Genomic DNA, 57,671 nt, shown 5'->3' with positions numbered 1-57,671 from the left:
GGCCGCACTGCACGGTGGTTACGATCCGCGCACCGGTGCGGCCATGATCCGATTCTGGCTCGGGTTCACATATCGCCTGGCCAGGCCCCTCGCCGCCGCCGGCGTCGCGCCGGGCGTGGTGACTGCGGCGACCGTGGCCGCCGCCGCGCCGGTGATACCCGCCGCATGGGCGGGGGGCCGTTGGGTGCTGGTCTGCCCCCTCGTCGTGGTCCTCAGCGGGGTGCTGGACAACCTCGACGGGGCGGTGGCCATCCTCCGGCGCCGGGTGACGGGGTGNGGCTACGTGCTCGACTCGGCCACCGACCGGGTCTGTGACGGTGGATACCTGATCGCGCTGTGGCTGGTCGGCGCGCCGGGCGGTCTTGTCGTCGCCGCCGGCGCCGCGCTGATGATGCTGGAGTACCTGCGCGCCCGGGCGGCCGGAGCCGGCCACGGCGAGATCGGTGCCGTGACGGTGGGGGAGCGCCCGACCAGGATCATTCTCGCCGCGGTGGCGCTCGCGTCGGCCGGGCTCGCACCGGCCCGGGCGGCAACGGCCGCGGGGCTGGGCGCAGCGGCCACGCTGGTGGTCTGCGCGGTCGGGCTCGTCCAGTATCTCGTCTCGGTGCGGGGGGAGCTGCTGGCCGCCGGTCCTACCGGTCCTACCGGTCCCCCCGGTCCTACCGGTCCCCCCGGTCCCGGGGGGACCGGGGGTTCTCCGCCTGGGTGCTGACCCGACTGCCCGCCCAGCGCCCTGCTGGTCCTGTTTGCGAGCTGTCCGCGAACCTGCACGAACTGGGTCGAGTCGTTGACTGGCCGGCGGTCAGTACCACCGACAGCGGGATGGATCCTTCCGGCCGACCGCGGCATGGATCTTGCTGGTCGGTTCGTCGCGTGACCCCATGCCGGGCCGAGGGACTCAGCGGGCGGGGGCGGGTNGGTGGGTGCTTGACGTAACGGGGTCTGGTGGGTGCTTTCGGTGATCTGACGGTGGCGGTCAGCGTTTCGGGTGGTGGCGCGGGTGTGGCGACGCGGCAACTGAAGAGCTCTGCGTGTCTCATCGGGAGAGGTGTTGACACCCCCGGTCGTGGATGAGGTGCAACCCCGCCGGGAGCGGAGACACAACAAGCTCTTCAGTCGCTGTCGGCGAACATTCGCGGGCGGGCGGCGCGGGGGTGGGCGGGGGCTGTTGCGGGGCCTGTGCGGGTTCTGAAAGCCCTGGTGGTGGCGTTGCGGCGGGTTCTGGCGGGTTCTGGCGGGTTCTGTCGGGTGCGGTGGCCCGGTGGTCGTGCGCCGGCCGGGCCGCCGTGGGCCGAGGTGCTCGCGGGTGGGCGGTGGACGTCGGGGCGGGCGGGGCGGTGGTGTCCCGCTTCCGGCCCGGGGAGGTCGCTCGTCGGGCCACGCGACCCGGCTCGGCACCAGGGGTTCCCCGTCCGATCAGACAGTTCTGTCACCGAGGCCTCGGGCCGGCCACCCTCACCACGGCCTACGGTCAGGCACCCGGCGGACCACCCGAAGCGAACCACCCGACCTTGATCCACGAGAAATCGCCTCTAGGCCGGGCCGACCATGCCGGCCACGATCTCGGCGGACAGGGTGACCAACGGCAGCCCTCCGCCGGGGTGGGCGGAGCCGCCCACCAGGAACAGCCCCGGAACGGGGGAGCGGTTGCGGGGCCGCAGAAAGGCCGACCTGGGCCCGTTGGAGGACACGCCGTAGATGGAACCGCCGGGCGCGCCCGTCCGGCGGGCGAGATCCGCGGGCGAGATCGCCTGGTACCAGCGCAGCCGGGCGCGGACGTCGAACCCTCGCGCCGCCAGCAGGTCGAGGATCCGTCGGGCGTAGGTGTCGACGAGCCCAGGGCGATCCCAGTCCAGGCCACTACCCGGTCCCGTCCGCATGCCCGGTCGGTGCGGGCTGGCGTTCACGAGTACGAACCATGCCTCGTCACCGGGCGGCGCCGTCGCCGGGTCGTCTGGGGCCGCCATATAGACGGTTGGGTCCCACGAGAGCCGCCCACCGAAGACCGCGTCGAACTCGGCGTCGTAGTCGGCGGGGAAGAGCACGGTGTGATGGGACATTCCCGGCGTGCGCCCGCGCAGGGCCAGTAGCAGGACGAAGCCCGACAGCGACGGTGCCAGCCGCCGGACCCGCCGGCGGCTGGCCGGATGGTCGACCAGCGGGCGGATGCCCTTCCGGTCGGCCCGGTCGGCCGGCGCACCGTCGTAGAGGCGGGTGGCGTCGACATCCGAAACGACGAGGTCGGCCGGCAGCCGGACCCCGTCGGTGAGCCGGACGCCGTCCACCCGCCCGCCGGGGCTGCGGCTGATCCGAGCGACCGGGGTACCGGTGCGGATCACCGCGCCGTGCTCCGCCGCCCGGTCGGCGATCGCCTGCCCGAGCAGGCGCAGCCCGCCCTGGATGTACCAACCGCCGAACCGGCGTTCCACATGCGGCACAGTCACCAGAGCGGCCGGCGCGCGTCGCGGGTCGGAGCCGGTGTAGGTCGCGTAACGGTCCAGCATCATGCGTAGCCGCGGGTCCCGGAGATGACGGCGGCCGAGCCCGCGCAGGCTCGCGCCGGGCGCGACGGTTGCCAGTGCTCCCGGCCGGCGCGCGGCCAGCGCCGCCAGCGCCAGCGGGGAGACCGGGTTGCGCAGGAACGGCCGCTCGGACACAGCCCAGACGCGCCGGGCACGCTCGTCCAGGCGGCGCCACTGGTTCCCGGACCCGGGACCGAGGCGCGCGTCCAGCTCGGCCAGGAAGGCCGTCTCGTCGGCATGCGCGTCCAGGACGGTGCCGTCGGCGAACCGGTAGCGGGCGATCGGATCCAGACGGCGCAGCGTCACCGCGTCGGCGAGCGGGCCGCCGGTGGCGGCGAACAGGTCCTCGAAGACCTCGGGCATGGTCAGCAGGGACGGTCCGGTGTCGAACCCGTAGCCGGCACGCTCGTACCAGCCGAGCTTGCCGCCGACCCGGTCCGCGGCCTCGCAGACGGTGACCCGATGCCCCGCGGCGGCGAGTCGTGCCGCGGCGGCGAGTCCGCCCACTCCCGCTCCGACCACGACGACCGATGCCATGGTCGCGACCCTATGCACGGCGCACCGTCAGCGGTGCCCGCCGTTGTCACTGTGGTCGAGGTGGGCACGGTGGTCGCTGTGGGCACTGTGGTCGCTGTGGGCACGGTGGTCGCTGTGGGCAGTGGACGTCCCTTCCAGCGGGCGGTGCCGCGCCGGTGCCGCCACCATGACAGCACGGTGAGCTGGCCGAGCAGGAACACCGAAAGCGGGTGGGCCACCGGGTCGGGCCAGCACCGCCCGCCGGTCCGCCGCGCGGCGACGACCCGGCTCGCGACGCCGGCCAGGTAGCCGGCGAGCCCGACGCGCGAGCCGCGGGCGGCGGCAACCGCCGGCGCGACGAAAAGCCAGCCCAGCAGGGCCAACTGCCCCGCGCTGGCCGCCGGGTCGCCGCCCGCGGCCCACAGCGACTTGGCATATCCGTCCCGAAGCGGTTGCCAGCCGTCGTACATCCAGGTGACCGCCAGGTCGGTACCGTCGGCCACCACGCCCCGCCCGCCCGAGCGCTTGACGGCGCGCAGCAGAGCCAGGTCGTCGAGCACCGCACCGCGCACGGCCGAGTGCCCACCGGCCCGCTCGTAGGCCGCGGCATCCACGCAGAGAAACTGGCCGTTGGCCGCGGCCAACGACGGCCGGGCGGAGCGCTCGGCGGCCCGCAGCGGCAGCAGGGCCAGCCAGGACCACTGCAACAACGGTTGGACGAGACGCTCCGCCGCCGTGACGGCGACCTGGCGGGGGTAGGGCGAGACCAGATCCAGTCCTGTGCGGCGCAACAGGCCCACGGCACGGGCGAGACCATGCGGCGTGACGGTCACGTCGGCGTCGACGAAGACCAGCACCGTCCCGGTGGCGTGGCGGGCGGCCTGCGCGCAGGCGTGCGGTTTGCCCAGCCAACCGGGGCCGGGCTCGGGCCCGGTCAGGACCCGCAGGCGGAGATCCCGGGCGGCCATCCGCCGCAGGATCGCGCCCGTTCCGTCCGACGAGTGATCGTCGTAGACGAGGACCTCCAGGTCGAGGACGTCCCGGGAGCCGAGCAACGCCGTCACGCAGGTGTGGATCCGATCGGCCTCGTCGCGTACCGGCAACACCACGCTGACGCGTTCTCGGACGGGGGCGTGGTCGGCTGGGGCGCGCAGCAGCCTCGCGTTCACCGCGGTGTGCACGGCGACGACCGCCGCGCCGACCGCACCGGAACGCATCGCGGCCCTCGCCGTGGTCCTCCCCGTCGTTCGTGCCGTCCCCTGGGCCATGGTCCTCATCGCGGTCCACCTGACCGGGCGCCGGCCTTTGCTCACGCCCCAGAGCGTGCCAGGCCACCGCTCCGGACGCCGCATCGGCGCTCCAGGAGAACGCTGCCGCCGAGGACCGCGCCCATCGCCAGCCCGCCCGCCACGGCGACTCCCGGGCGGCCGAAGAACGCCAGGTTGGCCAGCACCGAGGAGAAACAGGTCCAGCCGAGCAGCACCATCGGTACCCGATCGTCGGGGTGAGGCACGCGCGGACGCGGGCGCGGGTGCCGCGTCGGGTGCTCGGGCAGGGCCGCGAGTGCTCCCGTGACCACGGTGCCCACGAGCAGCCATCCAGCCGCGTTGCTCACCGGGATGCCGTTGAGGGTGGGCTTCCCGGACGCCCACGACCAGTAGCCCTCGGCGACCATCTGGGGGTCGAGGAAGAGGTCCCAGGCGGTGAGCGTGGCACCGCCGACCAGGGCTGTCACCGCCCATCGCCTGGCCGCCGCCCGCCTGGTCGCCGCCCGCCTGGCCGCCGCCCGCCGGGGCGCGGGCTGGGGGGCCGCGGGCGGGCGGTCGCCGAGGACGGCGGCACAGCGGCGGCCGAGCGCCAGCGCGGGCAGCCCCATCATCGTCCAGGCGAGCGGCACCACGACCGGGACTCCGGCCAGCTTCGGGCCGAGCGCGGAACCATAGGAGTAGTCCCCGAAGGGCCAGCCGGTGTGGACCCCCACCGATTCGGCGGCCAGACCGATACCGCCGGCCACGGCCGCCGCTCCCGCCGCCCGGCGAGGTCCCTGCGCCGCGGCCGCGGCCGCCACCGACGCGGTGAAGAAGGCCAGCACCGCCAGCACCGTGACGGCTGCCCGTTGCTCGCCGGAGGTCAGCGGGTAGGAGATCTGCAGCCCGATGGTCGCAGCGGTCGCGAGCCAGGGCAGCAGCGTGCTGGTCGCTGGCAGTCGGCCGCCGGCCGGGTCGGCACTGGCTGGGTCGGTACTGGCTGGGTCGGCGCCGGTCGGCACCGACCGGCTCACGGAACCTGGGCCGGCTGGCCGGTGGCGGTGTGCCGGCGCGCGGTCGGGCCGGCCGGACCGGTCAGCTCCTTGCCGAGCACGGCGTACTCCGTGGAACTGCCGGGAAACTTGAAGTGCGACAGCAACGGCACGAAGCCCTCGCTGGCGTACAGCCGGCGGGCTCGGCTGCCGGGCAGTTCGAGTGCGGACAGCGCGGCCGTGCGGTGCGGGACGTCCCGCAGCAGTTCCTGAAGCAGGTCGCGGCCGATCCGGCGGCCCTGGTAACCGGGCAGAACGTGCAGCTCGACCACCTCCATGCAGTCGGCCAGCCAGCGGGCCGCGTCATCCGGCGCGAGCGCGGCGGCGACGACGTCGTGCCACCACTGCCCCACCTTGCCGGGCAGCCCGTAGGTCATGCCGACGATCCGGTCGTCGGGCGTCACCGCGACGACGGCGCGCAGGTCATGCCGGTCGAAGTGGCGCCGCGCGTGCGTCAGGCGGTCGCGCGCCGCCCGCACCGGGTCGTCCTCGTGTTCGTCGAGGAAAGCGGCCTTGTAGACGGCGATGACGTCGTCGATTCGAGCCCGCATCCGAGCCGGTGACCACCGCACGATCCGGACGTCGGTCACGAGCCTCGCCTCCTGTCGCACCGGGCCATCCGACGATAACGCGCTGCGGACGCTCGCTGCCCGTCGGCGGGGACCGATCTGGCGAACAGTGCTATTGCGCCCCGGCAACTCCGGCGTCGGCCGTGCCCGAACCTTCCGTCCGCTGCCTTCCGCCGGCTTGCTGTCCGTCCCTGATTCGCCGGCGGTCGTCGGTGTGTACCGCGGTCGGGCGCCGAGCCTCGCAGGGATCCACCCCGCGGACCGTTCCGTGCGAGCCGAGCACGACAAAGCGGGCGAACAGCTCCTCCGCGTACCAGCGCTCCCGGGGGGTTCGCCGGACCACCGCCGCGTGGGCCTGCCCCTGGTAGGCGAATGCGCGCAGAGCATGACCGTCCCGCCACATGCTGAAGGTGCCCTGATAGCCGATCGGGGCCTCGCCGATACCGGTGGTGAACAGCAGCCCGTCGGCGCCCCGCAGCTCGGCCGCCACCGGCGGGACGGCGTGCCAGAAGGCCACCGCTCGCCGCGGGGTGAGCCGCGCCCGGGTGATGGCCACCACCGGTGCCCGTCCGTGGTCATCCGCGATCGGGTGACGTGCGTCGACGTCGGCAGGCACCCCGAACGGCGCGTGCCCCGACCACCGCCCGCGGGCAGCCACCGGGCGTAGGTCGACCCGCCATCGTTCGTCCGCGAGGCGGGCCCAGGCCCGGATCGTCGTCGAACGTTCGAAGTTCCGCGCCGCCGCGGGGGTGTCCCACACGGACAGCAGGGCCCACCGGGACGGGTCGGCGTCGAGGGGGGTGAAGCGACGGCCGGTGCCGGTTCCCAACAGCCGGCTGAAGGTCAGCCCGGACGCCCGACGCAGCCGTGGGCGGTCGAGCGCCATGCGGGCCGCCGCCCGGGCCGCGGCCCGCCGCGGGACGTGCCAGAGGTCGAAGGTGACGTACATGCCCGATCTTCCTCCTGCGCCGGCGCCGGCTGTTCCGCCGGTGCGCGTCTGACTGAATCCTGCCGGCCGGTCGGGGGCCGGGCCCCCGTTGGTGTGGCGTGCCGGCGGTTGACGATCCGTTGGGTCACTACTATATTCGAACATGCGTTCGATGATGGTGTCGAGGGCAGGCTGAGGCCTCAGGCGGTCAACACCTCGGCGGGTCAGGCACCTCGGCTGGCCGGGCGCCTCAGTCGGTCAGCGGGATCGGTCGGCAGGACTGGTCGTTGGGACGGGTCGGTACGGGAGAGGTGATCCCAGTGATCGCGGTTCGGCGGAACATCGTCAGGGAACTCGGGGCGGTCAGTGACCAGCATGATGGTCAGAGCGCCCGGCACTGCCAGTGCGCGGAGCGGGACGCGGCGGCTTTCGGCGCCGCGGCGAGCCAGGCCGATGCCGTTGCCCGGCGGGGCCAGGTCGGTGCCCCGGCGGCTCTCCGGGAGAACACCGCCGCTCGTGGCGAGACTTCCGGGCAGCCCGGCGGCAGGACCATGCTTCCCGCCGCCGGGCTGCCACGCCGCTCCCGGGACGAGCTTCTCGCCTCGGCCCGGCGAGGGCTGGCCGAGGCTGCCTTCGCCAGTCGGTCGGGCGAGCGCTACGCGCTGGCGCATCTCGCCGCCCTGCGTGCCGCGGCCGCTGTTCTCGCGGCCCGCGCCCAGCCTCGTCCCGGTCACCGGGGGCGCCCTGCGAGTGCCTGGCAGCTGCTCGCCGTGGTGGCTCCGGAACTCCAGGAGTGGGCGGCGTTCTTTGCCGCGGGCGCCGGCCGCCGGGCGGCTGCCGAGGCGGGGCTCGCCGTCGTGACCAGCAGGGACGCCGACGACCTCGTCCGCCAGGCGGAGCTTTTCCTCGGGATCGTCGAGGCCGCGCTCGGCGTGCCCTCCCAGCCCTCCCTGACCCGACCCGAATCGACCGAGGTATGGACGTGGCGTTGAGCACGCTGCGGCAGACAGTGGCCCACTCGGCGGCCCGTCCGCTGGGGCGGGTCGGTGAGGACGGGGAGCGGCTCCTGCCCGTGCTGCCGGCGTTGGCCCGGGTGTTGCCCGCCGGGGGTCTGCGGCGGGGTACGACGGTCAGCGTCGCCGGGTCGTCCTCGCTGTTGTTGACGTTGCTGGCCACGCCTTCGCAGGCAGGCGCCTGGTGCGGAGTGGTGGGTTTTCGGTCGCTGGGCATGCTGGCCGCTGTCGAGGCGGGGGTCGTGCCGGAGCGGCTGGCCGTGGTGGCTGATCCCGGGCCGCGGTGGCCGGTGGTCGTCGCGGCCCTGCTCGACGCCGTGGATGTCGTGGTTCTGCGTCCCCCGCCTGGCGGGCGTGGCACGGAAGGCCGCCGGCTCGCCGCCCGGGCGCGGGAGCGGGGCGCCGTGCTGCTGGTGGTGGGTGAATGGGATGCGCCCGACCTGCGGCTGTCGGTCGTCGCCCGGCGCTGGGACGGGCTGGGGCAGGGGCATGGGCGGCTGGGGAACCACAGCGCCCTGGTCCGGGTGGAGGGCCGGGGGGCGGCCAGTCGCCCACGGCAGGTGTGGCTGGCGGGGCCGGGGCACCTGACCGGGCCGGCGCTGCCGGAAGTACCCGCGGAGCTGGCGGAGACGGTCGCGGTGCTGCCGATGGCCGCCGGGGGAAGGTGAGACACCGTGCCGACCCGAATGCTCGCGGTGCACATCCCCGACTGGCCGGTTGTGGCGAGTGGCGAGGAACCGAACGCCGCCGTGGCCGTCCTCGCCGCCAACCAGGTCCGCAGCGCGGGTGCGACGGCCCGGGCCCAGGGGGTGCACCCGGGGCTGCGCCGAAGGGAGGCGCAGGCCCGCTGCCCCGAGCTGGTTCTGGTTCCCGCCGACCCCGACCGGGACGCCCGTGTCTTCGAACCGATCGTGGCGGCGGTTGAGACCGTGGTTCCCGGCGTGGAGGTGACAGAGCCTGGTAACTGCCTCGTCCGGTCGCGTGGCGCCGCCCGCTACTTCGGTGGGGACGGGGTGGTGGCCGCCCAGGTGCGCGGCGCGGTCGAGGCCTGCCTTGCGCGGGCGGGCCTCCACGCGGTCGTCCGGGTCGGGGTCGCTGACGGCCCGTTCGCCGCGCTGGTGGCCGCCCGGGCGGACCAGGTCGTTCCGCCCGGCGGTACCCCGGACTTCCTTGCTCCGCTGTCGGTGGATCTGCTCGACCAGCCCGAACTGGCCGACGTCCTGCGCAGGCTCGGTCTGGTGACTCTTGGTGCCTTCGCCAGGCTGCCGGCGGCCGACGTCCTGGCGCGCTTCGGCCCGGCCGGTGCCCTGGCTCACGGCCTCGCCAGCGGGGAGGACGAGCGTCCGCTCCTGCCCCGCGAACAGCCGCTCGATCTGAGCGTGGCCGTGAGGTTCGAGCCGCCGGTGGAACATGTGGAGCAGGCGGTCTTCGCGGCGCGCCGCCTGGCCGAGGAAGCTCATGAGCAGCTGCGCGACCGGGGCCTCGCCTGTACGCGGATCGTTGTCGAGGCGGAGACGGAACACGGGGAGCGACGGCGGCGGGTCTGGCGGCATGACGGCCCGCTGTCCGTGTCCGTCATCACCGATCGGGTCCGCTGGCAGCTCGACGGGTGGCTGGCCGGCACCGGGCGGGAGGGGGAGCCGACCTCCGGGTTGGTCCTCGTGCGGCTCACCCCGGAGGGGCTTCTACCTGGGGATGGCCGTCAGCTCGGGCTCTGGGGTGAGCCCGGGGCCGCCGCCGGCCGGGTGGGGCGGGCACTGACCCGCATCCAGGGGTTGCTCGGTCCGGACGCGGTCACCACGCCGGTGGTCGTGGGTGGGCGGGATCCGGCTCGGCGGGTGCGGCTGGCTGCCTGGGGTGAGCCCCGGGATGGTGCGGAGAACGGTGGGTCCCGCGGGCGGGCGGGTGCCTCGGGCGGGGCCGGAGGGGAGATCGTCCCGCCCTGGCCGGGCGCGGTCCCACCACCCGCACCGGCCACGGTTCACGACGAGCCCCTGCCCGCCCTCGTCCTCGACGAGGGCGGGGAACCCGTCGGTGTCAGTGGGCGCTGCGCGGTGACGGCCCCGCCGGCATGGCTTTCGGTCGGCGGGGCCGCACCCCTCCGGATCACGGGCTGGGCGGGTCCGTGGCCGGTGGACGAGCGGTGGTGGGACGCGGCCGGCCGCCGGCGGGCCCGGTTCCAGGTGGTGGCGGCCGACGGATCGGCGTCGTTGCTGTTCGTGGAGATCGGGCGCTGGTGGCTGGAGGCCGCCTATGACTGAGAGGCGGCACGGATCCTCGTTGGCCGGTGGAGATGGGGAGATACGGAGTGACGCGACGGTGAGCCGGCGGCCCCCGCCGTCGTCGGTGCCGGTCGTTCCCTACGCGGAACTGCACTGCCATTCGGCCTTCAGCTTCCTGGACGGTGCCAGCCAGCCCGAGGACCTGGTTGCGGAAGCTGTCCGGCTGGGCCTGTCCGCACTTGCGCTCACCGATCATGACGGCATGTACGGCATTGTCCGGTTCGCGGAGGCGGCGGTGGAGGCGGGTCTGCCCACGGTGTTCGGCACGGAGGTCTCGTTCGGTTCCACGGTCGCCCGCAGCGGGGACCCGGATCCCGGCGCGACCCATCTCGTCATCCTCGCCCGCGATGCCGAGGGCTACCGCAGGTTGTCCCGGGCGGTATCCGACGCGCACCTGGCCGGTGGGGAGAAGGGCGTCCTGGTGGCGGAGCTGGAGGCGTTCGCGGCGGCCAGCGGTGGGCACTGGCAGGTGCTGACCGGGTGCCGCAAGGGCGCGGTCCCCCGTGCGCTGTCCGCGGGAGGCCAGGGCACGGGGGAGGCGGTGCGGGGCGGCCCCGCTCCCGGCGGCTTTCCGGGGATGGCCGCCGCCCGCACCGCGCTCGACGAACTGGTGGCCCTGTTCGGCCGGGAGAACGTCGCCGTCGAGCTGTGGGATCACGCGGCCCCGCTCGACTCCGACCGCAACGACGCCCTGGCCGCGCTCGCGCGGGAGGCCGGGCTGCCGGTCGTCGCCTCCGGGAACGTCCATTACGCCACCCCGGCATCGGCACGGCTGGCGGCGGCCATGTCCGCGGTGCGGGCGCGGCGGTCCCTGGACGAGATGGAGGGCTGGCTGCCCGCGGCCGGCACGGCCCATCTGCGGTCCGGTGCCGAGATGAGCACCCGGTTCGGGCGCTACCCGGGGGCGGTCGACGCCGCTGCTCGGATCGGTGCGGAGTGCGCGTTCGGCCTCGACCTCGTCGCGCCGCGCCTGCCGGACTTTCCCGTCCCGCCCGGGCACGACGAGGCGAGCTGGCTACGGCTGCTGACCATGCAGGGAGCCGCCCGCCGGTACGGCCCGTCGCACGCCGAGCGGGTCGCGGGGGCCTACGACCAGCTTGTGCACGAACTCAGGATGATCGAGCAGCTGGGATTTCCCGGCTACTTCCTGATCGTCCACGACATTGTCGAATTCTGCCGGGAGAACGAGATCCTCTGTCAGGGGCGCGGGTCGGCGGCGAACTCGGCGGTCTGTTACGCGCTCGGTATCACCAATGTGGACGCGGTGTCCTACGGCCTGCTGTTCGAGCGTTTTCTCGCGCCCGAGCGCGAAGGCCCTCCCGATATTGACGTCGACATCGAGTCAGGGCGCCGGGAGGAGGTCATCCAGTACGTCTACGGGCGTTACGGCCGGGACCGGGCCGCGCAGGTGGCGAATGTGATCACATATCGACCTCGGTCCGCGGTGCGTGACGTCGCGCGTGCCCTGGGGTTCTCGGCCGGCCAGCAGGATGCCTGGTCGCGGCGGATCGACCGGCGGGTCCTGCCGACCGCCGGTCGGCCCGAGGAAGCTGGCGGGCGGGGCGGCGGCCGGCGGTCGGGCGGCGGCCGGGCCACGGAGACCGGCGCCGTCGACGCCTCCGCGGGAAGCTCCGCGGACTCGGGGATCCCCGCGGAGGTGCTGGAGCTGGCGGATCAGCTCCTCGGGTTTCCCCGGCATCTGGGAATCCACTCCGGTGGAATGGTCATCTGTGACCGGCCGGTCGCCGAGGTGGTTCCGGTCGAGTGGGCCCGGATGCCGGGGCGCACGGTGGTGCAGTGGGACAAGGACGACTGCGCCGCCGCCGGGCTGGTCAAGTTCGATCTGCTGGGTCTGGGCATGTTGTCGATGCTGCATGGTGCCTTCGACCTCATCCGTGCCCACCACGGCCGGCATCTCGATCTCGCTTCGATACCGCCGGAGGATCCGGCGGTGTACGACATGCTGTGCGCGGCCGACTCCGTCGGGGTCTTCCAGGTGGAAAGCCGCGCGCAGATGTCGACCCTGCCCCGGCTGCGCCCACGGCGGTTCTACGACCTGGTCGTCGAGGTCGCGCTCATCCGGCCGGGACCCATCCAGGGCGGCTCGGTGCATCCGTACATCCGGCGGCGCAGCGGGGCGGAGGAGGTGGTCTACCCGCATCCGCTGTTGCGGCGTTCGCTGGAGAAGACGCTCGGGGTGCCGCTGTTCCAGGAGCAGCTCATGCAGATGGCGATCGACATCGCGGGCTTCACTCCCGCCGAGGCCGACCAGCTCCGCCGGGCCATGGGTTCCCGGCGCGCGACCGAGCGCATCGACAGACTGCGGGCCCGCCTCTACGAGGGAATGGCGGCGAACGGGATCACCGGCGAGACGGCCGACGACCTGTACGCCAAACTCGTCGCGTTCGCGAGCTTCGGCTTCCCGGAGAGCCACTCCGTGAGTTTCGCGTTTCTCGTCTATGCCAGCTCCTGGATAAAACTGTATTATCCTGCCGCCTTCTGCGCCGCGTTGCTCAATGCGCAGCCGATGGGGTTCTACTCACCGCAGAGCCTGGTCGCCGACGCACGCCGGCACGGGGTCGTCGTGCACGGGCCGGATCTCAACGCCTCCGCGGCGGGCGCGCGGCTGACCGGCTCGCCGGCCGCCGTCCGGCTCGGTCTGGCCGGGGTGCGCCGGCTCGGCGACCAGGCAGCCGAGCGGATCGTGGCCGAACGTGACGCGCACGGTCCCTACCAGGACATGAGTGATCTGGTGCGTCGGGTCGGGCTGCGGGCCGAGCAGATCGAGGCGCTTGCGACAGCCGGGGCCTTCGACTGTTTCGGGCTGGCCCGGCGGGAGGCGCTGTGGGCCGCGGGGGCGGTCGCCCAGGCCCGTCCGGACCGGCTGGCGGGCATGGTGTTCGGTGCTGACGTCTCGGCGGTGGCCACCGTGCTGCCCGGGATGAGCGAGGCGGAGACCGTCGTCGCCGACCTGTGGGCAACCGGGATAACTCCGGGCTGCTATCCCACCGAGATCGTCCGCTGCCGGCTGGATGAGATGGGGGTGGTGGTCGCGCGACGACTGCGGGATCTTGAGTCGGGCCGGCGGGTTCTCGTCGCCGGGGTGGTGACGCATCGCCAACGCCCGCAGACCGCGGGGGGTACGACCTTCGTGAGCCTCGAGGACGAAACCGGGCTGGTGAACGTCATCTGTTCTCGTGGCGTGTGGGCCAGGTACCGGTCGGTGGCGGGATCGGCGGCGGCGCTGATCGTGCGCGGCAGGCTGGAGAGTGCGCAGGGTGCGGNGAACGTGATCGCTGAGAGCCTGCGCCTGCTGCCGCTGGCGGTGGGGCCACAGTCCAGGGACTTCCGGTGAGGGCACAGCCCTTGCGTCCGACCCCCGTCTCGGTCACCATCGGTTACCTTCTTGGGTGGGGTGATTACTGAGAGTGGTGATGCCCAGTGTTGGTTGCTGGTGGGAGCGCACGGCGGGCAGGCACGCCGCGAACGGACCTCGCTCCGCGAACAAAGGTCGGGGGCAGGCCGCCCAGGGCGCGGCAACGGAATCTCTGGTTGAGGCGGCTGGCCGGGCTGTCGGCGGGCAGCCTCGCCGTCGGTCTCGTCATCGGCCTGCTGCTGCCCCGACAACGGTGAGGGAGCGAGGCATGCGGTGAGGGCCGCGGCGGACCAGCCGCCGGGGCGGGCGGAGATGGGCCGGATCCTGCACGTCGACATGGATGCCTTCTATGCCGCGATCGCGGTACGCGACGCCCCCGAGCTGCGAGGGCGTCCGGTGATAGTCGGGGGAGGCGCCCGCGGGGTGGTGCTGTCCGCGACGTACGAGGCTCGTGCCTACGGGGTGCGCAGTGCCATGCCGATGGCTCGGGCCCGCGGATTGTGCCCGCACGCGGTCGTCGTCCCGGCCGATCACCAGAGATACCGTGAGACCTCGCGAGCGATCATGGCTGTGTTCCGGGACATGACGCCGCTCGTCGCCCNGATCTCCCTGGACGAGGCGTTCCTCGACGTGGGCGGTGGTCGGCGGCTGTTCGGCGGAGCGGTGGAGATCGCTCGGACCATCCGGGCACGGATCGTCGCCGAGCACGGGTTGACCTGCTCGGTCGGGGTGGCGCCGTCGATGTTCCTCGCCAAGATCGCGTCGGCTCGCTGCAAGCCGGACGGGCTGCTGGTGGTATCCNCGGACGAGGTCCTCGACTTTCTGCATCCCCTGCCGACCTCGGCGCTCTGGGGAGTGGGGCCGCGCACCGAGGAGACCCTCGCCGGGCTCGGACTGCGGACCATCGGCGACATCGCGCGAACGCCGCCCGACACGCTGCGGCGGGCGTTGGGGGCAGGCGCCGCCGATCATCTGCTCGCGCTCGCCCACGGGCGGGACGAGCGCCGGGTCGAGCCGGACCGGGCCGAGGTCTCCATCGGCGCCGAGGAGACCTTCCCCGTGGACCTGGCGGATCCGCGACAGCTGCGGCGCGAGCTGCTGCGGCTCGCCACCCGGGTCGCGGGCCGGCTGCGCGCCGGCGGCCAGGTCGCGCGAAACGTCTCGATCAAGGTCCGGTACGCCGACTTCACGACGGTGACCCGCGCCCGAACGCTCGCCGAGCCGACCGACGTCACCTGGGTGATCCATCACACAGCCCAGGAGCTTCTCGATGAGCTGCGGGCCGGTTCCCAGCCGCTCGTGCGGCTCGTGGGGGTACGCGTGTCCGGGCTGGCCGCGGCGTCGCGGGTCGGGCACCAGCTGACCTTCGATGACCGGCTGTCGGGATGGGCGGAGGTGGACCGGGCCACGGACGGGGCGCGGCGGCGGTTCGGGGAGGCTTCCGTACGGCCGGCGTCCCTGCTCCCCAACCCCGGCGGTCAGGTCCGGCCGGCCGGTGGGCGCCAGGAGAGGCCGACTCCGCCACCGGCCGGCGGGAGGGTGGATGATGATCGTCAACTGTCATGATCGTATGATGGGCCTGGCATGAACGCCCCTGGCCCGGGCAAGAGCCCAGTACGCCGAATCGCTCTGATCGGTCAGGGTTCGGACCAGCTTGGACACAGCATGACGAGTTGCCTACCGCCGCGGCCCCGCGCATGCCTATCCTTGGGTGTCAGGTTCCGTCCGGCGGGCCTGAAGGTCGTGGGAGGAGCGTCGATGCCGCTCTCGGAAAACGAGCAGCGCCTACTGGAGCAGATCGAGCGCGCTCTCGTCGAGGACGATCCGAAGTTCGCGAGTACGGTCCGATCGACGAACCCCCGGACCTACCTGCTCCGGCGGGTTCGGCGCAGCGCAGGGGTGTTCTTCCTCGGTCTCGTCGTCCTCGTCGTGGGAGTCGTGCTCAACCAGGTTCCCCTCACCGTGATCCTCGGGATCCTGGGGTTCGTGATGATGCTGTTCGCGGCGCTGAGAGGTGCTGCCGATCTGCGGCGGATGAGTGGGCGGGCGCACGAGACCGGGCGTCGACCACCGGGCGGGAAGAGCAGGCCCGGCTCCGGCGGCAGGCAGCGTCAGTCGCGGTCGTCGTTCATGGATCGGGTCGAGGAGCGGTGGCGCCGCCGCTGGGAGGACGGCGCCTGAGCCCTCGGCCGGGCGCCGGCCGGGTCAGCGCCCGGGACCGTCGGAGCCGTCCGCGGCCGGCTCGGCTGCCGCGGTGGCCGCGCCGGTGAGCGCTGGCTCCCGCTCCTCCTGCCGGCGGGGGCCGAGACGCCTGACCGCGTCGCCGACCTGGATGTCAAGGACCCGGTGCAGCACCGACGGCGGTGCCACGGCGGCCATCGCCCGCCGTCCGCGCGGCGTCACGGACCACAGCACACGGCGGGCCAGCGTCAGATCGGCGAGCAGCCCCGGGTCGTCGGTGACGGTGCCCGCAGGGGCATAACGTGCCCGTTCCTGGGCTGTGGCCAGCCGGAGCAGAGCGTCCCTGGCGGCCAGCACCTCCGCCGAACCGGCCTCGGGACCGGCCTCCAGATAGGCGATCAGACGCTGGGCGCCGGAGCGCGGTGAGTCGCTCCCGCGCAACCGGATCCCGAGGTCCGCCGCGACGTCGACCAACTCCGCCCAAGCCGCGTGCACCCGCTCGACCGAGTCGGACGCGGGGCCCCGCGGGCTCCGGGCCGCCGGGTCCATCCGGCGCCGGCGCACCATGGTTCTGGCCAGCGCCGGAAGGCTCAGGATGGCGAGGATCCCGACCCCCAGCCCGGCCCAGGGCAGCCAGGCCAGTGAGACGAAGCGCTTCCGGCTCTCGGTGGGGGACTGGCCCGCCGAGGTCTGCGGGTCCTGGTCCTGGGCGTCCTCGGCGGCGGGGACGGGTGTCACGAGCGGCACCGGCTCCACCACCTCCTCGGGGTCGATTTCGACTTCGGAGGGCGTGGGGACGTCCGACGGGGTGTTCGGATCGGCGGACGGGGCGTAGTCGGGGGCCGGGGTGCTCCCGTCGGACCGGCGGGTCGGCTCGAACGGGAGCCAGCCGAGATTCGGGAACCAGACCTCGGGCCAGGCGTGTGCCTGCTTGTTGGTGATCAACCAGGTGCCGTCGTCCTGGAGCGAGCCGTGGGTGAACCCGATCGCGACCCGGGCCGGCAGGCCGAGCAGCCGGACGAGCACGGCCATCGCGGAGGCGAACTGCTCGCAGTAGCCGCGCCGGCTGTTGAACAGGAAGTCGGCCAGCGCTCCGTCCCGGACGGTCGGCGCGCCGGTCAGGTCGTAGGTGAAGTCCGGGCCGCGCAGGAAGTTCTGGATCGCGACGACCTTGCTGTAGTACGTGTCGGCATCGGCGGTGATCTGGGCGAGCAGCCCGGGCAGCCGGGAGTCGAGCGACGTCGGCAGCTCGGTCACGACGTTCATGGAAGCCGGCACGGGACCCGAGGCGGCACCGATCTGCGCGGTGGTCGGGTCGGGAACCGCGGCGTGCACGGTGTAGCGCAGCCCCGAGGTGGAGGTACGGGTGGAGAACACCGTGCCCGTCGGGTTGGCGAGGCGCCAGTCGCCGACCAGCCCGTCGAACCTGGTGGGGATGCCGGGCACCGGCAGGTACCGCTCGGCCATCTCGCGGCTCACCGTCACCGTGGCGACGGCGGGGACCGTGCGGACGTCGGTGTCCGGGCCGGGCAGGCGCTCGCTCACCCGGGCGTCCTTCGTCGCGTTCAGCGCGCGCAGGGTGAAGCGCTGGCCGTCGAAGTTCTCCAGGGCGGTGAGCCGCAGGTACTGCGGAGTGGCCGTGGAAACCCGCAGCAGCGGCACCTCGCGTTCGTCGTGGATCTGCTGGGACAGCGAGACGATCGGCTGGATGACGCTCGCCGAGCTGCGCCCTTCGCCGCTGCCCAGGCCGTTGCCCCCGTTGATCACGCCGCGCCCGTCCAGAGACGGAACCACCAGCGGCACGATCACCGCGAGCGCCAGGCATCCGGCGGCGATCTGGCCGCCGAGTGATCCCAGCCCGCTGGCGATCAGCCTCGGTGATCGTTCACCCATCGGGCGGCCCCATCGGGCGACCATCCGGTTGCCGTCGAGCAGCATCAGCGCGACGAAGCCGATGGCGCCCAGCACGAACGGCAGCGTGCCCACCCCCGCCGGCAGGATCGTCGCCGGAACGAGGAACAGCGCGAGCAGCGGGATGCCGGCCAGCGCCGGCCGGTCGGCGACGACGACCAGCAGGTCGACGGTCATGACGACCAGGTAGGTGGCGGCGAGGACCAGCACTACCAGGCCCGGCCGTTCCGGGACGGGCACCGCCAGCTGCCTGACCTCGTTCCTGGTGGGCAGGATGAGGTCGTACAGCGCCTTCACCGTGGCGGGGGTCGGGATCNCGCCCNGCGGGGCGGTTTCCCGCGCGCCCACCGCGGTCAGTGTGACGTACAGACCGATCGTGCTCAGACAGAAGCCGGTCAGCGCGGGGTGCCGGATGGTCCTGCCGATCAGGCGGCCCAGCATCGCGGTGCCGCAGGCGACCGTCGTGGCGAGCAGGACGGGGCGCAGCCACCACATGACGCCGTCGAACAGCGGGGCCAGGGCTGTGCTGGCAAGTAGGCAGGCTGCCGCGCCCAACAGCGCCGAGCCCGGGCGGGTGGTCACCATGCACGGCCCGCCGAAGCGGTCGGACCGCCGGTCACGGTCGCGGAGGGTTCGTGCGGTGAGCCGGGACGGTAGAGCGGCCCCGTCGGTGGTGGCGGTGGTGGTGGCGGGCCTGGCGGCGGTGCCGGTGTTCGTGGTGCTGCCGGGCGGGGCACCCGGCCACCGGGCGCGTCGGTACCGGTGCGGCCCGTCGCTGGCGCCGCGGGCCCGGCCGACGGCCGCCGGGGCGCACCGACGGGCCGGCCCGTGCCGTTGCCACCGGCGTCGTTGCCGTTGCCGCCCGCGCCGTTGCCGCCCGCGCCGAGGCCACCGGGCCTGAGGCCACCCGCGCCGAAACCGGGCGCGCTGAGCCGCCCCGCGCCGAGGCCGCCCGCGTAGCCGTGCCTGCCGGCTGCTCCGGGTCGGAAGATCGTGGGCCACGTGTCCGCCAGGCGGGTCGTCCGGCCGGCGGTCAGGACGGTCCACCCGTGCCTGGTCAGGATGTGCTGGGGCACCTCGAGGCCGGCGGCGGCAGCGGACTGGTCGCCGTCCCAGTTCGTGACGTCGACCAGGACGGCGATGGCGGGGGCGTTCCGTGGCCGGGCCCCGGCGATCAGCCGTGCCGTGGCCTGGTCGGTCCGCCCGAGGACGACGACGACCATGCCGGAGTGCTCCGCGGAGCGCAGGCCCGCCAGCGCCGGGTTGAGCTGTGTCGACGGGCTCAGCTCGATGACGGCCAGCTGGTCGAGCAGCGCGCCCACCGCGTTGCCGGGCCCGGTGGCGGCGACCCGGGTGTCGGCGATGAGCCGAACGCCGTAGCCGCTGCGGGCGAGGTTGACCGCGATCGAGCCTGCCGCGCTGACCGCCCAGGAGAACGGGTCGTCCGGGTGACTGGCGGGCCACGCCTCNGCTCGGGTGTCGAGCAGCACGGTGGCGGCTCCGGTGAGCGGGCGCTCGTCCCGGCGCACCATCAGCTCGCCGAGGCGGGCCGTGGTCTTCCAGTGAACCTTGCGTAGGTCGTCACCGGATCGGTAGGGCCTGGTCGTCGACTCGTCGTCACCGGCGCGGGCGGAGGACCGGCGCACCTCGTTGTTGAGTGACGACAGGCCGACGGAGGGCACGAGGGGCATGCGCTCCAGGGCGGGGGCGACGGTGAGCTCGTCCCGGCCGCGGAAGCTGCGTTCCAGCTCGCACAGGCCGAACGGGTCGGTGAGCCGGATCGTCAGCGGGCCGACCTGATAACGCCCGCGCGCCTCCGCGCGCATCGAGTACGAGAGGTCGCGCGAGCCGCCCGGCTCGATCCGGTCCACCACGAAGCGGGCCCGGTGACCGAGATGCGGGGTCAGGTCCTCGACGAGCAGGACGGACGAACGCAGCCGGGAGACGTTGTCCAGCCGGATCCGGACCGCCACCGTTTCGCCGGCGGTCACCCGCGGCGGGTCCAGCCTGCGCGTGCAGGCGAGCCGGTAGCGGGTCCGCGCGACGAACCCGGCCGCCACCAGGGGAAGGGCGGCCAGCATGACGGCCACGGCGAGCAGGTCCTGCTCGCCGAGGAGCGCGGCGGCGGCCACGCACGCCCCACCCGCGGCCAGGAAGGCACAGCCGCGTACGGTCAGCCCACGTAGCGCGGCGAGATAGTCGTGCACGTGTCTCTATCGACCGCGCCGCGTCGGGCGCGGTGACGACTGCCGGGCGACCGGGAGCCGGGCGATCAGGTCGGTCACGATCCGCGCGGCGATGTCGTTCGTCGGCTCCCCGGAGAGCATGATCTCGGGGTGGAGCAGCAGCCGGTGCGAGAGGACCGCGCTGGCGAGGGCCTGGACGTCGTCCGGGAGCACGTACCCCCGCCGGTCGATGGCGGCGTGCGCGCGCGCCGTCCGGATGAGGTGCAGCGCCGCGCGGGGTGACGCCCCCAGGCTGATCTCCGGGTGCCGCCGGGTGGCGCCGACGAGCTCCACGATGTACTGCCGGACCTCGTCCGAGACGTGCACCGAGCGGACCGTCGCGGCCAGTTTGGCCACCTCTGCCGCGTTGGTGACCNGGGTGACACCGGCCAGTGGGTCGCTCTGCCCGTGGTTGTCGAGCATCGCGAGCTCCGCGGCGGGGGAGGGATAGCCCATCGAGACCCGGGCGGTGAACCGGTCGCGCTGTGCCTCCGGCAGAGCCCGGGTGCCGTCCATCTCGATCGGGTTCTGGGTGGCGATCACCATGAACGGGGACTCCAGGCGGTAGGTGACGCCGTCCACCGTCACCTGATGCTCCTCCATGCACTCCAGGAGCGCCGACTGTGCCTTCGGCTCCGCCCGGTTGATCTCGTCACCGACCACGATGTTCGCGAAGACCGGCCCGGGCCGGAACTCGAAGTCGCGGGTGCCCTGGTTGTAGACGCTCACTCCGGTGACGTCGCTGGGCAGGAGGTCCGGGGTGAACTGGATCCGGCGGACCCGGGCGTCGATCGAACGGGCGAGTGCCTTGGCGAGCATTGTCTTGCCGACGCCGGGCACATCCTCGATCAGCAGATGGCCTTCGGCGAAAAGAACGACCAGGGCTGTGCGGATCACATCGGACTTGCCGTCGATGACGGTTTCCGCCGAGCGCCGTACGCNGTCGGCGACCTCGGACAGGTGATCTATGCCGGCCGCGGGGTCATGCCAGCGCAGAACTCCCGGCTCCGTCACCACGGTGTCGGCCTCCCTCGGATCTCGTGTCCCGGCCGCCAGCGGCGTTACGNGGATGTTGTCCCCAGGCGTCCCAGTCGTTGCGCCGGGTCGCCACGGAGCTGCTCGGACCTGAACGCGGCGCGTCCCGCTCCCCNCTGAGTGTGACATCCGTTCGGGGGTGTCCGGGGGGACTGGTGGGTGATGGCCCCTGCCGGGACCGGGGGTGGGCGGGGGTCCAGTGCGCCGAGCTGTTGCTGCGTATGGGTTCGCGGTATTTGCCGGCTGCGCTCCGTGATCGATTCATCAACTTTTGGCCGCTTTATACCACCTTCGGATCGGCCGAATACGCGAGCACCCGTCCGGAGTGGGGGCGGTGGGGGGGAGCGGGGTGTCGTGGGGGTGTGAGGTGGGGGGGAGTGGAGTAGAGTGGCGCGCAGTGGGGGAGGGGAGCTTGCGGGTAGCCGTCGTCTGGTGAACCAGCCGTTGTCTGGTGGCCCTGGCGCGTCTCGGTCGGAGTGGGCGGGGAGGTGCCGGTGTTTCTCGGCAGCCACACCCCGCGGCTGGACGACAAAGGGCGGCTCACTCTGCCGGCGAAGTTCCGGGAAGAGCTGGAGGGGGGGCTCGTGATCACGAAGGGGCAGGAACGTTGTCTCTACGTGTTCCCTCTGGCGGAGTTCACCCGGATCAGCGACTCCCTCCGCACCGCGCCGGTAACGGCAAAGGCCCTTCGCGATTACAGCCGGGTGTTCTTCTCCTCGGCCGCGGACGACGTTCCTGNCCGACAGGGCCGGATCACCATCCCACCGCCACTACGCGCTTATGCCGGATTGTCCCGCGAGTGTGTGGTGAACGGAGCGAATACTCGGGTCGAGATCTGGGACTCCCAGCGCTGGGAGACCTATCTGGCGGACCAGGAGGAGACCTTCGCCGAGCTGTCGGAGGAGGTTCTGCCCGGAGTCGTCTGAGTTTTCGCAGGCACGATGTGACCATCCGGTCGTCTGTCGAGGTCTCCCCCCGCTCCCACCGGACGCCACTTCCCCGGCGTCCGGCGGACTGAGCGGGGCGGGACCTGGGCGTACGACTTTCGCCGGCCGTTCCCTTCCCGAGGACCACCCTGCGCGCCATGGACGGCGTTCCCGTCACCTGAACCGGCGCGCCCGTCCGGGGAGATTTTCCAGATCCGACAAACGGCCGAGAGGTTCGCAGTGGACGTCACGCACACGCCGGTGCTGACCGAGCGCGTCGTCGAGCTGCTCGCGCCCGCTCTCGGCCAGCCGGGTGCCGTTGTGGTGGACGCCACGGTCGGTCTGGGCGGCCATTCCCAGGCCCTGCTGGAGGCATTTCCGCGGGTGCGGCTGGTCGGTCTCGACCGGGACACTCGTGCGCTGGAACACAGCCGGCGCCGCCTGGCCGGCCTGGGTATGCGGGTGGACCTGGAACACGCGGTCTACGACCAGCTGCCGGATGTTCTCGCCGGGCTCGGCATTCCCGCCGTGAACGGGGTGCTGTTCGACCTCGGGGTCTCGTCCATGCAGCTGGACGTCGACGAGCGTGGGTTCGCCTACTCCCGGGACGCGCCGCTGGACATGCGGATGGATCAGGAACGCGGTCCCACCGCGGCCGACGTGCTCAACACCTATGACGTGGCGGCGCTCACCCGGGTGCTGCGCGACTACGGCGAAGAACGCTTCGCGCGGCGGATCGCACAGGCGGTGGTGGCCGCGCGTCGAGCGGGCCCGTTCACCACCTCCGCGCGCCTTGTCGAGCTGATCCNGGACGCCATTCCCGCGGCGGCCCGGCGCACCGGGGGGAACCCGGCGAAGCGCACCTTCCAGGCGCTGCGCATCGAGGTGAACACGGAGCTGGAAGTGTTGGAGCGGGCGATACCGGCCGCCTTCGACGCGCTGGCGGTGGGCGGTCGGCTGGTCGTCCTCTCCTACCACTCCCTGGAGGACCGGCNGGTCAAGCGGGCGCTGGGGCCGCGGTCGGTGCCGGCCGTCCCACCGGACCTGCCAGTGATCCCCCCGGAGGCGCGGCCGACCCTGCGGTGGCTGACCCGCGGCGCGGAGCCGGCGTCCGACCTGGAGATCGAACAGAACGCGCGCGCCGGCTCCGTCCGGTTGCGTGCGGCCGAGCGCGTCGCGGCCGAGCCGGGCCGCGTACCGAAACCGACCGGAGGTGTCCGATGACCGCTCCCGCGCAACCGCTGCCCCGCGGCGGTCGGGCCCGTCCCGGTCGTCGTGTCTCCGGCGCCGGGGAACCGGGGGCGGCTCGCCGCGGTGCCCCGGTCAGCCAGCCCGAATACGCATACGACGCCACCGCGTACGACAGGGCGGCCGAACAGGTCGGCGACGGGTACACCGATGCCGCGTACACCGATGCCGCGTACACCGAAGTCGCGTACACCGAAGTCGCGTATTCCGATGTCGTGTACGCCGAAGCGGAGTACACCGACACCGCCTACCCGGACACCGCCTACCCGGACACCGCCTACCCGGAGGCTGCCTACCCCCAGACCGAGTACGGCCCGGCCGAGTACACCGGCTCGGAGCGAGACCCGACCGGGCCGCGTACCCGGTCGGCTCGTACCCGGTCGGGTGATCCCATGCCTCGGGCCGCCGCGACTGCCCACGCCGCCTCCGCTCGGGCCCCCTCCACTCGGGCCGTGCCCGCGCCGGACCGGGTCCGCCCGGACGGTCCTGGCCGTGCTCCGTCACCCGCCACGGTCGGGGCGGGAACAGCCCGGGCCGGAACGGGGACGGCCCGGGCGGGCGCGACGCGGGCCGGGACAGCCCGTTCGGCCGGCGGGCGGCCTGGTTCGGCCGGCGGTCGGCAGCGTTCGGCCAGCGAGCGGCAGCGTTCGGCCAGCGAGCGGCAGAACTCGGCGCGCTCGAGCGCGGCCAGGTCCGGCACCGGCCGGCCGGGCGCGGCGCGGTCCACCACCGTCACCCGTCCGGGTACCGGGCGGCTGGCCACGTCGATGGCCGTCGGCGCGACCACCGCCTCGCTGCTGGACTCGCCACTGCGGCGACCTGACCGGGCCCAGCTGTCCGCCCTGCGGGTACCGGGGCGGTCGAACGCGCCGCGTGGTCCGTTTGTGGCTCTCCTGCTTGTCCTGATGGGGGCCGGGCTGCTGTCGCTGCTGCTGCTCAACACCGCGCTGATGGAGAACGCCTTTCACGCGGACAAGCTGAAGCGGGAGGCCACCGAGCTGGCCAGCCTGGAACAGGAACTGTCGCGCCAGCTCGACGAGCAGGCGGACCCGGGGCAACTCGCCGCCCTCGCCGATCAGCTCGGGATGGTTCGCGGTCCGATGCCAGATTTTCTGCCCGTGGACGCACCGCTTCCCCCGGGTGCGCGAGTGCTGGCCGCCGGTAACGGGACGCTGATGGTCGTGGTTCCTCCGGCCGCCGACGACCCCGCCGGCGCGGGAACCGACCAGGCCGCGGCCGGCGCCAGCCAGGCCCAGGGCGCGCCGCCAGCTCAGGGGGCGACCCCACCGCAGCAGCAGGGCACCGCTCTGACGGCTGGCTCGGAGTCGGCGGCCGCGCCCGGCCCTGGCGCCGGTACCCGTGCCACCGAAGCCGCCCGTGCCACCGAAACCGATGGAGAGGCGGTAACCGGTCCGTGAGCTCGACGGGCCGCGGGCCCTCGTCCGGCCGTGGACGTTCCCGGCTGCGCCTGGTCACCGATGCCCACGGGGGCCCGCGTTCCGACGGTGACGATCTGCTCGACCCGTCGGTGCGCAGGTTCTCCGGCCGTGACCCGGACCGCGGGTCCGATCGGACCGGCTCGTCCCGCCGCGAGACTTCCCGGACCACTCCGGCGCGCCGGCAGCCGGTCCGCCGTGAGCCACGCCCGGAGCCGGGCAGTGAGGACCTGCACGACGACGGCCGGGACGGCGAAGACGTCCACCGCGAACCGGCCGCGGCCCGCCGGCCGCGGCCCGTCGCCACCGGCCGCGAAAGGCGGACCTCCACCGCCCGGACGGGTGGTTCCCCCCGGACGGGTGGTTCCGCCCGGACGGGCGCGGGCCAGCGTGCCGAGGTCGACGGCAGGTCAACCCAACGGCGGCAGCCCCGCCGCGGATCGTCCGCCGGAGGCGGGTCCGCCCGCGGTGCGTCGACGCGCGGGTCAGCAGCCGGCCGGGGTGCCTCCGGCCGAGGCGCAGGCGGGCGTGCATCGTCAACGCGCGGTGGAGCGCCCCGCCCGTCCTCCGCGCGGATGCCGGCGGCAGACGAGCGGGACGAGCGGGACGGGTACATCTCCTCCACCGAACCGGCCGTCCGCCGATCGGGGTCGACTCGACGGCAACCTGGTCACCGCCCACGGCCGCGGCCCGGCGGGCCGGCCCGTGGCCGCCCGGTGCCCGGGCGGCGAGGACTGGGAGGAACGCCACCACGGCCGCCGAGGCCCTTCGCGCTCGCCAGTCCGCGCCGCCGGATCCGGGTGGCCATCGTCCTGATGATCGCCACGCTGGTGGTACTCGCCGGTCGGCTCGCGCAGTTGCAGGGCTTCGCCTCGTCGAACTACGCCGAGCAGGCACATGACCAGCTACGGCGCAAGTCCGTGCTGCCGGCCGACCGCGGGATGATCATCGACCGGCACGGCGACCGCCTGGCCAAGGACGTGGAGAACCGGGCGGTCTACGTAGACCCGCTGTTGATGGTGTCGGACGCCCAGGTCACCGCGGCGGCCCGCAGCCTCGCCCCGATCCTCGGCCGGTCCGAGAACGAGCTGCGGAAGCTCATGACGCCCAAGGATCCCCAGGTGCGCTTCGTGTACCTCGGCCGTGGCCTCGACAAGGCGGTCGGTGACGAGGTGGACAAGCTGGACCTGACCGGCATCGGGGTCCTGGAGGAACGGGGGCGGTGGTATCCGAAGCTGACGCTCGGCGCCAACTTCGTGGGCTTCACCACTCGGGACAGGGAGGACAACCTCAAGGGCAGCGGCGGGCTGGAATTCGCCTACGACAGCGTGCTGCGCGGCACGGACGGCCGCCGGCAGATCGAGGCCGACCCGTCCGGGCGGGAGATCCCTTCGGCGCAGAGCATGGAGAAGGAGCCGATCGACGGCTCCACGCTCCGCCTGACCATCGACAACGACGTGCAGTGGCAGGCGCAGATCGAGATCGCGGAGGCGGTGCGGGCGTCCGAGGCGGACGGCGGGACCATCGTGGTGATGAAGCCGAAGACGGGCGAGCTGCTGGCGATGGCCGACGCGCCCCAGTTCGACCCGAACAACATCACCGACCGTGATCAGGACGCGATCGGGAACCGCTCCACCGGCCAGGCCTTCGAGCCCGGCAGCGTGAACAAGGTCATCACGATGGCCGCGGCACTCGACCGGAACCTGATCGACGCCATGACGCCGATCACGGTCCCGTCGTCGATCGAGCGGGGCGGCGTGACGATCAACGACTCGGAGCCGCACGGGATCGAGCAGCTCACCGCGGCCGGTGTGCTGGCACGTTCCAGCAACATCGGCACCGTGCTCGTGGCGGAGAAGGTCGGGAACAGCACGCTGGAGGAGATGATGCGCGCGTTCGGGCTCGGCCAGGTCACCGAGCTCGACTTCCCCGGGGAGAGTGCGGGTATCCTGCCGCCGGCCTCGCAGTGGTCGGGCAGCCAGGCGGCGACCATCGCCTACGGCCAGGGCACGTCGGCGACGGCGGTGCAGATGGCCTCGGTGTACGCGACCGTGGCGAACGGTGGCATGCGGGTGGCGCCGCGCCTGGTGGACGCGATCATCCGGCCGGACGGGGTCGTCGAGGAGACCGCGCGCGCACCCGAGCGCCGGGTCATCTCGCCGGAGACGGCCACGACCCTCACCCGGATGCTCGAGGCCGTGGCGACCGACGAGGGCACCGCGCCCCTGGCCGAGGTCGCCGGGTACCGGGTGGCAGGCAAGACCGGCACCGCGAAGCGGTACGACGCGGTCAGCGGGCGCTACGACGGGTACATCTCGTCCTTCATCGGCTTCGCCCCGGCGGACGACCCCCAGGTCGTCGTGGAGGTCGTGCTCGACCACCCGCAGAAGGGCGGGTACTACGGCGGGCAGATCGCCGCGCCGGTCTTCGCCAAGGTGATGAGCTTCGCCCTCACTTCCCTGGGCGTGCCTCCGCCGGGGACGCAGCCGGAGCGGCTGATCCTCAGCCTGGACCCGTAGCACCGTGCCAGCCAGCGCCCGGTCCCGCCCCGGGTGTCCGGAAACGGTCAGGCCGGGTCGGTGGACCACCGGCGTCCACGACGCCCGTGCGGATCCTCCGAGCCGCCGCCCACTAAGGTCGTCTCCGTGACCACCCCGGCACTACGTCCGGCGGCGCCGTCAGCGCGGCAGCTCACCGCTCTGCCTGACGTCCTGCGCCCCGCTGACGTCACGTTCGATCCCGCCGCGCCGGCGCCCGCCGGCGTGCTGCTCACCGGCGTCACCCACGACTCCCGCGCGGTGCGGGCCGGCGACCTGTACGCGGCTCTGCCCGGTGCCAACGCGCACGGTGCGGACTTCGCCGTGGCCGCCGTGGAGGCAGGCGCCGTGGCGGTGCTCACCGACCCGGCGGGGGCGGCCCGGCTCGCCGGGCGGCTCTCGGTGCCGGTGCTCGCGACGGACGACCCTCGCCGCGACCTGGCCCCGACCGCCGCCTGGCTCTACGGCCACCCGTCGGACTCGCTGGTTCTGCTGGGCGTCACCGGGACGAACGGCAAGACCACCACGGCGTTCCTGCTGGAAGCGGGCCTGCGCGCCGCCGGCCACACCACCGGCCTGCTCGGGACGGTGCAGACCCGCGTCGCCGGTACCAGCGTCCCGTCGGTGCGGACCACACCGGAGTCGGGTGACCTGCAGGCCCTGCTCGCGGTGATGGTCGAGCGCGGGGCGACCGCCGCGGCCATGGAGGTCTCCAGCCACGCGCTGGCCCAGCACCGGGTCGACGCCCTGCGGTTCGCCGGCGCGGCGTTCACCAATCTCAGCCAGGACCATCTCGACTTCCATCCGACGATGGAGGACTACTTCGCGGCCAAGGCGGCTCTGTTCGAACCCGAACGCACCGGCGCCGCGGTGGTCTGCGTCGACGACGAGTGGGGCCGCCGGCTCGCGCGGCTGCGGCCGGACGCGCTCACCTACTCGACCACGGGCGGTGACGGCGACTGGTGGCCCCGGGACGTCGTCGCCGGACCGGCCGGGACGGTCTTCCGGGCGCTCGGCCCGGACGGCGCGAAGGCGGACGTCTCGGTCGCCCTGCCGGGCCGGTTCAACGTGGCGAACGCGCTGGGGGCGCTTGCCCTGCTGGCCGCGGTGGGCGTCCCGCTGGAGGCGGCCGCCGCGGGGATCTCCTCGCTGTCCGGGGTCCCGGGCCGGATGGAGCGGGTGGACGCGGGCCAGCCGTTCCTCGCCGTCGTCGACTTCGCGCACACGCCCGACGCGGTGGTCACCCTGCTGGAGGCGGTGCGCTCGCTGGTGCCGGGGCGGGTCATCGTCGTCCTCGGCTGCGGCGGCGACCGTGATCGCGCCAAGCGGCCGCTGATGGGTGCGGCCGCCGCCCGGCTCGCGGACCTCGCGGTCTTCACGAACGACAACCCGCGGTCGGAGGACCCCGCGCTGATCCTCGACCAGATCGTCACCGGCGCGCGCGGGGCCGCCGGCCCCGGGCGGTTCGTCGTCGAGCCCGACCGGGCGTCCGCCATCGCGACGGCGGTCGCCGCCGCCGGGCCCGCCGATGCCGTCGTCGTGGCCGGCAAGGGGCACGAGACCGGGCAGAACGTCGCCGGTGTGATCACGCCGTTCGACGACCGCGAGGTGTTGTGCGCGGCGTTGCGGGCGGCCCTGTGATCGCGTTGAGCCTGGCCGAGGTGGCGGCGGCGACCCGCGGCCGGCTGGCCGACTGCACGGGCACGGACCCGGCGGCCCTGGTCACCTCGGTGGTGATCGACTCCCGGCAGGCCGCCCCGGGAGCGCTGTTCGTGGCGCTGCCCGGGGAACGGGCCGACGGTCATGACTTCGCGGCCACGGCCGTCGGCGCCGGCGCGGTGGCCGTGCTGGCCGCCCGCCCGGTGGGCGTGCCCGCAGTGATCGTCACCGATCCCGCGGTGGGCCTGGCGGCACTGGCCGCGAGCGCCCGCGACCGCTGGGCGGCCACGGTCGTCGGCGTGACGGGCTCGGCGGGCAAGACCACCACGAAGGACCTGCTGGCGGACCTGCTCAGCGGGCTCGGGCCGACGGTCGCCGCGCACGGTTCGTTCAACAACGAGATCGGTCTCCCGCTGACCATGCTCCGCGCCGAGCCCGACACCCGTTTCGTGGTGCTGGAGATGGGCGCGCGCGGCATCGGGCACATCGCGGCGCTGTGCGCGTTGGCCCGCCCGCATGTCGGGCTGGTGCTCAACGTCGGCTCGGCGCATGTCGGCGAGTACGCGAACGGCCGGCGGGGCATCGCCACGGCCAAGGGCGAGCTGGCCGAGGCCGCCAGTGACCTGGTCGTGCTCAACGCGGACGATCCGTTGGTGGCGTCGATGGCGACGCGCGCGAAGGCGGAGGTGGTGACGTTCGGCTCCCGCGAGGCGGCGGCGGTGCGCGCCGAGGCGATCGAGGTGGACGGTACCGGGCGGGCCGCGTTCGACCTGCTGGCGGCCGGCGAGCGGCACCGGCTGCGGCTGGGGCTCGTCGGCGGCCACCAGGTCGCCAACGCACTGGGCGCGGCGGCGGTGGCGATCGGTCTCGGTCTCGCGCCGGCCGACGCCGCCGCGGCGCTGGAGCGGGCCCGCCCGCGCAGCCGCTGGCGCATGGAGGTCACCACCAGCCCGGGTGGTGTGGTGGTGCTCAACGACGCCTACAACGCGAACCCCGAGTCGATGCGGGCCGCGCTGGCGGCGTTGCTGGATATCCGGGGTGAAGGCCGGGCGTGGGCGGTGCTGGGGCCGATGGGCGAGCTCGGCGGGGAGGCCGAGGAGGCCCATCAGGCGCTCGGGCGGCTCGTCGCCGAGCTCGGTGTGCCGCGGCTGGTCGCGGTCGGTGACGGTGCCCGGGGGGTCCACGAGGCCGCCGGTGCGGCCACCGGCTGGGAAGGCGAGTCGATCTGGGTTCCCGGCGTGGACGAAGCTCTGACGTACCTGGCCGGGCGGGTCCGCCCGGGCGATGTGGTGTTGGTGAAGGCGAGCCGGTCGTTCGGGCTCGAAAGGGTGGCCGCGGGTCTGGCCGCGGGTGGTGGTGCCGGCCGGTCAGGCCGGCGGGACGGCGCCGTGGGCGCCGGGATCGAGGGGACCGAGTACAGGTGGAACACGGTCGGACACTCCGGCGAGCCCGACACGCGCGGGTGACGTTCGCGTGAGAGGCGTTCTCATCGCCGCGCTGGTCGCGCTGGTGATCTCGTTGCTCGGGACCCCGTCGGTGATCCGTTTCTTCCGGCGGCAGGGCTACGGCCAGGAGATCCGCGAAGACGGGCCGTCAAGCCACCTGACCAAGCGGGGCACGCCCACCATGGGCGGTACGGTCATCATCGTGGCCACCCTGGCCGGGTACTTCATCGCGCATCTGGCCACCGGGATCGGCTTCACCGCCTCGGGCCTGCTGGTCCTGATGGTGATGACCGGCCTGGGCCTGGTGGGCTTCCTGGACGACTACATCAAGATCCGCAAGCAGCGCAGCCTCGGGCTCACCGCCCGTACCAAGTTCGCCGGTCAGGCCGCGGTCGCGCTGGCCTTCGGGCTGCTGGCGGTGCGGTTCAAGAACGACGCCGGCCTGCTGCCCGGCTCGACCTACATCTCGGTGGTGCGGGACACCGGGTTCACCGTCGGGCTGATCGGCTTCCCGCTGCTGGCCTGGATCATCATCGCCGCCACCTCGAACGCGGTGAACCTCACCGACGGTCTCGACGGTCTCGCGGCCGGCACCTCGGCGATGGTCTTCGGCGCCTATGTGGTCATCTCCTTCTGGCAGTTCGGCAACCTCTGCGAGCCGGGAGCGCTCACCCAGGGCTGCTACTACGTGCGGGACCCACTGGACGTGGCGCTGGTGGCCGCCGCCGCGATGGGCGCCTGTTTCGGCTTCCTGTGGTGGAACGCCAGCCCGGCGAAGATCTTCATGGGAGACACCGGCTCACTGGCGCTCGGTGGCGCCTTCGCCAGCATCGCCATCGTCAGCCGCACCGAGCTGCTGCTGTTCGTCCTGGGTGGCCTGTTCGTCATCGAGACTCTTTCGGTGATGATCCAGGTCGCCTTCTTCAAGGCGACGAGGCGGCGGGTGTTCAACATGGCGCCCATTCACCATCACTTCGAACTCGCCGAATGGCCCGAAACGACGGTGATCATCCGGTTCTGGATTGTTTCCGGGCTCGCTGTCGCGTTCGGCCTGGGACTGTTCTATGCCGAGTTCCTTTCCCACGGGGGCGGTTGACGATGAGTACGTCCGGATCGCGACGGGACGCCGGCGGGGGCACGGCCTTCGGGGGAGGTGCCGGCACCGGCGGTGATCCGGAGGGGGCCGCGGCCGCGGGGATGTCCGGTGTGCCGGACGCGTCCGACCTGTCGGGACGGTCGGTCGTGGTGGTCGGGGTGGGCGTCTCCGGCGCCGCCGCCGCGCAGGCGCTGGCGGCCCGCGGGGCCCGGGTGCTCGCCCTCGACGCGGCGGACGGCCCCGGCCAGCGCGCGGCGGCCGCGCGGCTCCGCGAGGCCGGGATCGAGGTGCGGCTCGCCGGCCTGCCCGCGGAGGTGGCGGGCGCCTCCCTGATCGTGACGTCACCCGGGGTGCTGCCGGGCACGCCGCTGCTGCGGGCGGCCGCCGCCGCCGGGGTGCCGGTGTGGGGCGAGGTGGAGCTCGCCTGGCGGTGGCGCGGGCTGTCCCGGTGGCTCGCCGTCACCGGAACCAACGGGAAGACCACGACCACCGAGATGCTCGGCGCGATGCTGCTGGCCGGTGGCCGGCGGGCCACCACGGCCGGCAACATCGGCACCCCGATCGTGACGGCGGTCGAGACCCGGCCGCCCTATGACGCCCTCGCGGTCGAGCTGTCGAGCTTCCAGCTCCACTACACCTCGACCGTGGCCCCGCGCGCCGCCGCGATCCTCAACGTCGCCCCGGATCATCTGGACTGGCATGGAGGCGCGTCCGCCTACGCCCAGGCCAAGGCACGGATCTGGGCGCATCCGCAGACGGTCGCGGTCGGCAACGCGGACGATCCCGCGAGCCTGGACCTGCTGTCGCGGGCCCCGGGCCCCCGGGTGACCTTCGGCCTGGACCCGGATGGTGACCCCCGGCCGGATCTGACCGTGGTCGACGGCTACCTGGTGGACCGGGCGTTCTCCGGCGGCCGGCTGATCGCGGTGGCCGAACTCGGCGCGGCCGGGCGGTCACCCGGCCGCGGAGGTGTAGACGACGGAGGTGTCGGCCGCGGAAGTGCCGGCGGCGGTGGTGTCGGCGGTGGAGGTGTCGGCGGCGGTGGCGCGAGGGCCGGTGCCGCGGTGGTGGGGTGGGGCGCGGCGCCGATCGCGGCCGGGTCCACCCCGCCGGCGGTCGGTGCCGATCTCGGGCCGCACAACCTCGCCAACGCGCTGGCGGCCGCGGCCCTCGCCCGCGCGGACGGGGTGGACCCGGCCGCGATCGGAGCCGCGCTCGCGATGTTCCGGCCCGGGGCCCACCGCAACGTGCCGGTCGGCCACCTCGCCGGCGTCCGCTACGTGGATGACAGCAAGGCGACCAACCCGCACGCGGCGGCGGCCTCGCTGCGCGCGTACCCATCGGTGGTATGGATCGCCGGCGGCCTGAACAAGGGCCTGCATTTCGACGATCTCGTGGTCACGGCCCGCCGGACCCTGCGCGCGGTGGTCCTGATGGGCCGGTGCGCGGATGAGATCGCGGCGGCTCTGGCCCGACACGCCCCCGATGTCCCCGTGGAACGCGCCGCCGGGATGGACGATGCGGTGGAGGCCGCCATGAAGCTCGCGGCACCGGGCGACACGGTGCTGCTCGCCCCCGCGGCGGCCTCGATGGACATGTTCCGTGACTACGCGGAGCGCGGCGACCTGTTCGCCGCGGCCGTGCGGGCACGGGGAGGCTGACGGCACCGGCGAACCCGTTCCACCGGCGGGCCGGGGAGTGGGAGGGTGAGCGGTCGCATGACCGGGGCACGGACAGGCGGACCAGCGAGTGTCGCGGCCGGATCCAGGCGCGCGGGCAACGCCGCCGTGCCCGGTGTCTCCGGCGTGCCCGACGCATCCGGAGTGCCCGATCCGTCCGGCGCGGAGGCGGACGGGCAGGGCTGGGCCGACGACTCCCGGATCCCGCTGCTCGACCGCCCGATGGCGTCGTACTACCTGCTGCTCTCGTCCGCCGGGCTGCTGCTGCTGCTCGGGCTGGTGATGGTGCTCTCCGCGTCCAGCGTGCGGTCGTTCCAGGACTTCGGCTCGTCCTACGTGCTGTTCCTGCGGCAGGCGACCTGGGCTGGTATCGGCCTCCCGCTGCTGANGATCGCCAGCCGTCTTCCGGTGCGGGTGTTCCGCGCGGCGGCGTACCCGCTGCTCGGGGTGACGGTCCTGCTGCTGCTCGCCGTGCTCGTGCCCGGTATCGGGCATGTCGAGAACGGTGCCCGGCNGTGGATCCCGATCGGCCCGTACACCCTGCAGCCGAGCGAGTTCGCGAAGATCTCGCTGCTGCTGTGGTGCTCGGACGTGCTCGTCCGCAAGCGCAGGCTGCTGGTGGACTGGAAGCACCTGATCATCCCGGTGGTGCCCGGTTTCCTGTTCGTCGACCTGCTGCTGATGCTCGAACCGGACCTGGGCGGCTCGATCTGCGTCACCGTCGTGCCGCTGGCGGTGCTCTGGGTGATCGGCACCCCGCTGCGGATCTACGCGAGCCTGCTGGGTGGCATGGTGGCCGCGGCGACCGTGCTGGCGGTCAGCGCGCCCTACCGGCTGGAGCGGCTGATGTCGTTCCGCGATCCGTTCGCCGACCCGAACAACACGGGGTTCCAGGCCGTCCAGGGCATCTACGCGCTGTCCTCGGGCGGCTGGTGGGGTGAGGGTCTCGGGGCGTCCACCGAGAAGTGGCCGGACCTGCTGCCCGCGGTGCACACCGACTTCATCCTGGCGATCATCGGCGAGGAGCTGGGCCTGCTGGGCAGCCTGGTGACGGTGTCGCTGTTCGGGGTGATGGGCTATGCCGGCCTGCGCATCGCGCACCGCAGCGACGACCTGTTCGTCCGGCTCGCCGCGGCCGGCGTGACCGCGTGGCTGATCGCGCAGGCGGTGGTGAACATGGGCGCTGTCGTCGGCCTGCTGCCGATCACCGGGGTGACCCTCCCGCTGGTGTCGTTCGGCGGGTCGGCGCTGCTGCCGACGATGGGTGCGCTCGGCATGCTGCTGGCCTTCGCCCGCTGCGAGCCGGACGCCGCCCGCTACCTCGCCGAGCGTGCCGAGGCCCGCCGAGCCAGCCGGGCGAACCGGGTCTGGCTGCGCCGGCGCCGGGCGGCGGAGCCTGCCGAGATCGTGCATGAGGCCGGCTGACCCGTCGCCCGCGCCGTCGCCGGTGCCGCGCCGACGCTCCCGGCCCACCTTGTTGCGTGTGGCCGGCGCCGATGTGGAATCGTCAGAGCCGATGTTGCGAAGTGTGCTGCTCGCCGGCGGCGGAACTGCCGGCCACGTGGAACCGGCCCTTGCGGTGGCGGACGCGCTGCGCGCGGCCAACCCCAGGGTCCGGGTGACTCTGCTCGGCACCGAGACCGGGCTGGAGGCGAAGCTCGTCCCGGCCCGCGGGTACGAGCTGGCGACCGTCCCGAAGGTGCCCATGCCCAGGCGGCCGACACCAGCGCTGCTGAGCGTGCCGCGCCGCTTGCTGTCCGCGGTCAGTGCCGCGCGCGCGGCAGCGCGGGATGTCCGCGCGGACGTCGTCGTCGGCTTCGGCGGGTATGTGGCGGTGCCGGCCTATCTGGCGGCCCGCCGGCTGCGGCTGCCGATCGTGGTGCATGAGGCCAACCCGCTGCCGGGCCTGGCCAACCGGGTCGGCGCGCGGCTCACCCCGTTCGTCGCCACCTCCTACCCGAGCACCCCGCTGCGCAACGCCACCCTGACCGGTATCCCGCTGCGCGCGGAGATCCTCACCCTGGACCGTTCGGCACCGGCGGCCCGCGCCGCCCGGGCCCGTTACGGCCTCGACCCCCACCGCGCGACGCTGTTGGTGTTCGGCGGGTCGCAGGGGGCCCGCTCGCTCAACACGGCGATCGTCGGCGCCGCGCGCGCCCTGACCGCCGCGGGCGTCCAGGTACTGCACGCCACCGGGCCGAAGAACCACGACGAGGTCGCCGCCGCCCTGCCGCCGGGTCTGCCCGCGCCGTACCGGGTGGTTCCCTACCTGGACCACATCCCCTCCGCGTACGCGGCGGCCGACCTGGTCCTGTGCCGCTCCGGCGCGATGACGTGCGCCGAGCTCGCCGCGGTCGGCCTGCCCGCGGTGTACGTCCCGCTGCCGCACGGCAACGGCGAGCAGCGGCGCAACGCGCTGCCGACGGTGGAGGCCGGCGGCGGGCTGCTGGTGGACGACGCCGAGCTGAGCTCCGAGTGGATCACCGCCAACCTGCTCGGCGTGCTGACGTCGCCGGAGTGGCTGGCGAAGATGTCCGCGGCCTGCGCGGGCACCGGGCATCCGCAGGCCGCGCACGCGATCGTCGAAATGATCAGACAGGCCGAGGCGACCCGGCGGCACGCGGGCCCCAGGCACGCGGCCGGCTGAGGGCTGGCGGCATGACGGCACGAGATCTTCCCGAGGGCTGGCGGCGGGTGCATCTCGTCGGTATCGGCGGGGTGGCCATGAGCGGCCTCGCCCGGCTGCTGGTCGCCAGGGGTGCGCTGGTGTCCGGCAGCGACGCGGTCGAGTCCCGCCGGCTCGCCCCGCTGCGGGCACTGGGCATCCCGGTCACGGTGGGCCGAGACCCGGCCGGCGCGGACGTCGGCCAGCGGCTCGACGGGGTCGACCTGGTCGTCGTGGCGCCGGCGGTGCGGCCAGACGACCCGGAGCTCGCCGAGGCCCGGCGGCGCGAGCTGCGGGTCCTGACCCGCTCCGCGGCGCTCGCCGGGCTCATGCAGGGGCACCGGGGGGTGGCGGTCGCCGGATCCCACGGCAAGACGACCGTGGCGATGATGCTCACCGCGGCCCTGCAGGCCTGCGGCGAGGACCTCACCTTCGCGGTCGGCGGCGATCCGGGCGAGGCGGGCTCGCACACCCACGCGGGCAGCTCCGACCTGATGGTCGTCGAGGCCGACGAGGACGGCGGTGCCTTCTGGCAGCTCCAGCCGCACGGCGCGGTGCTCACCGGGGTCGCGGCCGAGCATCTCGACTGGTACCGGACGACGCCCGCGCTGCACGCATCGTTCGCGACCTTCCTGAGCCGGGTCGACCCCGACGGCTTCCTGGTCGCCTGCGTCGACGACGAGGCCGGCTGGGCGCTGGCCACGGCGGCCGCCCGCTCCCGCCCCACCCGGACTGGCCCGGGCGGGGGGTCCGGCGGCGGCCCGGGCGGGCGCTCGCCCTGGCTGACCGGCTACGGCTTCGGCCCGGCGGCGGATGTGCGGATCGTCGCGGCGGAGACCTCGCCCGCGGGTACCAGCGCACAGATCGTCGTCCGCGGGGTCCGGCTCGGCCGGCTGTCCCTGCGGGTGCCCGGCCGTCACCACCTGCTGGACGCCACGGCCGCGCTGGCCACCGGTCTCGCCCTCGGCGCCGCCGCCGACGGCCTGCTGACCGGCCTGGCCTCCTTCGCGGGGGTGCGCCGCCGGTTCGAGCCGGTGGGTTCGGCCGGCGGGGTCCGGGTGGTCGACGACTACGCCAACCACCCGGACCGCGTCGCCGCGGCGATCGCCACCGCGCGGGAACAGGCCGGTGGCGGCCGGGTCGTCGTCGCCTTCCAGCCGCATCTGTACAGCCGCACGGCGCTGCTCGCCGAACAGCTCGGCGCCGCGATTCGGTCCGCCGACGTGGTGGTCGTGATGGACGTCTACGGGGGCGCCGAGCCGCCGGAGCCGGGAGCCGGGGGAGCGCGGGTCGCGGCGGCGGCCCGTGGCGGGCACGCCCAGGTCGTCTACGAGCCGTCCTGGTCGGCGGTACCCGGTCTGCTGATGGACCGGGCCCGTCCGGGGGACCTCGTCCTCACCCTCGGCGCGGGCGACGTGACGCAGATCGGCCCCGAGCTGCTGCGCCTGCTGGCCCCCAGCCCAGCCGCTCGGGAGTAGTCCGGCGGCCACCCGGTCGGCTGTCCCGCGGTCCGGCTGCCATGTCGGTGCGTCGGGACGTCGGGACGTCGGAGTGTCGGCGCCCCTGACGTCGGGGAGTGCGGCGAGGGCCGGGCGCGGGCCGCTCAGCGCACCGGGACCAGCACCACGACGGGGATCTCGCGGGTGGTCTGGTCCTGATGGGTGCGCAGCCCCGGCATGCCCTCGACCAGCGCCGTGTACAGCCGTTCACGTTCCGCTCCGGTGGCGGTGGACGCCTGGGCGTCGAACCGCTCGGCGCCGAGCTCCACGGTGACCTTCGGCTGCGCCAGCAGGTTGCGGTACCACTGCGGGTGGGCGGCGGCGGCCATGTTCGAGGCGTAGACGACCAGCCGCTGATCCTCGTCCGTCACATAGCCGAGCGGCGTGGTGTGCGGCTGGCCGGTGCGCTCGCCGATGGTGGTGAGCAGCAGGAGCCGCGAGCCGGCCAGGGTCTTCTCCAGCTTGCCGCCCGTGGCCCGGTACTCGGTGATCACAGCCTGGTTGACCACCCTGAAGTCGAATCCACGACTGTGCGCGTCCCGCGTCTCGGTCATCCTCGGTCCTCACCCTCGCCGTTGGGGGCCGGTGGGCGGGTGCACGGGCCACTCACCGGCGAACGTCACGCGGCGCAGTCAACCATTCACGCAGGGGGCTGCTCTACAGGGTCACGAAGTCGGGCCGGTCGCGTCCTGGGTGTCTGTCCCGTTGTCACCGGAAAGGCGGGTTCCGGCGCCGTGGGCGATCTGGTCGACGAGGCGCGGGCCCACGGTGGTGATCGTGCCCGCCCCGAGGGTGAGGAGCAGCACTCCCCGAACCCCCCGGGCCGCGGCCGCGTCGAGGTCGGCGACGAGGCGGTCGGTCAGGTCCGGCCACCCCACGTACGCGGTGTCGGCCGGCTGGTCGATCTTCGCGGCCAGGTCGGCCGCGTGCAGGCCGAGGTCGTCGGTCTCGCGCGCCGCGTAGATGTCGGTCACGTAGACCCGGTCGGCATCGCCGAAGGCGGTCGCGAAGTCGTCGAGCAGCGCGGCGAGCCGGCTGAACGTGTGGGGCTGGCTGACGGCCCAGACCGGCCGCCCCGCCGCGCGGTCACGGGCCGCCCGCAGCGTGGCGCGGATCTCGGTGGGGTGGTGGGCGTAGTCGTCGACGATCTCGACGGTCGCGCCACCCGGCGTGGTCACCCGCCCGACGGTGTCGAAACGCCGGGCGGCCCCCGCGTAGGTGGCCAGGGCCGCGAGGGCGGTCCCGGGTGACACCCCCAGCTCCACCGCGGTGGCGAGCGCGGCGAGGGCGTTCAGGGCGACATGCGGGCCGGGGAGCGCCAGCGACAGCTCGCCGACAGGCTGACCGGCCCGCAGCACCGTCGACCGGGAGCCACCGCCGGGCCGGGGGGCGTAGTCGACCGCCCGCCAGGTCCGGCCCGCGGCGAAGCCGTAGTCGATCCGTCGTGCCGGGGCCGCCGCGGCGCCGGGCTGGCCGGGCCTGTCCTGGCCGGGCACGTCCCGGCCGGGAGTGTTCTGACCGGGCAGGTCCTGGCCGGGGACATCCGCGGTGGGCCGGCGCCGGTCGAGCCGGTCGAGCACGGCGCCGATGCCGGGATGGTCACCGCAGACCACGAGCCGGCCGCCCGGGCGGACCCGGGCCGCGAAGTCGGTGAAGACGGCCTGCACCGACGCCTCGTCCGGGAAGAGGTCCGGGTGCTCCCACTCGACGTTGGTGATCACGGCGATCTCCGGGTCCAGCCCGGCGAACGCGCCGCCGTACTCGTCGGCCTCCAGCACGAACACGTCGCCCGAGCCGGCGAGGGCGCTGCCCCCCAGCTGGGCCACCTCGGCGCCGATGACGGCGGTCGGGTCCAGCCCGGCGGCCCGCAGCACCAGGGTGAGCATGGCGGCCGTCGTGGTCTTGCCGTGGGAGCCGGCGACCGCGACCAGCCGGTAGGCGGCGGTCAGCTCCGGAAGCCAGTCGGAGCGCCGCCGGACGGGGATGCCCAGCGCGCGGGCGGCGAGGACCTCCGGGTGGTCGTCACGCAGCGCGCTCGACGCCACGACGACCTCGGCCCCGCGCAGCTCCGCGGCGAGCGCCGCGGCGTCGGCGGCAGGTCCGACCCGGACCGGCACTCCAAGCGCCCGCAGCATGGCGACCCGGGGCGAGTCCTCCTGGTCGCTGCCGGAGGCCTGGCCGCCGCCGGCCAGGTGGATCTGGGCCAGCGGTGAGAGGCCGGAGCCACCGATGCCGAGGAAGTGCACCCGTCGGGGCCGGCCGGTGCCCGCGAGGTGGTCGGCGCCCGCGGGTTGGCCGGTTCGGGCGGCCTGGTCGGCTCCGGTGGCTCGTTCGGGCCGCCCGGCCGCGGGCGCGCTCGGCGCCGGCCCGGTCGCCGGCGCGGCCGGAATGTCCGTCGGGAGATCCGTGGATTTCTGACCGGTCACGCCACGCAGTACACACCACCGGGCCGGTCCTCGGCGAAGGCGCCCGGGCGGGTGCGGGGCGGTGTGACGAAGGGGACGTGAATCCCATTCGTGTGACGCGCCGACAGCTTCCTTGACCACTGCCGAAGCCGTGCCTACTGTCCGATCCACAGTCGGAAGTTGACATAACTGTAACCGTCTAGCTGACGGTGAAGGTTGAGGCTGCTCGGCTGCTTCCCCGCTCCATTCGGTCTCCAAGGCCGCGGGCTCGGAGCCGGGGAGCCCCCTGCCTGCCCACCCGACGCCGCTGGAGGACCGACACCGAATGGCAGCCCCCCAGAACTATCTCGCGGTCATCAAGGTCGTCGGGATAGGCGGAGGCGGCGTGAACGCCGTCAACCGAATGATCGAAGTCGGGCTCAAGGGTGTCGAGTTCATCGCCATCAACACCGACGCCCAGGCGCTGTTGATGAGCGATGCCGACGTCAAGCTCGATGTCGGCCGTGAACTCACCCGTGGCCTGGGTGCCGGTGCCGACCCCGAGGTGGGTCGGCAGGCCGCCGAGGACCATCGCGAGGAGATCGAGGAGGTCCTCAAGGGGGCCGACATGGTCTTCGTCACGGCTGGCGAGGGCGGCGGCACCGGTACCGGTGGCGCGCCCGTGGTCGCCAACGTCGCCCGTTCGCTGGGCGCGCTGACGATCGGTGTGGTGACCCGGCCGTTCACCTTCGAGGGACGTCGCCGAGCCACCCAGGCGGACACGGGTATCGACACTCTGCGCAACGAGGTCGACACTCTTATCGTCATCCCGAACGACCGCCTGCTCGCGATGACCGACCGTGACATCAGCGTGCTGGACGCCTTCCGCAGCGCCGACCAGGTGCTGCTCTCGGGTGTCCAGGGCATCACCGACCTGATCACCACCCCCGGTCTGATCAACCTCGACTTCGCCGACGTAAAGACCGTCATGTCCCACGCGGGCAGCGCGCTCATGGGTATCGGGCGTGCGCGGGGAGACGACCGGGCGACCGTGGCGGCCGAGCAGGCCATCGCCTCGCCCCTGCTCGAGGCCAGCATGGACGGCGCCCAGGGCGTGCTGCTGAACATCTCCGGCGGGTCCGACCTCGGCCTGTTCGAGATCAATGCGGCGGCGGAGCTGGTGGCCGACGCGGCGCATCCCGAGGCCAACATCATCTTCGGTGCGGTGATCGACGACGCGCTGGGAGACGAGGTCCGGGTCACCGTGATCGCCGCGGGGTTCGACACCGTCCAGGACCGGCGCACCCGGACGCTGGCCACCCAGCGGCGTCCCGCCGGTCCGGGAGGCGCCGCGCCTGCCGGCGGGCCGCAGCAGCCGGCCGCCGGGCAGCCGAACCCGCCGCAGAACTCGGCGGCGGCCCCGGGGACCACGGTGCTGCCGCCCATCCCCAGCACGCCCGTCCCGCCGCGGCCGGCCCCGGCCCACTCGGCCTACCTGCCGCCGCCGAACCCGCTGGGCGGGTCGTCCGCCGGTCAGTACGTGCCGGAGCCGTTGCCCGAGGAACGGTCGGCCGTCCCGGCCGGCGCCGCCGGGCAGGCCAGTGCCGGCGGCGAGCAGCGGCCCGCCGGGGCTCCGCCCCGCCGGGACTACTCGGAGGCCGGTGCCGAGTCCGGCTTCGGCCGGCCGGCGGCTCCGGTCGGCGGGCCGGCGGCGGCGCCGTCGCACCCGGGCGCGGCACCGGGCGGGCAGCCCCGGCAGGGGTTCACGCACGGCGCTCCCCCCGCGGGGGGAGCCGGCGGGCAGGATGCCGCGGCCGCGGGGCAGCGTCCGGAGGCGGCCCGGTCGGGCCCGCGCCCGACCTACCCGCAGCGTCGACCGGTCCGGCCGATCGCCGAGGACGACGAGCTGGATGTCCCGGACTTCCTGAAGTAGCCGGCGATGCCCGTTCTGGTTACTTCGCGTGACGGGGGGGTGAGTGCTCCGCCCTACGCGGGGCTCAACCTGGGCGATCATGTCGGTGACGATCCGGGATCCGTCGCGGCGAACCGGAAGCTGCTGGTGTCGCGAATCGGACACCCGGTCCAGTTCATGCGGCAGGTGCATGGCGCGCGGGTGTGCGTGGTGCGTGAAGCGGGCCCGCCGCCCGAGGCCGACGCCCTGGTCACGGATGTGCCCGGCCTCGCGCTCGCCGTTCTGGTCGCCGACTGCGTGCCGGTGATGTTCGAGGCGCCGGGCGCCGTCGGCGTGGCCCACGCTGGCCGCCAGGGGATGGCGGCCGGCGTGCTGGCGGCCACGCTGGCGGCCCTCGACGAGTTCGGCGTCGATCGTGCCGCGCTCCGGGTCACGCTGGGACCGGCGATCTGCGGGCGGTGCTACGAGGTGCCGGCCGCGATGCGCGCCGAGGTCGACCGGCTCGTTCCCGGGAGCGCGGCGACGACCCGGGCGGGCGCCCCGTCGCTCGACCTGCGGGCCGGGCTGGTCGGGCAGCTGGCGGCCGCGGGGGTGGGCCCGGTGGTGGTGTCCGACTCTTGCAGCGCGGAATCCGCGGACCTTTACTCCTACCGCCGAGACGGCAGGACCGGGCGGTTCGCCGGTGTCGCCTGGCTGGAACCGTGCCGGTGACCGCGCTGGATCCGCGGCGGGCGGAGGGTCTGCGAGCGCGTCTGACCGTGGTCAGGGACAGGATCGCGGCCGCCGCGGGAGCGGCTGGGCGGGATCCGGGCGAGCTGACCCTCATCGCGGTGAGCAAGACCTGGCCGTTCGAGGACGTGGTCGCGCTGTGTTCTCTTGGTGTCCGACATTTTGCGGAGAACCGCGAGCAGGAGGCCGGGCCGAAGGTCGAGGCGGTGCGCCGGGCACTGGCCGCGGCCGGAGCGGGTGCGGCCGGAGCGGGGGCGGCCGAGGGACCGGCGACCGGGGTGTCGCCGGCGCGCGGCGCGGTCGGCGACGAGGTGGCTCCTCCGGGCGACGGGGTCCGCCGACCGGGCCCGTCGGGCCATACGCCGGTGGCATGGTTTCCGTCACGTGCCGACGGGCTGGCGACCCTCGGGTCGACCACCGGAACGAATGTGCCGGTCTGGCATTACGTCGGCCAGCTCCAGCGCAACAAGGCCCGTTCCGTGGCCGGGTGGGCGCACTGCGTGCAGTCGGTGGACAGAGCGCGACTGGTGGAAAGCCTTTCCCGGGTAGTCACGGAAAGTGGGTCGACTATCGCGGTTTGTATTCAGGTCAGCCTTGACCATGCGGGCGGGTCGGGCTCGCCGCGCGGGCCCCTGACCTGGAAATCCCTGCCCACCAGGGAAAACGGCGACCCCCCGGTGGCGGTGGGCGGGGCCCGCGGCGGAGTGCGGCCGGCGGAGGTCCTGGCCCTCGCGGAGCTTGTGGCGCGGGCCCCCGGCCTTGTTCTGGCCGGGGTGATGGCTGTCGCGCCCCGCGGGGAGCCGCCGCGGCCGGCATTCGCGCTGCTGCGGGAAGTATCCGAGCGACTCCGCTGCGAGTATCCGGCGGCGACGATGGTGAGTGCCGGGATGTCCGGTGATCTTGATGATGCGGTCGCTGAGGGCGCGACACACCTACGGATCGGCACCGCTTTGTTCGGTGAACGGCACGGTGTCCCTTAGAGTCGCNCCCATGGGGCTCGGTCGCAGGGCGATGGTCTACCTCGGGCTCGCCGAGGAGGACGAGGACTATCTCGACGACGACTACGACGACGGCGGTCATGACGCTGTCCGAGGTAGTGGTCGAGACGACCGGCGGACCACGCTCGATCCGGTTCCGATGGACCGGTCGGTCCGCCGGATCGATGCACGTGAGGAGTCGGTCGCCATGCCGCGACGTCCACCGGTGGAACATCTGCGACCGCCCGCGCCGACTCCGATGCGCCGTGTGGCGCCGGTCGAGGAGCCGCGGCCGTACCGGATCACGACGCTCCAGCCACGCAGCTACAATGAGGCACGTCAGATCGGTGAGGAGTTCCGTGACGGGACTCCCGTTATCATGAACCTCACCGAGATGGACGACGTCGACGCCAAGCGGCTGGTCGACTTCGCGGCGGGGCTGATCTTCGGGCTCCGTGGCGACATCGAGAAGGTGACCAACAAGGTCTTCCTGCTCTCGCCGCACAACGTCGAGGTCACGGAGACGGACAAGCGACGCATCCGTGAGGGTGGGTTCTACAACCAGTCATAATCAGTCCGGGATCGTCCGGTAAGGTCGCCGCAGGCTTCCCCACGTCACCCCAGGAGAGGGCACCATCAGCGCACTTGGCACTTTTCTCTTCTGGGCGCTGACGGTCTACCTGCTGCTCCTGATCGCGCGGTGGATCATCGAGCTGGTACGCGCCTTCAACAGATCCTTCCGGCCGACCGGCCCCCTGGTGCTGTTCTTCGAGATCGTGTACACGGCGACCGACCCTCCGTTGCGATTCGTGCGGCGGTTCATTCCGCCGTTGAGGGTGGGTAGCGTTGCCCTCGACCTTGGCTTCATGCTCCTCCTCATAGTGATCTTCATACTGCAGGGCTATGCGCAGAGGCTGTGACGAGGTCATGAGCACACCGCGAGCGCGGGCAGGGCAGACTGCCCGCAGACCGCCCTCTCTTCGGGGAGCGGCGATGCCGCACGAGGAGGCGACGTGGCGCTGACACCGCAGGACGTTCAGAACAAGGTCTTCAGCCCGACGAGATTTCGTACGGGCTACAACGAAGACGAGGTCGACACGTTCCTCGACGAGGTCGAGGCCGAGCTGACACGTCTGCTGGACGAGAGCAGCGACCTGCGCAGGCAGCTCGACGAAGCCCGTCGTTCCGGCGGTGGCGGTCCTGGTGTGCCGGCCCAGCTGCTGGAGGAGAACCAGCAGCTGCGTCGTCAGCTGGAGGAGACCCGCCGGCATCTGGGCCAGGTACAGGCACAGGCGGCGCAGGCAGCCCGTGAGCGCCCGGCTCCCATGGGGCCCGGCGGCGGGCCGACTGGTCCGGGGGCCCCGGGTGGTCCGCCGATGCCTGGTGGGCAGCCTGTCCCCGGCGGCCCGACGGCCGTGATGCCCGCGCTGGTCGGTGGCGGCGGTCAGGCCCGGCCCGGCCAGCAGACCGGCCCTGGCGTCGGGGGCCAGACCGAGGCGGACATCGAGCAGCGGGTCGCCCGGACGCTTGTGTTGGCGCAGCGCACCGCTGACGAGGCGCTGCGCGAGGCGCGGGCCGAGTCCGAGCGGGCGCGCCGCGAGGCCAGGGCGGACGCCGACCGCATCATCGGTGAGGCTCGGGCCCATGTGGCCGAGCAGCTTGGCGGGCTCGAGGACGACAAGCGTCGCCTGGAGAGCCAGGTCGAGCAGCTTCGGGCCTTCGAGCGGGAGTACCGCACCCGGCTGCGGGCCTACCTGGAGATGCAGCTGCGTGACCTTGACGGCATGCCGACCCAGCCGGCCGTGGGTCCCGGCGGGCCATCCCGTCCGGGGCTCAACCCGGGTACGTCGGCACCGACCCCGGTACCGGCCGCCAACGTCGGCATGCAGAACACGGGTCCGGGTCAGCCTTCCCAGCAGCACATGGCGGCCCAGGCGTTCCAGTCCGGTCCGCCGATGGGCGCCGCCACGATGGCCCGGGAGAGCAACGGGCACGGCGTTCGCCCGGACCTGGACCCCGGCCGGCGCGATGCCGCCGGCATGCAGGAGTTCTGAGGGCCGTTCCGCGGCTCCTGTCCGACGCTCGGCCGGCTGGCCGAGGCGTCGGGCCCGTTGGTGCTCTTTTCTTCCGTGCGTGGGCTGAGGGCGGTGCGGCATGGTGATGGTGAGTGGTGTCCTGATAGCGCTCGCCGCGGTGCTCGCGGTCATCGGGCTGTTCGCCGCCGCCACCTGGACCTACCTGTCACTGATCCTGGTCTGCGTCGCGGCGGCGCTGCTGCCGGTGGCGGCGGCCCGGCTGGTCGCCGCCCGGCGGATTGCCGGGTAGCCGGCCAGCCGGGTGGTCGGTCAGGCCAGACGGGTAGGCCGTCAGCCTGGATCGCGAGGTAGCACCGGGGCCCGCCGTGATCCGCCCGCCCGGGCGGACGGATCACGGCGGGCCCTCCGCTGTCAGCCGGCGGGTGTGGTGCCGACCCGGGTCAGCGCGAAGGTGAGCCCGAGCTCCTCGGAGGATCCCCGGTGCCAGCCCGCCGCGGGCGCCTCCCCGGTCGGGTCGGCCGGGGTCTCCTGGAACACCGGGGTCTCCTGGAACACCGTGGCCAGGATCTCGTCGGCGACGGTGGTCCCGTGCTCCCGCAGCGCCGCCGCCGTGTCCGCCCGGCCGGTGGACCAGCGCAGCTCGACCCGGTCGGTGATCTCCAGCCCGGCCGCGCGGCGGGCGTCCTGCAGGACCCGCACCACGTCACGGGCCAGGCCGGCCCGGGCGAGCGCGGGGGTGACGGTCAGGTCCAGCGCGACCGAGAGGCCGGACTCACTGGTGACCGACCAGCCTTCCCGGGGGGTCTCAGTGATGATCAGCTCATCGTCGGCGAGCTCGATGAGCTCCCCGTCCACAGTCACCGTCAGCCGGCCGTCGACCGGGGCGCCCGCGGTGGCGACCGCGGCCGCGACCGCCTTCGTGCGGCTGCCGAAGCGGCGGCCCAGGGCGCGGAAGTTCGGCTTGACACTGATGTCGACCAGGTCCGAGACCGCCGCCTCGACGGCGACGACGTTCAGCTCCTCGGCGATCTGGGCGCGCAGCTCGTCCGAGAGGTCCTCGAACGCGGACGAGCCGACGACCGCGCGCGGCAGCGGCTGGCGGGTCCGCACCCCGCTGGCGGCGCGGGCCGAGCGGCCGAGCTCGACGATGCGGCGCACCAGGTCCATCCGCTCGGCGAGGCCGGGTTCGACCAGCTCCGCCGGCAGCTGGGGCCACGAGCTGAGGTGGACCGAGTCCGGCGCGCCGGGCAGCACGCCGGCGAACAGCCGCGACCACAGCCAGTCGGTGAGGAACGGCGTGAACGGCGACATCACCCGGGTCAGGCCGTCCAGGCAGGTGTAGAGGGTGGCCAGCGCGTTCGGGTCACCGGACCAGAACCGGCGGCGGGAGCGGCGGACGTACCAGTTCGACAGGTCGTCGACGAACCGCGCGATCCGCCGGCCGGCCCGCAGGGAGTCGAAGTTCTCCAGCGCCTGGTCGACCTCGGCGATCGTGTCGGCAAGTTCCGACAGCGCCCAGCGGTCCAGCACCGGGCGCCGCGCGGGCAGGTCGGCACCGGCCGGAGCGGTGGCGTCGGCCGGGGCGCCGGTGCCGGTGTCGGTGCCGGTGTCGGGGAAGGCGGCCGCGTCGCCCGCTCCGTCCGCCGCGGTGGGGCGCCAGTTCGCCGCGCCCGCGTAGAGCGCGAAGAACGACGCCGTGTTCCAGTAGGTGAGCAGGATCTTGCGGACGATGTCCTCGATGGCCTCGTGGCCGACCCGGCGGTCCGACCAGGGAGATCCGCCGGCCAGCATCAGCCAGCGGACGGCGTCCGCGCCGTGCCGCTCGAACAGGTCGAACGGGTCGAGCACGTTGCCCAGATGCTTGCTCATCTTGCGGCCGTCCGCATCCAGCAGCAGGCCCAGGCACAGCACGGTCTCGTAGGACGACTGGTCGAACACCAGCGTGCCGATCGCCATCAGCGTGTAGAACCAGCCGCGGGTCTGGTCGATCGCCTCGCAGATGTACTGCGCCGGGTAGTGCCGGGTGAACTCCGCATCGTTGCGGTGCGGCGCGCCCCACTGGGCGAACGGCATCGCGCCGCTGTCGTACCAGACGTCGATGACCTCGGGTACCCGGCGGGCGGTCGCGCCGCAGGTCGGGCAGGGCAGGGTGACGTCGTCGACGAACGGGCGGTGCGGGTCGAGCGCGGAGTGGTCCTCCCCGGCGAGGGCGGACAGCTCGGCCAGCGAACCCACACAGGTCAGGTGGGACGGATCCGCCTCACAGCGCCAGATCGGCAGCGGGGTGCCCCAGTACCGGTTGCGCGACAGCGCCCAGTCGACGTTGTTGCGCAGCCACTCGCCGTAGCGGCCGGCGCGGATCCGCTCGGGATGCCAGTCCGTCCGCGCGTTCTCGGCGAGCAGCCGGTCGCGGATCGCCGTCGTGCGGATGTACCACGACGGCAGCGGGTAGTAGATCAACGGTGTGTGGCAGCGCCAGCAGTGCGGGTAGCTGTGGGTGTAGGTGGACGCCCGCCACATCAGCCCGCGCTCGGTGAGGTCGGCGGACAGCGGCGCGTCGGCGTCCTTGAAGAACAGCCCGCCGACCAACGGTACGTCGGGGAGGAAGCGGCCGTCCGGCCCGACCGGGTTGACCACGCCGAGGCCGTTGGCGCGGCACACCGCGAGGTCCTCGGCGCCGAAGGCCGGAGCCTGGTGGACCAGCCCGGTGCCGTCGGTCGTCGTGACGTACTCGGCCAGCACCACCGAGTGCGGACGGGCGGGAGCCGGCGTATCCGGCCCGGTGCCCGTGTCGGCGGCCGCCGCGGCGGCTACGACCTTCGCCGCGGCGTCCTCGAAACGCTCGAGCGCGACCAGCTCGAACGGCCGGGCGTAGCGGGTGCCGGCGAGTTCCGTGCCGGTGAGGCGCTCCAGGATCTCGGCGTCCTCGCCGACCGCCGCCGCCACCAGCGGCTCGGCGACCACGAGCAGCTCACCGCCGGCGGCCCGGGCGAGCACGTAGGTGACCTCCGGGTGCACGGCCACCGCCGTGTTGGAGACCAGCGTCCACGGAGTGGTCGTCCACACCAGCAGGTGCGCCCCGCGGGCGGCGAGGTCCCGCGGACCCTCCAGGATGGGGAAGCGGACGTACACCGACGGGTCGTCGGTGTCGACGTAGCCCTGGGAGACCTCGTGGTCCGACAGTGGCGTCTCGTCGCGCGGGCAGTACGGGGTGACCCGGAAGTCCTCGACGAGCAGGCCCTTGCCGAAGATCTGCTTGAGCGACCACCAGACGCTCTCGATGTACTCGGTGTCCATCGTGCGGTAGGCGGTGTCCAGGTCGACCCAGTAGCCCATCCGCTCGGTCATCGCGGAGAAGTCGGCGACGTGCCGCAGGACGGACTCGCGGCACTTCGCGTTGAACTCGGCGATGCCGTAGTCCTCGATGTCGCCCTTGCTGGTGAAGCCCAGCTCCTTCTCGACCGCGAGCTCGACCGGCAGGCCGTGGCAGTCCCAGCCGGCGCGCCGCGGTACGTGGTAGCCCTTCATCGTCCGGTAGCGCGGGAAGAGGTCCTTGAAGACCCGCGCCTCGACGTGATGGGCACCGGGCTTGCCGTTGGCGGTCGGCGGGCCCTCGTAGAACCTCCACAGCGGGCGGTCCGCGCTCGCCTGGAGCGACCGGTGGAAGACCTTGGAGTCCTTCCAGCGCTCCAGCGTCTCGCGTTCGAAGGCCGGCAGGTCGACCCGCGCGGGCAGGGGCCGGAACGCGGGCGCGCTCGCGGGCGTCTCGGGCGTGGGCACGTCGGGGGTAGCGGTCATGGTGTGCGGTCTCCGTCGGCGGGTGGGGCTCTCCGGCGGAGGGACGACACCCGAGGCCACCGCGCCGGCGGGGCCGGCGGTGATGGCGGGGTACCGCGGTACCACCCTCCTTGCACGCCCGGGCCGGGCTCGTCCTCGCGGACGGCGGCGGGCGGCCACTCTTGTCCTGTCGCGGCGGCCGGATCTACTGGGGGCTGGGCCCTGTTCTCCCGGCGGCTCGGGGGTGATCTTCGTGACGCGCTGGCCACCGGGCTCCCACCGCCCCCGGCTCGCTGCGGCTGCGCCCGCCACTACTCGTCCCGTCAACGCCTTTCCGCGTTCCCAGCGTAGCCGACGGCGCAGGTGGGTCGCCGACGGCGCACGCGCGTTGTACACCGCGTGGGCGGTGACGGGCCCGGGCGGTGCCGCCCGTGCCCTGTTCCGACAGCGGAACCGGCCCGGTGATCCCGGGCCGGTCGGCCGGTGATGAGCCCCCCGTACAGTGGTGACTGTGGTGGCCGAGCCAGGGACAACGGGGGGTGCCCGGACCCGGGGCGTTCTCAGGGGACGTGCCGGGGCCGGCGATGCCCGGGCAGGCGGGGGCGTGACCGGTGGGGAAGCGACCGGCACGGGGCCCGCTCCCGGCCGGCGGGTCGCGTCACGGCGCGCCGTCCTGATCGTCGCGCTGACCGCGCTCTGCCTGGTCGGGCTGGACGTGCTGACCAAGCTTCTCGCGGTGGCGGAGCTCTCCGGGCGCGCCCCGGTAACGATCATTCCCGGCGTGCTGGACCTGCGGCTGACCCGCAACTCGGGGGCCGCGTTCAGCCTCGCCGGCGGTGCCACGGTGATCCTCAGCCTGGTCGCGCTGGTGGTCGTCGCCGTCGTGGTCGTCACCGCCCGGCGGCTGGCCTCCGTCGGGTGGGCCTTCGTCTTCGGGGCGATGGTCGGCGGCGCGGTGGGGAACCTCATCGACCGGGTCTTCCGTGCTCCCGGGCCGCTGCGCGGCCACGTGGTCGACTTCATCCACATCCACCACTGGCCGATCTTCAACCTGGCGGACTCGGCGATCGTCTGTGGAGGCGTCCTGGCGGTCATCCTGTCGCTGCGGGGAATCGGCCTGGACGGCAGCCGGCTGCCGTCCGCCGAGCGTCCCGACGGCGGACAACCCGAGGCCGGCACCCGGCCGCGGGACGTCGAGGGTGCCACCGAGACCCCTGGGCCGGGTGGGGCATGACGACGGCGTACACCGACCGCCGGTCGCTGCCGGTGCCCGACGGTCTCGACGGCATCCGGCTGGACGCGGCCCTCGCCCGCATGTTCGGGCTTTCCCGCACCGCCGCCGCCACCCTCGTCGACGACGGGCAGGTGAGTGTCGACGGGCAGGTGCGCGGCCGGTCCGACCGGGTGACCGGGGGGGCCTGGCTCGAGGTCTCCCTCCCGGCGCCGCCGCGTCCCGCGGCGGTCGAGGCGACCCCGGTCGAGGGCCTCGGCATCCTGCACGATGACGACGACATCGTGGTGGTCGACAAGCCGGCGGGCGTCGCGGCGCATCCGGCCCCCGGCTTCACCGGGCCGACGGTGATCGGCGCGCTGGCCGCCGCCGGGTACCGGATCTCCACCTCGGGCGCGGCGGAGCGCCAGGGAGTGGTGCATCGGCTCGATGTCGGCACCACCGGCGCCATGGTCGTGGCCAAGAGCGAGCGGGCGTACACGCTGCTCAAACGGGCCTTCCGGGAACGTGAGGTGGAGAAGGTCTACCGGGCGGTCGTCCAGGGGCATCCGGACCCGCTGCGCGGCACGGTCGACGCGCCCATCGACCGACATCCCCGGCGCCCTGGCCTCTTCGCGGTGGNGGCGGACGGCAAGCCGAGCGTGACCCACTACGACACGGAGGAGGCGTTCCGCTCGGCCTCGCTGCTGTCCGTTCGGCTGGAGACCGNCCGTACCCACCAGATCAGGGTGCACATGTCGGCGCTGCGCCACCCGTGTGTCGGCGACCTCGCCTACGGCGCGGACCCGACGCTGTCGCGCCGGCTCGGGCTCGACCGGCAGTGGCTGCACGCGGCTCGGCTGGCCTTCGCGCATCCGGCGGACGGATCGTGGGCGGAGTTCGTGAGCCCTGATCCAGACGACCTGGCCGAGGCCCTGAAGCGGTTGCAAGACCAGACGTGACGGGGCCGGCGCCAGGGGCCGCCGGATCCGCTGGGGCCACTGGTTCCGCTGCGGCTTCCGGTTCCGCTGCGGCTCCCGGTTCCGCTGCGGCTTCCGGTTCCGCGGAGGCCCTCGAATCCGCCGCGGCTGCCGGTGCCACCGGGTCCGCCGAGGCTTCCGCGCCCGTCGCGCCTGGGCCACCCCCGGCGCGCGGCCTGGTCGCCGTACTGGAACGGGTGGATGACGCTGCTCTGCCGCCGGTCACCCGGGCGCTGGAGCGGGTGTGCGGGAACCTGGCCACGGCCGGTGCGCGGCTCCGGCTGGGAATTCTCCGGGCGCAGGGCGACGGTGCCGAGGGACCGGGCGTTGCCGACGGGGCTGGTGGTGCTCGCGACGCCGGTGGCGGCGGGCCCGTTCCGCCGGTGTTCCGCGGCTCGGCGACCGCGAGCCTGTTGGGGAGCGTCTTACGGCTGCTCGCCCTCGTCCTGGTGGTCCTGATCGTCGTCGGTGCCGTCAGCACGATGCTGCGTGGCACGGATCCCGGTGAGCATCTCCCCGCGGCCGGCTCGGGCGCCGGCTCCGCTCCCAGCGGCACCGCAGCCGGCCCCGTCGAGCCCACCGCGGTGGTCGGGCCGTTGGCCGGTGACTCGGCGGCGGAGTACCTGGCGATCGCGCGGTCGGAGCTGGAGTCGCTGGCCAGGGCGGCCCCGGCCACCGACCTGTACGCGGTGGTCAGCCTAGCCGGCTACCGCACCCCGACCGATCTGCGACAGATGTTCGCCGCCTACCGCCTGACCGAGGTTTTCTTCCGGGTACCTCCGGACGGGGCCGACACCTCCGCGACGGTCCGGGATCCCGTCGCGGACATCGAGGCCGCCTTCGACAGCGCGGCCGACACCGCGGAGACCCGCGTCCACGAGGCCACGGGCGCCGCCGACGCCGAGGCCGCGAACCGGGCGGCGGTCGCGCTGCGGGCGCGGTGCGCCTGCCTGTTCGCCGCCGTCGTGCGGGCCCCGGCCGCCCGCCTGCTCGAACTCACCCGGGAGGAACAGGTCCGAGTAGTGGACCCGGCCCCGCCCGGCCTGATGCCGCCGGCCGTGAGCTTCGTCCCGCTGGAGCCCGAGCGGACCTGACCGCACCTGGTCTGACCCAACCTGATCCAGCCTGATCCCGCCTGGCCGAAGGACCTGGTCCGGCCGGCCTTCCTGCCCGCTCCGCGGTGCCCACCCGGCACGTCGGAGCCAGGCACGACCAGGTAGCCGGCCCAACGCGTCCGGCGGGGTAAGCAGGGGGGCGTCTTCCGCCGGCCCGGTGCGACAGGGCAGGATTGCTCCAGATGCGTGCGGCGCCCGCCGGTGATGCTGACTCGTCCGGCGGTGCGTTGGAGGATGAATCTGACAACTAAGGAGGCTTCCGGGTGAGGTTGGCGAGAGGCACCCGTGAGGTCTTCGACGCGGAGAGTCTGCTCGAGGAGTACCTGGGGCCGCGCCGGCGGGGCCTGCGCTACGCCTATCCGTACTATGACGGTCTTGTCACCAACGGTGACCCCGATCTGCTGTGCACCGGTGACCTGCTGGCGCCCTGTCTGCTCGGTGTGAACATCGACCTCGACCGCATGCACACGCTGACCGCGCTGACGCCGCTGCTGCAGCGGGCGCTGGACCGGCTCCCGCCGGGCATCGAGCTGATCGAGGCGGACGAGGTCACCCTAGACCTGGTGGCGGCCCTCTACGACCCGCTGGACGACCCGGACGTCGCCGACCGTGACGTCAAGGGCTCGCTGATCGCCAAGGTGCTGCACCGCAAGCGGCCGGCGCTGGTGCCGCTGTTCGACTCGAAGGTCCGGATCTTCTACCAGCACGAGGAGTGTGTGCCGCCGTCGCCGCGGGACGGGCGCTCCTGGCGCCAGTACATGGAGCTGCTCGTCCGTGCCATGCAGCATGACCTGCGCGAGAACGCCGACGAGTTCCGCCGGCTCGCCGGTCTGGTCCCGCCGGGCGGCCCGCCGGTCACCCCGCTTCGGATCCTCGACATCGTCGTCTGGATGAGCAGCGCGGTCTGACAGGAACGAACCCGGGCCGCCGTCCGGGCGCGGCATGCGTGTGGGGTGGGTGGCAGGTGGGTGACGGTGTGGTGGTCGTTGTGGGTGTGACGTCGGCGGCACCGGCCCCCGGCCTCCGCCGGGCGCCGCGGCTGCGAGAATGACAGCCGTGCTGAGCTACGCCGTGCGTGGCCTCACCCGGCGGCACGGTGCCGGGGAGTGCGCCGTCCTCGCCAACGACCGGATCGATCTCGATGTTCGCCCGGCCGAGGTCTTTGGTGTGCTCGGTCCCAACGGGGCCGGCAAGACCACACTCGTGCGCCAGCTGATGGGGCTGATCCGTCCTGACACCGGCTCCATCACCATGTTCGGGCATGACGTCGTCAGCAGGCCGGGTGTCGCCTCCNGGATGGCGGCGTACCTGGGGCAGGACGACCTCGCTCTCGCGGAGCTGCCCGTCGGCCTGGCGGTGGAGACGACCGCCCGGCTGCGTGGCCTGTCCCGCGCGGCCGCGCGTCGGGAACGTGACCTGGTCGTGGAGGAGCTCTCACTGGGTGAGGTTGTGAGCCGCCCGCTCGGCCGGCTGTCGGGCGGTCAGCGTCGGCTGGCGTGCGTGGCGGCGACCCTGGTCGGCGACCGCCCGGTGCTCGTACTGGACGAACCGACCACCGGCCTGGATCCCGCCGCGCGCCGGTCGGTGTGGTCGGCACTCGAGCGTCGGCGCTCCGACCGGGGCACCACGGTCGTGCTGATCACGCACAACGTGCTGGAGGCGGAGACCGTGCTCGACCGGGTCGCCGTCCTGGAGGCGGGCCGGGTCATCGCCTGTGATTCGCCCGGCCGGCTGAAGGCATCGGTGTCCGACGATGTGCGGCTCGATCTCGTCTGGCGGCACGACCCGCCGCTCGACGACCCGACGGTCGCCCGGCTCGCGACGACGGCGCGGGTCACCGGTCGCCGCTGGACGACCCGGCTGGCGCAGGCCGAAGCCAGGGAGGCGCTCGGCCAGCTCACGTCCGGGCCCGCGTTCGCAGCCCTGGACGACTTCAGTCTGGCGACTCCGTCGTTGGAGGACGTGTATCTCACTCTCGGCGGTACCTGCCGCGACCTGGAGCGGACATGACCTTGGCCACGCCCCACCCCGCCGCTGGAGCGGACCCCGCCGGCCCGCCAGGCGCCGCGGCGCTCGGGGGGGTCCGCGTGGCGGCTGACCAGCAGGCTCCCAAGACCGACCGGGCGGCTCCCAGGACTGACCGCCAACCTCCCAGGGCTGAGCGCCCGTCGCCCCCGGCGGAAGACCCGTCGCCCCAGGCGGCGGACCCGTCCCCCCGGGAGGAGGTCTCCGACCCGGGTGGCGCGACACCCGTACCGCTGCCACTGGGGACGTCCTTCCCGGCGGCGCTGGCGGCCGTGTACCGGGGCCAGCTCGCCCGTGGCCGGGTGGCCCGGGTGCCGTTGCTGTTCGTCGCCGCCTTCCAGTCCCTGGGGATCATGATCCTGCTGCGGGGCATCGTGGAGGTCGGTGACGATTCGGCCGCGGCCTCGGTCGTCGCCGGCTCGACGGTGCTCGTCGTGGCCTTCGTGGCGCTCAACCTGCTGGCGCAGCGCTTCGGTGCGCTGCGTGCGGCCGGCGCGCTCGACTACTACCTCACCCTGCCGATCCCCGGCGCGGCGGTCGTGCTCGGCACCGCCGCGTCCTACGCGACGTTCGCGGTGCCCGGCACGGTCGTGACCGTGCTGGTCGGCTCGGTGCTGTACGGCCTGCCGATGACGAGCCTGTGGCTGCTGGTCCCGGTGACCGTGCTGGCCGGGGCGAGCCTGGCGGGCATCGGCGCGGCGATCNGGCTGCTCGCGCCCAAACCCGAGCTCGCGACGGTAGCGGGTCAGCTGGGCATGAGCGTGGTGCTGTTCCTGGGCGTCATCCCCCCGGAGAGGCTGCCGGGTGTCGGCCGGCTGGCGCGGGATCTGCTGCCGAGCAGCTATGCGGTGGACGCCCTCGCCGAGGCGTTCGCCCCATCGGTGGACTGGGTGGACGTGACGGCCGATCTCGGCGTCTGCGCCGCAGTCGCCGCGGTCGCGTTGTTGGTGGCGGCACACGCCCTGCGGCGGGTCACCAGGTCCTGACCAGGACGACCGACGCGGGCCGGGCGGCGGGCGGCGTGACCGCCGTTGCTGCGGGTACGGTCGACGCCTGGGCCCGGCGTCGAGGTGGGGTCGGCTCGCCCTGAATGTCGGGTCGGTGGACCGGTGTGGCAGGCGAGGAGACGGACGGGTCGTGGCAGAGTGGCCGGGCGATGCCCGGGACATCCCAGTGTGTACCGGCCCGCAGGCGGATGGGCGGGCCGAGCACGACTCCGTCGCGGGTGCCCCCTCGGCCCCGGCCGGGATCACGGCCGAGCACCCGGTTCCGGTTCCGGCTCCGGTCACTGGCCCGCCGCGTCATTTCGCCGCACCGCCGGCCGACCCTGATGGTGCTGTGCCCGCGGGCGGTGCTGTGCCCGCGGGGGGTGCGGTGCCCGCGGGGGGTGCGGTGTCTGTGGACGGCGGCATCGGGGCCAGGCTGACCGCGGGCGGCCTGTGCTGCCTGGCGATGATCGTGGTGGGCCCGCTGCTGGGCCTGCTGTGGGAGGCCTGCGCGCCCCGCCTCGACATCGACGCGGTGTTGTCCGGGGCGACGTCGGTGTTCGGGGTGCAGAGCACGGTCGACGCCTATTTCGCCATGATCTGCGCAGTCGCGGGCGTGGTGGGCGGTTTCGTCGCCTTCTGGCGGGCGGCCGATGCCGGCTGGCCCGTCCCGCTCGGCCTCGGCGCCGGGGGGACCGCGGGAGCGCTGCTGGCGGGCTGGGTCGGGCACCTGCGGCGCGCCGGCGAGGTCCGCGCCGCCCTCCCGCCCAACGCGACGGATCTGTTGCGTGACCTGGCGGAGTTCCACGTGCGGGCCACGGGCCTCTACCTCGTCCTGCCCGGAACCGCCCTGCTGGTGCTGACGCTGGCGTTGTGGGCGGGCGGGACGGCTCTCAGCTGGCCCTGGCGCCGGGGTGCTCCGTCCGATCGGACAGGCCTGTCACCCCGGCGCGAACCACCACCTTGATCCACGAGAAGTCGCCTAGTTGGAGCTCGGCGTGATGCGGTTCAGCTCGCTCGACCCCACGGTGGTGATGCGTTCGAGCAGCCCGAGCTCCCGTCGCAGCAGAGCCCGTTCGGCCCGGAGCCTGGTGGCGGCGTCCGGGGCGGCCAGCAGCTCCTGCCGCTCGGTGATGTCGTTCGCCACCGCCGCGGCGACGAGGAAGGAGAGCGCGATCGGGTCGGTCGGCAGGTCGGGCAGCCTGACCTCGACCGTGCCGCTGGCGGTGAGGCGTTCGGTGTACTCCCGCAGCAGCCGGGTCACCACCGCGGTGTTGACCGTGGCGGTGGCCTCATCGCCGGTGACGTCCTCCAGGAACTCGACCTCACCGACCAGATAGGGGCGGCTGGCGGCGTCGACCGAGGTCACCCGGAAGCGGGGGCCGCCCACGGTGACGACCGAGAACCGCCCGTCCGGCAGGGGTTCCACCCGGCGCACCAGTGCGGTGCAGCCGATCTCGTAGGTCTGCGGAACCGCCGGGCCCACCTCCCGCCCGCGCTGGATGGCCACCACGCCGAACCGCCGGGTCTCGGTCTCGGGAATTTCGAGCAGTTCGCGGACCAGGACCCGGTAGCGTTCCTCGAAGATCTGCAGTGGCATCAACAGACCTGGCAGCAGAACCGTTCCGAGCGGAAACAGGGGCAGGCGCTCACCCATCGTCTCCTTCACCCCCTTCGGCCGCGGCCAGGCCCGTGGCGCGGGACCCGTATGGTCCCACCCTGTCCTGTACCGGCCGCCGCGTCCATCCACCGCCGACGCGGCGGGCGTCACGCCGCAGACGCGGGGCGGCGACCCGCGAGAACAGGAGGACGTCCGTTGAGTGACCGAGGCCCGCGGGAGCCTGGGTGGGGCGTGCCCCGTGAGCTGCTGCTCATCCTGGGCGACGACGGCGACGGCGACGGCGACGACGGCGACGACACCGGGGTCGGCGGCGGCGCGGCGGCGTCGGCGGTTCTGGAGCGGGTCGCCGAATGGGGGCAGGTGACCGCACGGTTCCCACCGCGGCTCGCGCTCGTGCTGCTGCCCGCCGAGCGGGTCGCCGACGCCCGGGCGCTGCGCGGCGTCCGCGGGGTGTTCGCCGGCGACGTCCCGGAGGAGCTGGCGGGGACGCTGCGGGCCGCCGAGCGGCTGTTCGTGGACGGATGGCTCGCCCGGGCCCAGGCCAAGCCGCCCCGGGCCGGCGACGGCAGGTCGTGGGAGCCGCCGACCTGACCCGGGGCTCCCGTCAGAAGACCCCCGTCAGAAGACCCGTTGCGGAGCCGACCAGACGGCGGCGGCCCCGGAGCGGGTCAGCAGGTACAGGCGGTCGGCGACCCGGGCCAGCACCTCCAGGTTCCCGCTGTAGTTGCTCTGGATCAGGGAGACCGAGTCCACGTGGCCGAGCGACCCGCCGAACGGGCGGGGCGGGCTCCAGGACGGCTGGCCCTGGTTGTTGTCCCGGAAGAAGTGGATCAGTCCGGTGCCGGCGGCCGGCACCACCACCTCGAAGTTGC

Annotated in this window: 39 protein-coding genes and 22 pseudogenes (2 of these 61 cut by a window edge); 45 read left to right on the top strand and 16 right to left on the bottom strand. The window is 73.6% G+C overall.

Annotated elements, in window-relative coordinates; translation table 11 throughout:
• Together UG55_RS31540 and UG55_RS31535 are read left to right on the top strand one after the other, a co-directional pair.
• Positions 1-276, top strand: a pseudogene (locus UG55_RS31540) (CDP-alcohol phosphatidyltransferase family protein); its annotated part reaches 116 nt to the left of the window's first position; the annotation flags it as partial.
• A gap of 1 nt (position 277) precedes the next feature.
• A pseudogene (locus UG55_RS31535) lies at positions 278-712 on the top strand (hypothetical protein); the annotation flags it as partial.
• 820 nt (positions 713-1,532) lie between these two features.
• On the opposite strand, the gene UG55_RS02630 reads toward UG55_RS31535, so the two are convergent.
• The 5 genes and pseudogenes from UG55_RS02630 to UG55_RS02610 all read right to left on the bottom strand — a co-directional run bounded on the left by UG55_RS02630 (position 1,533) and on the right by UG55_RS02610 (position 6,855).
• The gene (locus UG55_RS02630) at positions 1,533-3,059 is read right to left on the bottom strand and encodes an NAD(P)/FAD-dependent oxidoreductase (RefSeq protein WP_066062192.1); all 1,527 of its coding nucleotides are present in this window, start codon (positions 3,057-3,059) and stop codon (positions 1,533-1,535) included.
• A 533-nt stretch (positions 3,060-3,592) separates the two neighbouring features.
• Positions 3,593-4,255 (bottom strand): annotated as a pseudogene (locus tag UG55_RS31530) (glycosyltransferase family 2 protein); the annotation flags it as partial.
• Positions 4,256-4,347: 92 nt separating this feature from the next.
• The gene (locus tag UG55_RS02620) at positions 4,348-5,226 is read right to left on the bottom strand and encodes a carotenoid biosynthesis protein (protein WP_083986360.1); all 879 of its coding nucleotides are present in this window, start codon (positions 5,224-5,226) and stop codon (positions 4,348-4,350) included.
• Positions 5,227-5,315: 89 nt separating this feature from the next.
• Entirely contained in the window at positions 5,316-5,927 is a 612-nt protein-coding gene (locus UG55_RS02615; RefSeq protein ID WP_083986324.1) for a GNAT family N-acetyltransferase, read from the bottom strand.
• A gap of 91 nt (positions 5,928-6,018) precedes the next feature.
• Positions 6,019-6,855, bottom strand: coding sequence for a spheroidene monooxygenase (locus tag UG55_RS02610; RefSeq protein WP_242423627.1), 837 nt, complete (start codon positions 6,853-6,855; stop codon positions 6,019-6,021).
• Positions 6,856-7,154: 299 nt separating this feature from the next.
• Here UG55_RS02610 and UG55_RS02605 point away from each other — a divergent pair, with 299 nt between their 5' ends.
• The 8 genes and pseudogenes from UG55_RS02605 to UG55_RS02575 all read left to right on the top strand — a co-directional run bounded on the left by UG55_RS02605 (position 7,155) and on the right by UG55_RS02575 (position 15,686).
• On the top strand, positions 7,155-7,826 hold the full coding sequence (locus UG55_RS02605; protein WP_242423626.1) for an SAV_6107 family HEPN domain-containing protein: 672 nt from the start codon (positions 7,155-7,157) through the stop codon (positions 7,824-7,826).
• The gene (locus tag UG55_RS02600) at positions 7,817-8,515 is read left to right on the top strand and encodes a hypothetical protein (RefSeq protein WP_066062189.1); all 699 of its coding nucleotides are present in this window, start codon (positions 7,817-7,819) and stop codon (positions 8,513-8,515) included. Before UG55_RS02605 ends, UG55_RS02600 begins: the two co-directional genes overlap by 10 nt.
• 18 nt (positions 8,516-8,533) lie before the next feature.
• The gene (locus UG55_RS02595; protein ID WP_066062186.1) at positions 8,534-10,108 is read left to right on the top strand and encodes a DNA polymerase Y family protein; all 1,575 of its coding nucleotides are present in this window, start codon (positions 8,534-8,536) and stop codon (positions 10,106-10,108) included.
• Positions 10,101-13,413, top strand: a pseudogene (locus UG55_RS02590) (error-prone DNA polymerase); the annotation flags it as partial. The gene UG55_RS02595 and the pseudogene UG55_RS02590, both read left to right, overlap by 8 nt.
• Positions 13,414-13,817: 404 nt before the next feature.
• A pseudogene (locus UG55_RS31525) lies at positions 13,818-14,106 on the top strand (DNA polymerase IV); the annotation flags it as partial.
• 1 nt (position 14,107) lies between these two features.
• Positions 14,108-14,306 (top strand): annotated as a pseudogene (locus tag UG55_RS31520) (DNA polymerase IV); the annotation flags it as partial.
• Position 14,307: 1 nt separating this feature from the next.
• Positions 14,308-15,071, top strand: a pseudogene (locus UG55_RS31515) (DNA polymerase IV); the annotation flags it as partial.
• A gap of 192 nt (positions 15,072-15,263) precedes the next feature.
• On the top strand, positions 15,264-15,686 hold the full coding sequence (locus UG55_RS02575) for a DUF3040 domain-containing protein (protein WP_066062178.1): 423 nt from the start codon (positions 15,264-15,266) through the stop codon (positions 15,684-15,686).
• A gap of 24 nt (positions 15,687-15,710) precedes the next feature.
• Here UG55_RS02575 and UG55_RS02570 read toward each other — a convergent pair.
• The 6 genes and pseudogenes from UG55_RS02570 to UG55_RS31490 form a co-directional block, all read right to left on the bottom strand.
• A pseudogene (locus UG55_RS02570) lies at positions 15,711-17,913 on the bottom strand (transglutaminaseTgpA domain-containing protein); the annotation flags it as partial.
• 7 nt (positions 17,914-17,920) lie between these two features.
• On the bottom strand, positions 17,921-18,092 hold a 172-nt coding region (locus tag UG55_RS31510), incomplete at its 3' end, for a hypothetical protein (protein WP_242423668.1).
• Positions 18,093-18,175: 83 nt separating this feature from the next.
• A pseudogene (locus UG55_RS31505) lies at positions 18,176-19,066 on the bottom strand (DUF58 domain-containing protein); the annotation flags it as partial.
• A 1-nt stretch (position 19,067) separates the two neighbouring features.
• Positions 19,068-19,804: DUF58 domain-containing protein (locus UG55_RS46595; RefSeq protein ID WP_396230781.1), on the bottom strand; the 737-nt coding region annotated here is incomplete at its 3' end.
• 6 nt (positions 19,805-19,810) lie between these two features.
• Positions 19,811-20,198 (bottom strand): annotated as a pseudogene (locus UG55_RS31495) (AAA family ATPase); the annotation flags it as partial.
• A 1-nt stretch (position 20,199) separates the two neighbouring features.
• Positions 20,200-20,763: pseudogene (locus tag UG55_RS31490) on the bottom strand (AAA family ATPase); the annotation flags it as partial.
• Positions 20,764-21,351: 588 nt separating this feature from the next.
• On the opposite strand from UG55_RS31490, the pseudogene UG55_RS31485 reads away from it, so the two are divergent.
• From UG55_RS31485 to murC (UG55_RS02505), 16 genes and pseudogenes are all read left to right on the top strand, one after another.
• Positions 21,352-21,595: pseudogene (locus UG55_RS31485) on the top strand (cell division/cell wall cluster transcriptional repressor MraZ); the annotation flags it as partial.
• A 1-nt stretch (position 21,596) separates the two neighbouring features.
• Positions 21,597-21,783: division/cell wall cluster transcriptional repressor MraZ (locus UG55_RS31480; protein WP_396230780.1), on the top strand; the 187-nt coding region annotated here is incomplete at its 5' end.
• A 240-nt stretch (positions 21,784-22,023) separates the two neighbouring features.
• Positions 22,024-22,591: pseudogene (rsmH, locus tag UG55_RS31475) on the top strand (16S rRNA (cytosine(1402)-N(4))-methyltransferase RsmH); the annotation flags it as partial.
• 1 nt (position 22,592) lies between these two features.
• Positions 22,593-22,777 (top strand): annotated as a pseudogene (gene mraW, locus UG55_RS31470) (16S rRNA (cytosine(1402)-N(4))-methyltransferase); the annotation flags it as partial.
• A 1-nt stretch (position 22,778) separates the two neighbouring features.
• On the top strand, positions 22,779-23,007 hold a 229-nt coding region (gene mraW / locus UG55_RS31465), incomplete at its 5' end, for a 16S rRNA (cytosine(1402)-N(4))-methyltransferase (RefSeq protein ID WP_242423624.1).
• Positions 23,004-24,449: a hypothetical protein gene (locus UG55_RS02545; protein WP_066062160.1), complete on the top strand. Its 1,446-nt coding sequence runs from the start codon at positions 23,004-23,006 to the stop codon at positions 24,447-24,449. The genes mraW (UG55_RS31465) and UG55_RS02545, both read left to right, overlap by 4 nt.
• A gap of 818 nt (positions 24,450-25,267) precedes the next feature.
• Positions 25,268-26,986 (top strand): penicillin-binding protein 2, encoded by a 1,719-nt coding sequence (locus UG55_RS02540; protein WP_396230779.1) that lies wholly within the window; start codon positions 25,268-25,270, stop codon positions 26,984-26,986.
• 126 nt (positions 26,987-27,112) lie between these two features.
• A complete protein-coding gene (locus UG55_RS02535; RefSeq protein WP_066062153.1) occupies positions 27,113-28,645 on the top strand; it encodes a UDP-N-acetylmuramoyl-L-alanyl-D-glutamate--2,6-diaminopimelate ligase in 1,533 nt (510 codons plus the stop codon).
• Complete coding sequence (murF, locus tag UG55_RS02530) at positions 28,642-30,129, top strand: UDP-N-acetylmuramoyl-tripeptide--D-alanyl-D-alanine ligase (protein WP_066062646.1); 1,488 nt, start codon at positions 28,642-28,644, stop codon at positions 30,127-30,129. Before UG55_RS02535 ends, murF begins: the two co-directional genes overlap by 4 nt.
• Positions 30,130-30,136: 7 nt before the next feature.
• A complete protein-coding gene (mraY, locus tag UG55_RS02525; RefSeq protein ID WP_066062150.1) occupies positions 30,137-31,204 on the top strand; it encodes a phospho-N-acetylmuramoyl-pentapeptide-transferase in 1,068 nt (355 codons plus the stop codon).
• Between the two features lie 101 nt (positions 31,205-31,305).
• Positions 31,306-32,865, top strand: coding sequence for a UDP-N-acetylmuramoyl-L-alanine--D-glutamate ligase (gene murD, locus UG55_RS02520; protein ID WP_066062643.1), 1,560 nt, complete (start codon positions 31,306-31,308; stop codon positions 32,863-32,865).
• 57 nt (positions 32,866-32,922) lie between these two features.
• Positions 32,923-33,271, top strand: a pseudogene (locus UG55_RS31460) (putative lipid II flippase FtsW); the annotation flags it as partial.
• A gap of 1 nt (position 33,272) precedes the next feature.
• Positions 33,273-33,397: pseudogene (locus UG55_RS31455) on the top strand (hypothetical protein); the annotation flags it as partial.
• 1 nt (position 33,398) lies between these two features.
• Positions 33,399-34,308, top strand: a 910-nt coding sequence (locus UG55_RS02515) for an FtsW/RodA/SpoVE family cell cycle protein (RefSeq protein ID WP_242423623.1), incomplete at its 5' end; no start/stop codon positions are given.
• A gap of 91 nt (positions 34,309-34,399) precedes the next feature.
• Positions 34,400-35,530 carry an undecaprenyldiphospho-muramoylpentapeptide beta-N-acetylglucosaminyltransferase gene (murG, locus tag UG55_RS02510; RefSeq protein ID WP_066062640.1) on the top strand — a complete coding sequence of 377 codons (1,131 nt, stop codon included), beginning with the start codon at positions 34,400-34,402 and terminating at the stop codon, positions 35,528-35,530.
• 11 nt (positions 35,531-35,541) lie between these two features.
• Positions 35,542-37,026 (top strand): UDP-N-acetylmuramate--L-alanine ligase, encoded by a 1,485-nt coding sequence (murC, locus tag UG55_RS02505; protein ID WP_066062144.1) that lies wholly within the window; start codon positions 35,542-35,544, stop codon positions 37,024-37,026.
• Between the two features lie 125 nt (positions 37,027-37,151).
• Here the strand turns inward: murC (UG55_RS02505) and UG55_RS02500 are convergent, their stop codons facing one another.
• Together UG55_RS02500 and murC (UG55_RS02495) are read right to left on the bottom strand one after the other, a co-directional pair.
• On the bottom strand, positions 37,152-37,601 hold the full coding sequence (locus UG55_RS02500) for a nitroreductase family deazaflavin-dependent oxidoreductase (protein ID WP_066062141.1): 450 nt from the start codon (positions 37,599-37,601) through the stop codon (positions 37,152-37,154).
• A gap of 111 nt (positions 37,602-37,712) precedes the next feature.
• Entirely contained in the window at positions 37,713-39,473 is a 1,761-nt protein-coding gene (gene murC, locus UG55_RS02495; RefSeq protein ID WP_083986321.1) for a UDP-N-acetylmuramate--L-alanine ligase, read from the bottom strand.
• A gap of 304 nt (positions 39,474-39,777) precedes the next feature.
• On the opposite strand from murC (UG55_RS02495), the gene ftsZ reads away from it, so the two are divergent.
• The 7 genes from ftsZ (at position 39,778) to UG55_RS29345 (ending at position 45,374) form a co-directional block, all read left to right on the top strand.
• The gene (ftsZ, locus tag UG55_RS02490) at positions 39,778-41,364 is read left to right on the top strand and encodes a cell division protein FtsZ (protein WP_066062139.1); all 1,587 of its coding nucleotides are present in this window, start codon (positions 39,778-39,780) and stop codon (positions 41,362-41,364) included.
• Between the two features lie 6 nt (positions 41,365-41,370).
• On the top strand, positions 41,371-42,054 hold the full coding sequence (gene pgeF / locus UG55_RS02485; RefSeq protein ID WP_083986320.1) for a peptidoglycan editing factor PgeF: 684 nt from the start codon (positions 41,371-41,373) through the stop codon (positions 42,052-42,054).
• On the top strand, positions 42,051-43,052 hold the full coding sequence (locus tag UG55_RS02480) for a YggS family pyridoxal phosphate enzyme (protein WP_066062634.1): 1,002 nt from the start codon (positions 42,051-42,053) through the stop codon (positions 43,050-43,052). The genes pgeF and UG55_RS02480 overlap by 4 nt, the downstream gene beginning before the upstream one ends.
• 10 nt (positions 43,053-43,062) lie before the next feature.
• Positions 43,063-43,620, top strand: coding sequence for a cell division protein SepF (locus UG55_RS02475; RefSeq protein WP_066062137.1), 558 nt, complete (start codon positions 43,063-43,065; stop codon positions 43,618-43,620).
• Between the two features lie 64 nt (positions 43,621-43,684).
• Positions 43,685-43,969, top strand: a complete 285-nt coding sequence (locus tag UG55_RS02470; RefSeq protein WP_396230790.1) for a YggT family protein — start codon at positions 43,685-43,687, stop codon at positions 43,967-43,969.
• Between the two features lie 93 nt (positions 43,970-44,062).
• A complete protein-coding gene (locus tag UG55_RS02465; RefSeq protein WP_066062129.1) occupies positions 44,063-45,103 on the top strand; it encodes a DivIVA domain-containing protein in 1,041 nt (346 codons plus the stop codon).
• Between the two features lie 100 nt (positions 45,104-45,203).
• The gene (locus UG55_RS29345) at positions 45,204-45,374 is read left to right on the top strand and encodes a hypothetical protein (protein WP_199865007.1); all 171 of its coding nucleotides are present in this window, start codon (positions 45,204-45,206) and stop codon (positions 45,372-45,374) included.
• 122 nt (positions 45,375-45,496) lie between these two features.
• Here UG55_RS29345 and ileS read toward each other — a convergent pair whose 3' ends face one another.
• On the bottom strand, positions 45,497-48,883 hold the full coding sequence (ileS, locus tag UG55_RS02460) for an isoleucine--tRNA ligase (RefSeq protein ID WP_066062629.1): 3,387 nt from the start codon (positions 48,881-48,883) through the stop codon (positions 45,497-45,499).
• Positions 48,884-49,466: 583 nt separating this feature from the next.
• On the opposite strand from ileS, the gene lspA reads away from it, so the two are divergent.
• From lspA to UG55_RS02425, 11 genes and pseudogenes are all read left to right on the top strand, one after another.
• On the top strand, positions 49,467-50,096 hold the full coding sequence (lspA, locus tag UG55_RS02455) for a signal peptidase II (protein WP_242423622.1): 630 nt from the start codon (positions 49,467-49,469) through the stop codon (positions 50,094-50,096).
• A pseudogene (locus UG55_RS02450) lies at positions 50,093-50,714 on the top strand (pseudouridine synthase); the annotation flags it as partial. The gene lspA and the pseudogene UG55_RS02450, both read left to right, overlap by 4 nt.
• Before the next feature lies 1 nt (position 50,715).
• Positions 50,716-50,801: pseudogene (locus UG55_RS31450) on the top strand (hypothetical protein); the annotation flags it as partial.
• A 1-nt stretch (position 50,802) separates the two neighbouring features.
• A pseudogene (locus UG55_RS31445) lies at positions 50,803-51,034 on the top strand (RNA pseudouridine synthase); the annotation flags it as partial.
• Positions 51,035-51,249: 215 nt separating this feature from the next.
• Positions 51,250-52,146, top strand: a complete 897-nt coding sequence (locus UG55_RS02445; RefSeq protein WP_083986319.1) for a hypothetical protein — start codon at positions 51,250-51,252, stop codon at positions 52,144-52,146.
• A 284-nt stretch (positions 52,147-52,430) separates the two neighbouring features.
• The gene (locus UG55_RS02440; protein ID WP_066062122.1) at positions 52,431-53,075 is read left to right on the top strand and encodes a DUF6308 family protein; all 645 of its coding nucleotides are present in this window, start codon (positions 52,431-52,433) and stop codon (positions 53,073-53,075) included.
• A gap of 139 nt (positions 53,076-53,214) precedes the next feature.
• Positions 53,215-53,460: pseudogene (locus UG55_RS31440) on the top strand (ATP-binding cassette domain-containing protein); the annotation flags it as partial.
• A gap of 1 nt (position 53,461) precedes the next feature.
• On the top strand, positions 53,462-54,177 hold a 716-nt coding region (locus tag UG55_RS02435), incomplete at its 5' end, for an AAA family ATPase (protein WP_242423621.1).
• Positions 54,174-54,896 (top strand): annotated as a pseudogene (locus UG55_RS02430) (ABC transporter permease); the annotation flags it as partial. The gene UG55_RS02435 and the pseudogene UG55_RS02430, both read left to right, overlap by 4 nt.
• Before the next feature lies 1 nt (position 54,897).
• Positions 54,898-55,178: pseudogene (locus UG55_RS31435) on the top strand (ABC transporter permease); the annotation flags it as partial.
• Positions 55,179-55,590: 412 nt separating this feature from the next.
• Entirely contained in the window at positions 55,591-56,145 is a 555-nt protein-coding gene (locus tag UG55_RS02425; protein WP_242423620.1) for a hypothetical protein, read from the top strand.
• Positions 56,146-56,160: 15 nt separating this feature from the next.
• On the opposite strand, the gene UG55_RS02420 is transcribed toward UG55_RS02425, so the two are convergent.
• A complete protein-coding gene (locus UG55_RS02420; protein ID WP_066062110.1) occupies positions 56,161-56,835 on the bottom strand; it encodes an LON peptidase substrate-binding domain-containing protein in 675 nt (224 codons plus the stop codon).
• A 159-nt stretch (positions 56,836-56,994) separates the two neighbouring features.
• On the opposite strand from UG55_RS02420, the gene UG55_RS28160 reads away from it, so the two are divergent.
• Positions 56,995-57,390 (top strand): hypothetical protein, encoded by a 396-nt coding sequence (locus UG55_RS28160; RefSeq protein WP_066062107.1) that lies wholly within the window; start codon positions 56,995-56,997, stop codon positions 57,388-57,390.
• 27 nt (positions 57,391-57,417) lie between these two features.
• On the opposite strand, the gene UG55_RS02410 is transcribed toward UG55_RS28160, so the two are convergent.
• A protein-coding gene (locus tag UG55_RS02410; RefSeq protein WP_066062104.1) for a hypothetical protein crosses the window boundary here: on the bottom strand, positions 57,418-57,671 show its final stretch. Its footprint extends 1,996 nt past the window's final position; the window shows 254 of its 2,250 coding nt (coding positions 1,997-2,250); the start codon falls outside the window, past its right edge; its stop codon occupies positions 57,418-57,420.

It is taken from the genome of Frankia sp. EI5c (assembly GCF_001636565.1).
Classification (GTDB): Bacteria; Actinomycetota; Actinomycetes; order Frankiales; family Frankiaceae; genus Parafrankia.
Note: the sequence above shows the minus strand (reverse complement) of the source record. Positions and strands in the feature narration are given on the sequence as shown.

Excerpts from the sequence above, each read along its gene's own strand:
- murD (WP_066062643.1), top strand. The coding sequence starts at position 31,306 with ATGTCCGGTGTGCCGGACGCGTCCGACCTGTCGGGACGGTCGGTCGTG.
- pgeF (WP_083986320.1), top strand. The coding sequence starts at position 41,371 with ATGCCCGTTCTGGTTACTTCGCGTGACGGGGGGGTGAGTGCTCCGCCC.
- murC (WP_066062144.1), top strand. The coding sequence starts at position 35,542 with ATGACGGCACGAGATCTTCCCGAGGGCTGGCGGCGGGTGCATCTCGTC.
- UG55_RS02545 (WP_066062160.1), top strand. The coding sequence starts at position 23,004 with ATGACCGCTCCCGCGCAACCGCTGCCCCGCGGCGGTCGGGCCCGTCCC.
- murG (WP_066062640.1), top strand. The coding sequence starts at position 34,400 with ATGTTGCGAAGTGTGCTGCTCGCCGGCGGCGGAACTGCCGGCCACGTG.
- UG55_RS29345 (WP_199865007.1), top strand. The coding sequence starts at position 45,204 with ATGGTGATGGTGAGTGGTGTCCTGATAGCGCTCGCCGCGGTGCTCGCG.
- UG55_RS02420 (WP_066062110.1), bottom strand. The coding sequence starts at position 56,835 with ATGGGTGAGCGCCTGCCCCTGTTTCCGCTCGGAACGGTTCTGCTGCCA.
- ileS (WP_066062629.1), bottom strand. The coding sequence starts at position 48,883 with ATGACCGCTACCCCCGACGTGCCCACGCCCGAGACGCCCGCGAGCGCG.
- UG55_RS02475 (WP_066062137.1), top strand. The coding sequence starts at position 43,063 with ATGGGGCTCGGTCGCAGGGCGATGGTCTACCTCGGGCTCGCCGAGGAG.
- UG55_RS02575 (WP_066062178.1), top strand. The coding sequence starts at position 15,264 with ATGCCGCTCTCGGAAAACGAGCAGCGCCTACTGGAGCAGATCGAGCGC.
- UG55_RS02595 (WP_066062186.1), top strand. The coding sequence starts at position 8,534 with ATGCTCGCGGTGCACATCCCCGACTGGCCGGTTGTGGCGAGTGGCGAG.
- UG55_RS02610 (WP_242423627.1), bottom strand. The coding sequence starts at position 6,855 with ATGTACGTCACCTTCGACCTCTGGCACGTCCCGCGGCGGGCCGCGGCC.
- ftsZ (WP_066062139.1), top strand. The coding sequence starts at position 39,778 with ATGGCAGCCCCCCAGAACTATCTCGCGGTCATCAAGGTCGTCGGGATA.
- UG55_RS02500 (WP_066062141.1), bottom strand. The coding sequence starts at position 37,601 with ATGACCGAGACGCGGGACGCGCACAGTCGTGGATTCGACTTCAGGGTG.
- UG55_RS02630 (WP_066062192.1), bottom strand. The coding sequence starts at position 3,059 with ATGGCATCGGTCGTCGTGGTCGGAGCGGGAGTGGGCGGACTCGCCGCC.